General features: G+C 67.3%; 38 protein-coding genes and 2 CRISPR repeat arrays. Of the genes, 24 read left to right on the plus strand and 14 right to left on the minus strand.

The window, feature by feature from the left end; genetic code table 11:
* From KGA66_RS12845 to KGA66_RS12865, 5 genes are all read right to left on the minus strand, one after another.
* Positions 1-989: putative type IV secretion/conjugal transfer ATPase (locus KGA66_RS12845; RefSeq protein WP_498066737.1), on the minus strand; the 989-nt coding region annotated here is incomplete at its 3' end.
* Between the two features lie 5 nt (positions 990-994).
* Entirely contained in the window at positions 995-2,524 is a 1,530-nt protein-coding gene (locus tag KGA66_RS12850) for an SCO6880 family protein (RefSeq protein ID WP_211468091.1), read from the minus strand.
* Between the two features lie 6 nt (positions 2,525-2,530).
* Positions 2,531-3,940, minus strand: coding sequence for a TrbL/VirB6 family protein (locus KGA66_RS12855; protein WP_211468093.1), 1,410 nt, complete (start codon positions 3,938-3,940; stop codon positions 2,531-2,533).
* On the minus strand, positions 3,937-4,656 hold the full coding sequence (locus tag KGA66_RS12860) for a DUF8175 domain-containg protein (RefSeq protein WP_211468094.1): 720 nt from the start codon (positions 4,654-4,656) through the stop codon (positions 3,937-3,939). Before KGA66_RS12860 ends, KGA66_RS12855 begins: the two co-directional genes overlap by 4 nt.
* Before the next feature lie 44 nt (positions 4,657-4,700).
* Positions 4,701-5,024, minus strand: a complete 324-nt coding sequence (locus tag KGA66_RS12865; RefSeq protein WP_211468096.1) for a hypothetical protein — start codon at positions 5,022-5,024, stop codon at positions 4,701-4,703.
* A 228-nt stretch (positions 5,025-5,252) separates the two neighbouring features.
* Between KGA66_RS12865 and KGA66_RS12870 the strand changes: the two genes are divergently transcribed.
* The 12 genes from KGA66_RS12870 (at position 5,253) to cas2e (ending at position 21,453) form a co-directional block, all read left to right on the plus strand.
* Positions 5,253-5,771, plus strand: a complete 519-nt coding sequence (locus KGA66_RS12870) for an XRE family transcriptional regulator (protein WP_211468098.1) — start codon at positions 5,253-5,255, stop codon at positions 5,769-5,771.
* Positions 5,772-5,832: 61 nt separating this feature from the next.
* Positions 5,833-6,357 carry a hypothetical protein gene (locus tag KGA66_RS12875; protein ID WP_211468100.1) on the plus strand — a complete coding sequence of 175 codons (525 nt, stop codon included), beginning with the start codon at positions 5,833-5,835 and terminating at the stop codon, positions 6,355-6,357.
* On the plus strand, positions 6,354-7,601 hold the full coding sequence (locus KGA66_RS12880) for an MAB_1171c family putative transporter (RefSeq protein ID WP_211468102.1): 1,248 nt from the start codon (positions 6,354-6,356) through the stop codon (positions 7,599-7,601). Before KGA66_RS12875 ends, KGA66_RS12880 begins: the two co-directional genes overlap by 4 nt.
* Entirely contained in the window at positions 7,598-8,827 is a 1,230-nt protein-coding gene (locus tag KGA66_RS12885) for a cytochrome P450 family protein (protein WP_211468104.1), read from the plus strand. The genes KGA66_RS12880 and KGA66_RS12885 overlap by 4 nt, the downstream gene beginning before the upstream one ends.
* 13 nt (positions 8,828-8,840) lie before the next feature.
* A complete protein-coding gene (locus tag KGA66_RS31580; protein WP_211468107.1) occupies positions 8,841-9,836 on the plus strand; it encodes a C40 family peptidase in 996 nt (331 codons plus the stop codon).
* A gap of 306 nt (positions 9,837-10,142) precedes the next feature.
* Positions 10,143-12,001: a CRISPR direct-repeat array (repeat unit 29 nt; unit sequence CCGTTCTCCGCGCAGGCGGAGGTGATCCG).
* A gap of 269 nt (positions 12,002-12,270) precedes the next feature.
* A complete protein-coding gene (locus tag KGA66_RS12895) occupies positions 12,271-15,195 on the plus strand; it encodes a CRISPR-associated endonuclease Cas3'' (protein ID WP_211468109.1) in 2,925 nt (974 codons plus the stop codon).
* A gap of 45 nt (positions 15,196-15,240) precedes the next feature.
* Complete coding sequence (gene casA, locus KGA66_RS12900) at positions 15,241-17,391, plus strand: type I-E CRISPR-associated protein Cse1/CasA (protein ID WP_211468110.1); 2,151 nt, start codon at positions 15,241-15,243, stop codon at positions 17,389-17,391.
* 46 nt (positions 17,392-17,437) lie between these two features.
* Entirely contained in the window at positions 17,438-18,622 is a 1,185-nt protein-coding gene (gene cas7e, locus KGA66_RS12905; protein WP_211468112.1) for a type I-E CRISPR-associated protein Cas7/Cse4/CasC, read from the plus strand.
* Positions 18,619-19,485: a type I-E CRISPR-associated protein Cas5/CasD gene (gene cas5e / locus KGA66_RS12910; RefSeq protein ID WP_211468114.1), complete on the plus strand. Its 867-nt coding sequence runs from the start codon at positions 18,619-18,621 to the stop codon at positions 19,483-19,485. Before cas7e ends, cas5e begins: the two co-directional genes overlap by 4 nt.
* Entirely contained in the window at positions 19,482-20,135 is a 654-nt protein-coding gene (gene cas6e, locus KGA66_RS12915) for a type I-E CRISPR-associated protein Cas6/Cse3/CasE (protein WP_211468116.1), read from the plus strand. The genes cas5e and cas6e overlap by 4 nt, the downstream gene beginning before the upstream one ends.
* Entirely contained in the window at positions 20,132-21,148 is a 1,017-nt protein-coding gene (gene cas1e / locus KGA66_RS12920; RefSeq protein WP_211468118.1) for a type I-E CRISPR-associated endonuclease Cas1e, read from the plus strand. The genes cas6e and cas1e overlap by 4 nt, the downstream gene beginning before the upstream one ends.
* Positions 21,136-21,453 (plus strand): type I-E CRISPR-associated endoribonuclease Cas2e, encoded by a 318-nt coding sequence (gene cas2e / locus KGA66_RS12925; RefSeq protein ID WP_211468120.1) that lies wholly within the window; start codon positions 21,136-21,138, stop codon positions 21,451-21,453. The genes cas1e and cas2e overlap by 13 nt, the downstream gene beginning before the upstream one ends.
* Positions 21,454-21,471: 18 nt before the next feature.
* A CRISPR array of direct repeats spans positions 21,472-23,697; the repeat unit is 29 nt; unit sequence CCGTTCTCCGCGCAGGCGGAGGTGATCCG.
* 481 nt (positions 23,698-24,178) lie between these two features.
* On the opposite strand, the gene KGA66_RS12930 is transcribed toward cas2e, so the two are convergent.
* Genes KGA66_RS12930 through KGA66_RS12945 form a run of 4 tightly spaced genes read right to left on the minus strand, consistent with a single transcriptional unit; the run spans position 24,179 to position 27,238 of the window.
* Positions 24,179-24,634 carry an NUDIX domain-containing protein gene (locus tag KGA66_RS12930; protein ID WP_211468122.1) on the minus strand — a complete coding sequence of 152 codons (456 nt, stop codon included), beginning with the start codon at positions 24,632-24,634 and terminating at the stop codon, positions 24,179-24,181.
* Positions 24,635-24,640: 6 nt separating this feature from the next.
* The gene (locus KGA66_RS12935; RefSeq protein ID WP_211468124.1) at positions 24,641-25,462 is read right to left on the minus strand and encodes a protein phosphatase 2C domain-containing protein; all 822 of its coding nucleotides are present in this window, start codon (positions 25,460-25,462) and stop codon (positions 24,641-24,643) included.
* Between the two features lie 7 nt (positions 25,463-25,469).
* Positions 25,470-26,489, minus strand: a complete 1,020-nt coding sequence (locus KGA66_RS12940) for a hypothetical protein (RefSeq protein WP_211468126.1) — start codon at positions 26,487-26,489, stop codon at positions 25,470-25,472.
* Entirely contained in the window at positions 26,486-27,238 is a 753-nt protein-coding gene (locus KGA66_RS12945; protein ID WP_211468128.1) for a TauD/TfdA family dioxygenase, read from the minus strand. Before KGA66_RS12945 ends, KGA66_RS12940 begins: the two co-directional genes overlap by 4 nt.
* 307 nt (positions 27,239-27,545) lie before the next feature.
* Here KGA66_RS12945 and KGA66_RS12950 point away from each other — a divergent pair, with 307 nt between their 5' ends.
* The 11 genes from KGA66_RS12950 to KGA66_RS13000 all read left to right on the plus strand — a co-directional run bounded on the left by KGA66_RS12950 (position 27,546) and on the right by KGA66_RS13000 (position 40,799).
* On the plus strand, positions 27,546-27,935 hold the full coding sequence (locus KGA66_RS12950) for a hypothetical protein (protein WP_211468130.1): 390 nt from the start codon (positions 27,546-27,548) through the stop codon (positions 27,933-27,935).
* A 243-nt stretch (positions 27,936-28,178) separates the two neighbouring features.
* Complete coding sequence (locus tag KGA66_RS12955; protein ID WP_211468132.1) at positions 28,179-28,865, plus strand: hypothetical protein; 687 nt, start codon at positions 28,179-28,181, stop codon at positions 28,863-28,865.
* Complete coding sequence (locus tag KGA66_RS12960) at positions 28,855-29,541, plus strand: restriction endonuclease subunit S (protein WP_211468134.1); 687 nt, start codon at positions 28,855-28,857, stop codon at positions 29,539-29,541. The genes KGA66_RS12955 and KGA66_RS12960 overlap by 11 nt, the downstream gene beginning before the upstream one ends.
* A 62-nt stretch (positions 29,542-29,603) precedes the next feature.
* Complete coding sequence (locus KGA66_RS12965; protein WP_211468136.1) at positions 29,604-32,087, plus strand: type I restriction-modification system subunit M; 2,484 nt, start codon at positions 29,604-29,606, stop codon at positions 32,085-32,087.
* Positions 32,080-33,216 carry a restriction endonuclease subunit S gene (locus KGA66_RS12970; protein ID WP_211468138.1) on the plus strand — a complete coding sequence of 379 codons (1,137 nt, stop codon included), beginning with the start codon at positions 32,080-32,082 and terminating at the stop codon, positions 33,214-33,216. The genes KGA66_RS12965 and KGA66_RS12970 overlap by 8 nt, the downstream gene beginning before the upstream one ends.
* A gap of 12 nt (positions 33,217-33,228) precedes the next feature.
* Positions 33,229-36,582, plus strand: coding sequence for a type I restriction endonuclease subunit R (locus tag KGA66_RS12975; RefSeq protein ID WP_211468140.1), 3,354 nt, complete (start codon positions 33,229-33,231; stop codon positions 36,580-36,582).
* Positions 36,560-37,276, plus strand: a complete 717-nt coding sequence (locus KGA66_RS12980) for a M48 family metallopeptidase (RefSeq protein ID WP_211468142.1) — start codon at positions 36,560-36,562, stop codon at positions 37,274-37,276. Before KGA66_RS12975 ends, KGA66_RS12980 begins: the two co-directional genes overlap by 23 nt.
* A 109-nt stretch (positions 37,277-37,385) precedes the next feature.
* Positions 37,386-38,333 carry an ABC-three component system protein gene (locus KGA66_RS12985; RefSeq protein ID WP_211468144.1) on the plus strand — a complete coding sequence of 316 codons (948 nt, stop codon included), beginning with the start codon at positions 37,386-37,388 and terminating at the stop codon, positions 38,331-38,333.
* Positions 38,333-38,620 carry an ABC-three component system middle component 6 gene (locus tag KGA66_RS12990; protein WP_211468146.1) on the plus strand — a complete coding sequence of 96 codons (288 nt, stop codon included), beginning with the start codon at positions 38,333-38,335 and terminating at the stop codon, positions 38,618-38,620. The genes KGA66_RS12985 and KGA66_RS12990 overlap by 1 nt, the downstream gene beginning before the upstream one ends.
* On the plus strand, positions 38,598-40,328 hold the full coding sequence (locus KGA66_RS12995) for an ABC-three component system protein (RefSeq protein WP_211468148.1): 1,731 nt from the start codon (positions 38,598-38,600) through the stop codon (positions 40,326-40,328). The genes KGA66_RS12990 and KGA66_RS12995 overlap by 23 nt, the downstream gene beginning before the upstream one ends.
* Before the next feature lie 219 nt (positions 40,329-40,547).
* Entirely contained in the window at positions 40,548-40,799 is a 252-nt protein-coding gene (locus tag KGA66_RS13000) for a hypothetical protein (RefSeq protein ID WP_211468150.1), read from the plus strand.
* Here the strand turns inward: KGA66_RS13000 and KGA66_RS13005 are convergent.
* From KGA66_RS13005 to KGA66_RS13015, 3 genes are all read right to left on the minus strand, one after another.
* Entirely contained in the window at positions 40,791-43,958 is a 3,168-nt protein-coding gene (locus KGA66_RS13005) for a WD40 repeat domain-containing protein (protein WP_211468151.1), read from the minus strand. The genes KGA66_RS13000 and KGA66_RS13005 overlap by 9 nt on opposite strands.
* Before the next feature lie 170 nt (positions 43,959-44,128).
* Positions 44,129-44,665 carry a hypothetical protein gene (locus tag KGA66_RS13010; RefSeq protein WP_211468153.1) on the minus strand — a complete coding sequence of 179 codons (537 nt, stop codon included), beginning with the start codon at positions 44,663-44,665 and terminating at the stop codon, positions 44,129-44,131.
* 160 nt (positions 44,666-44,825) lie between these two features.
* Positions 44,826-45,164 carry a hypothetical protein gene (locus tag KGA66_RS13015; RefSeq protein ID WP_211468155.1) on the minus strand — a complete coding sequence of 113 codons (339 nt, stop codon included), beginning with the start codon at positions 45,162-45,164 and terminating at the stop codon, positions 44,826-44,828.
* 206 nt (positions 45,165-45,370) lie between these two features.
* Between KGA66_RS13015 and KGA66_RS13020 the strand changes: the two genes are divergently transcribed.
* A complete protein-coding gene (locus KGA66_RS13020; protein WP_211468171.1) occupies positions 45,371-45,796 on the plus strand; it encodes a hypothetical protein in 426 nt (141 codons plus the stop codon).
* Between the two features lie 90 nt (positions 45,797-45,886).
* On the opposite strand, the gene KGA66_RS13025 is transcribed toward KGA66_RS13020, so the two are convergent.
* Together KGA66_RS13025 and KGA66_RS13030 are read right to left on the minus strand one after the other, a co-directional pair.
* On the minus strand, positions 45,887-47,113 hold the full coding sequence (locus KGA66_RS13025) for an ISAs1 family transposase (RefSeq protein ID WP_211468173.1): 1,227 nt from the start codon (positions 47,111-47,113) through the stop codon (positions 45,887-45,889).
* A 438-nt stretch (positions 47,114-47,551) separates the two neighbouring features.
* A partial coding sequence (locus tag KGA66_RS13030) for a LamG-like jellyroll fold domain-containing protein (protein ID WP_312886892.1) occupies positions 47,552-50,601 on the minus strand: 3,050 nt, incomplete at its 5' end.

Here is a 50,601-nt window from a genome sequence, read left to right on the forward strand (position 1 = left end):
GTCTGGATGGGGGCGGTGAAGTCCGGGGCGATGGTGGTGGGGCCGTCGAACAGTCCGGAGAGCGAGCCGTGCACCATGGCGCGCAGTGCGTCGGCGACGGGGCGCACCATGTCGCGAAGCTCCTCGACATCGCCGCCGCGCACCCGCAGTTCCCGGGCCATCTCCCTGGTGGGGTCCCGCAGCACGGCCCAGACCTGCGGCAGTGTCGGTTCCGCGAGCGCGCTTGCGCCGTCGGCCTGTCCGGTGGTCTCGTGGATGGCGAGGGAGATCGCCGCCTCTTCGGTGGGGGTGAGGGGGCGGGCGAGTTTGGTGGACAGCAGGGCGCCGAGCAGGGTCAGGCGCCGCCGGTGGATCTCGGCGAGGCGTTCGTCCAGTGCGGCCGGATCACGAGGCAGGTCCTCGCCCAGCGGGCCTGCGTCCAGGGGGTTGAGGCGTGCGGGTAGGCCGGGTCCGAGTTCGACGGGCTGCACTCCGAGGGCGTGCGCGAGTTCCCGGTATTCGTTCTTCAGATCGCCCAGTACCAGGGTTTTGACACCGAAGGACATCAGGCGTAGGGCCAGGGCTTTGATGTGTGCTGATTTGCCGGTGCCGGGGATGCCGGTGATCAGCAGGTTGGGGTTCGTGATCAGGCCGTGGTGCAGCCAGGCGATCGGGTGGCATGTGAACGCCGTGCCGGTGAGCAGGTTGGTGCCGATGTACGGGCCGGCGGGCGGGAGCGGGCGGGCGTAGAGGAACGGGTAGAGCCCGGCGAGTTGGGCGGTGGCGGCGCGGTAGACCCGAGGCTGCGGGGCGAGCGCGGCGCGTCCGGTGTATGGCCTGTTGAGCCCGCGGCGCGGCACTTCTGTTCCGTGGCGTCCAGTGTTCTTGGTCGGCGTGTCCGCGGTCGTGTGCTGGAGTGGCGCCGGGGGGCGCAGTTCGCCGAGGGTGAGGGTTGGCTGGCGGTTAGCTGTGGCCGTGTTCCGATGGCGGGCCGGCAGGTGGATGCTCATTGTGGTCACCACCTTTTGGCCGGCAGGCCGAGGCCGACCGGCAGGGTCATGGCGAAGCCGGTGTCCTGGGCGCCGTACATGCGGCGTAGTTCGATGCCGATCAGGGCGGCGCCGGCTTCGGCTTGCGCGCATGCTTCCGGTAGTTGGTCGGGTTCGTCGGCGGTGACGGTAAGGTAGCCGGTGAACCGGGCGAGCCCGGAGCCGTGGGCGTGTTCGGCGTCCTGCGCGGCGGCTCGTTCCAGTGCGACCTGTTCGGATGCTGATACGGCTTGGCCGGTGCGGGCGCGCAGCCGGATGCCGACTTCGCGTTTGGTGCGCTCGACCATCACGGCCTTCTGGGCGGCACGTGGGCCCAGCGGCTCGATGATGAACGAGAACGAGCGGCGGTGGGTGGCGTCTGCCAGCAGGGCGGCCAGCGCGGTGGCGTAGACGGGGGAGAGCGGCCAGGCGTGGATCGCGTAGGTCACGGACAACGCGCCGTCGTGCCGGTAGCTGGTCCATGAGGTGTGGGCGGCGGCTGGTCCGGCCAGCGCGGGATCGAGGCCCGCGGGTACCGCGGGCTGCTCGCCGCGGTCCAGTTGAGTGGCTGCCTGGGCTCTGCGCTGGTCGAGCATGGGGGTGGCGTGCGGGTCGAAGCCGGTGCGGATCACTTCCGCCAGTTCTGGCACGTCCAGCCATCGGGTGACGGTGATCCCTGCGCCGGCCAGCAGCGGGCGCAGGGCCCTGATCTGCTGCTCCAGCACCCGGCACGCACTGGTATCGCCGCTGCCTGCGGCGCGGATGGCGGCGGGCGTACGGCGGGCGTCGAGGGTGATGGTCAGCCAGGTCTCGCGGCGGCAGGTGGCCGGGGCCGCGGTGGCGAGCATGGTTTCGTTGGCCAGGATGGAGGCGAGCGGCGCGGCGGGGTCGAGGTGCTCGGTGTGCCAGATGCGCAGCGCCGCGGCACTGTCCGGGACGGTGCGTGCGACGACCTGCAGGCGTGCGACCGGCTGGTCCTCGGTGCACAGGGAGGCGAGCACCTGTCCCCACGCGGCCACCGTCGCCTCGGCGCGGTCCGGGTCGAGCAGTCCCAGGCCGGTCGAGTCGACGGCGGCGACGGCCGTGAACGTGCGGGCGTGGGGGTGGTGGATGACGGCGATCTCGCCGCCGGGTGCGTCGGTGGCGGTGAAGATGTGCAGCGGGGCGAGTACGCCGGGCAGGTCAGGGCGCGGTGGTGCGGTGCCGCGGCCGGGGGTGAATGCGCCGGCGAGGAAAGTCGTCTTCTTACTCAGCTTGAGCAGGGTGTGGGAGGTCACGGTGATCGTCCATTCGTCGAGGGTGCGCCCGGCCACGCGCAGGAACGCGAAGGCGGTCAGCAGGGCGGCGAGCGGCCACGTCAGGGCCACTCCGGTCAGGTGGTGGGCGGCGATCGGTTGGAGGGCGAGGAACACGGCGGCGCCGAGCAGGGCGGCGCGGCGTCCTGACAGGCCGAGCAGGAAGTGCACCTTCTCGTGTTGCCAACCGCAGTAGGTGCGCGCGGGGACGGGAGCGGGCATGGCGGGTCACGGCCTTCCGTGCGTTGACGTGCTGTCAGTCGGGTTGTTGGGCGCTGGGGAGGCGGGACTCGTGGGCGGCCGTGCCGGTGACGTTCGGGGCAGGCGGATCGGGCCGTACGTGGGGTAGCCGCCGGGGTAGGCGGTGGGGTTCGCGCCCTCCAATCCGGCGTGTCCGGCTTGCTGCTCCATCCGGGATGCGACCGCGTTGACGGTCTTGTGCAGCGCCTGGAGTGTTGCCGCGGCGATCGCCGCGGAGCCGGGAGTCGCGTTCGCTGCTGCCGCGGTTGCGCCAGAGCCGCCCGCGCCCGTAGCCGCTGCGCCGGTGGTGCCGCCCGCACTGGCACCCATCGCCCCGCGAGCGGCGTTCGCGGCCATCGCTTGTCGTTCGGAGAAGTGGCCGAACGCGGCCGGGTCGATGCCCGGTCCGCCGCTCGCGCTGCGGTTGGCTACCGCCCCGACCAGCGCCCCGGCGCCCATGGCGCCGCCGATCGCGGTGGTGGTGAAGGTGAAGAACCGTGCGATCGCGGGCCAGGCGAACACGGCCATGAACAGCACGGCCATCCCGGAGATCAGGCCGGTGATGCCGGTGGCGCTGCCGGTCATGTCGAACCCGATCACGAAGACCAGGGCGATGACGGGTTTGAGGATCGCCAGTTGCACCCCTGCTTTGACCAGCTTGCGCCACCAATCCTGCGTGCCGGCGCCGATCTGCCCGGCGGCCGCGATCGGTGCGGTGGCCACCACCACGCAGAACACGGCGTTGCGCAGCACCAGTTCGAACCAGAGCACGAGCACGGCGAGGATGCCGATCAGGCCGAACAGGAGAAGCAGGACCGAGGGGATCGTGACTCCGGTGCCGGAGCTGAGCGCCAGCAGCGCGGTCAGGCGGGTGGAGAACCGGTCCATGCTGGTGCCGTCGGCCGTGACGATCCACGCGGCGAGCTGGTCGCTGGCTTTGAGCAGCTGCTCGGCGACGGCGAGGGTGAGCAGCGAGGCGAGCGCGGCCTTGGCGAGCCCGGTGAGCGCTTGGGCGAGGGGGGCGCCGGAGCGGGCCCAGAGCACCGCCCCGGCCTGGGTCACCAGCAGGAACAGTGCGACGATCATCCCGAGGGTCAGGGTGATGGCGTACACGCCGCGGATCGAGCCGAGATCCGGGTCGGGCATCGAGGCGAACACACCGCCGAACCACTGGAGCACCTGGGTGAAGGCGTCGGCGAAGGAGTGGCAGATCGAGTCCCATGCCGAGGAGGCCATGTCCCCGATCGCGCCGTTGACGGCGGAACCGGCCGCCGAGGTGATCGTGTCCACGGCCTTACCCGGCAGACCGGCCACGTCCGCGAAGCACTGCCCGATGTTTCCCTTCAAGCAGCCGCCGCCCGAGCCGGTCAGCGCGAAGCTGGCGGCTACGGCGATCACGATGCACCGCCGACGGTCGCGATCAGAGCCTTCCAGCCTCGACCGGCGGCCTCCTGGGTGTCCGGCGTGGCGGCCAGGACCGAGAAGTCCTGGCCGGTGCCTCCGATATCGGCCAGGCGCCAGTCGCCGCCGGTCCAGTGCATCCTTACCGGGAAGACTCCGGTGGTCTGCGCGATGCCCCCGCGGGTGTTGATGAACGTGCTGGAGGTCAGCAACAGCACCATGACGCTGTCAGCAGTGGCGTCGCGCAGCTGGTACATCTGCGGCGTGGTCTGAAACGAGGTCGGGGGCGGCAATGGTCCGCTGGCGGGCAGTTGCAGGTCCCTCCGCAGTTTGACGGTGCTCTCGGCGAGGCTCGCCGGGAGCGACGCGTCGTCCGGGTCTCCGGCCACGCGCATCAGCGAGGCGGCGTAATCCGGGTCGAGCGTGGAGGCGACCGCTCCGAGGTACTGCGCGGCGGCGCTGATCGCGCCGATGGTGGTGTGCGGGTAGCCGGTTTCGATCCCGTCGGCCATGTGCGCGCCGTGGACCAGCGTCACGGCACCGGACGGCAGGGGCAGCGGCGTCGTGGTGGGGTGCTGCGACGGGGCCGCCTTCGCGCTGTGCTGCGGGTGGTGCGACATCAGCAGCGGGACAGCGACGAGCGTTGCCGCCATCAGCGCGCCGACGGCGATCAACACCCGTCGTACGCGGTGAGTGTCGATAAGATCACGCATGGTTACTCCAGATGCTCGGGCAGGTGCCCAGGATTCGAACGGGCTCAGCCCAGGCCGTAGGAGGAGGTGATCAGCGTGCCGGCCACCGCGATGACGACGGCGCCGATCACCGAGCAGATCAGGGTGACCTTGCCGCGCTCGGCCATCTCGGCGCGGCGCGAGGTGTTACCCAGCGCGATCATGCCGCCGGCCGTCACGGCCGCCCCGGCGCAGCAGATCAGCGCGCCCCACTTGATCCAGGACAGCAGCGTGACCAGCGCGCCGGAGCCGTCGGGCGCGGCGGGCGCCGGGTCGGGGATCAACCCGCTTGCGGTCATAACCAGCTGATGGACGGCCTGGTGGATGCCGATCGCGTTCATGTCGCTCACCTGACTTTCGTCTCGTGCGGGGAACAGCACGCCGGTCTCTAGCTGTCGCGTTCTCGCTCGCTAGTGAGCCGAGCCTGCTGTTCATATATGCAAACTACCTGAAGTCACTTTATGATTACTTTCGGCACGCATGTCAACTCTCGTGAGCGAGGTAGACTCGAATGGCGATGGAGCGTTCACTAAGGCCCGCGCAGTGCGAGCGGGAGGCCAGACCGAAAGAGGCGAACGATGAGCGAGCGGACCGCGGAACGAGGCAAGGCGACGGCGCGGCAGCCGGCATCCACGACACAGACGCCCGTCGCCGCGCAGGCGAGCGCGGAACCCGGGGTGATCGCCACCCGCTTGCAGTACCTGTTCGAGCACAAGCGCAAGCCGAATGGAAAGCGCTACTCCTATCGGGAAGTGCTGACTGCGATCGAGAAGCAGGGCGGCCCGACGCTGTCGATCGGGTACCTCTCCCAGCTGTCCACCGGGGCACGTACGAACCCGATGATGGACGCTTTGCAGGCGCTCGCCCGGTTCTTCGAGGTGCCGCTGTCGTACTTCGACGCGCACGAGAACACCGCCGAGACCAACGAGAAGCTCAAGCTCGTCGCGGCGCTGCAGCACGCGGGCGTACAAGAAGTGGCGATGCGCACAGTCGGCCTGCCACCCGAGAGCATCGATCTGGTGCTGAGCATGATCGACCGGGTGCGTCAGGTCGAGGGACTGCCTCCGGCGGAGAATATGTCCGGCGCGGACGAGTAAGGAGCCTTAGCCTCGAGTCCCCGCGCTCGATCAGGCTACAGATTCGAGCCGGAGAGCTGCGGTGAACGGCGACCGGTCGCGCCGCGAGTGCGAGGCACTGGTCGCAGGACTCGATCTGCCCGAGCCGTTCGACCTGGCTGAACTGTGCCGGAGGCTGGGCGAGCAGCGCGGCCGTTCGATCGTCTTGATGTCGCATGACATGGTGATCGGCGGACTGTGCGGAACCTGGATGGGGACCGCGACGGCCGACTACGTGTTCTACGAGCAGGACACCTCCAGGCTGCACCAACAGCACATCGTGTGCCACGAGATCGGTCACATCCTGCGCCGCCACGAGCCCGGCAAGGTGCTTAGCTCCGATCTCGCGCGCCTGATCGCGCCCACCGTCGAGCGCAGCGACGTGCGCCGCGTGCTGGGCCGCGACTGCTACGACGATCACGAGGAGTTCGAGGCCGAATTCATCGCCACCTTGATCCTGCGGCGCGTAGGACGTCTGCCGCTGCGCGAGTCACCCACCGCGACTGACCCGGCGGCGAGCGACGTGATCGCCCGGATCTCGCAGTCCCTGTCGCGGGGGCAGCGATGAACTCGACTCTCTACCCGCTGTGTGCGCTGTTCGCGTGGATCGTCGCCCTGCGTGATGTCAGGCGGCTGCCTGCACTGCTCAAGCCGCCGTCCCGGCTGGCGACCTGGGCGATGTACGTGTTCTTCGCCCTGATCTTCACCACCGGTTGGTCGGCGGTGTGGGACCGCATCGACCGGTGGACCGGCCTGGCGGAAGCCAACACGCTGATCACGATGTGCTGGGTGGTGTGCTACAGCGCCAGCGCGCTGGCGCTGCTGCAACTGTGGACCTATCAGCCGCATGAGGCAGGCCGCCGCGTCCGGTTCACAGTCGTGTCCGGGGTGCTCGTGTTGGCCGCCATGGTCACCCTGTTTCTGCGCAGCGACACCGTGCACCAGCATCAGCAGTCGTTCACCGACTGGTACGGCGGATCAGCCGAGTACACCGCGTACCTGCTGCTGTATCTGGCGGCGTTCACCATCGTCGAACTCGAAGTCATCCGCCTGTGCCGCCGCTACGCGCGTGTGACCAGCCGCAGCTGGCTGCGCACAGGTCTGATCACCGCCGGCTTCGGCGCGGCGATCGGCCTGCTGTACTCGTTCACCCGGCTGGCCGACCTTGCTGCCGCGCGCCTCGGCGCAGACCTCTCCCAGTGGGAGAACGTGGCCGAGGTCGGCGCCGGCCTCGGCGCACTACTGGTCATGGTCGGATTGACACTGCACTCCTGGGGACCGCGAATCTCCGCCGCCGCGCTACATGTAAAGCGTCTGCGGGCCTATGCCGCACTCGCGCCGCTGTGGTCCGCGCTGAACGTCCGCGATCCGAGCATCGTGCTGGAGCCGGGCCGGCGGGAGGGCGGCGATCGGCCGGCCAGCCGATGGCGTGCGGCCGTACGGGTACTGACAGACCCCGACTATCACGTCACGCGCCGCGTCGTGGAGATCCGCGACGGACTGCTCGCGCTGCGCCCGTATCTCGACCACTCGGTCACCGAACGCGCACGCACTCACTTCGAGCAGCGCGGGCTGCACGGTGACGCACTCGACGCCGCCGTCACGGCAGCGCAGATCCACACCCTGCTTGACGCCAGCCCCGCCACAGCGCGCCGAACCGCCGCATCAACTCCGGCGCCGGGCAACACACCGGCGGATATCGACGCGGAACTGGCATGGCTGGTGAAACTCGCCCACGCGTACGCCGAGCCCCCGGCCGACCTGTCCGAGACCGGCCGCACCGATCCGCTACCAACCGGAGGCGCCACATGAACACGCCGCTGCCATCTCCCGAGCCGATTCCGATGGTTCCCCACCTGGCCGGCTGCCCCTACGCGGCCTACGCGACGCTGCGCGAGGACGGAGGGGTGCACCGGGCGGTCAAACCCAGCGGGGGAGAGGTCTGGGTGATCAGCCGCTACGACGACGTCAGGGCCCTGCTGTCCGACCCGCGCATGTCCATCGAGGCACGCCACTCCCGCCACGGCTACCAGGGCTTCGGCCTTCCCCCGGCACTCGACGCGCATCTGATGAACGTCGACGACACCGCGCATGCGCGCCTGCGCCGCCTGGTGTCCGGCGCGTTCACCTCCCGCCGCATCCACGCCGAACAGGACCACATCCAGGCGATCACGGACGCGCTGCTCGACGAGCTGTCGACGCAGGACACTGCCGACCTGGTCACGCAGTACGCCGCACCGATCCCGATCGCAGTGATCTGCCACCTACTCGGCATCCCCGAGAACGACGGCGCCGCCTTCCAGACCTACACCCGCTCGCTGATGAACCCGAACGACCCGCTCCGCCCGCCCACCCGTGACCTGGTACGCGCCATGCACGCCTGCCTGCTGGACCTGATCGCGCGCAAACGCGCAGACCCGGCAGACGACCTGCTCACCGCCATGATCCAGGCCCGCGACGGCGAGGACCGGCTCAGCGAGAACGAGCTGATCTCACTGGTGTTCCTGATCCTTTGGGCCGGCTTCGAGACCACCGTCCACCTGATCGCCAACGGTCTCGCCGCGCTACTGGCGGAACCGCAACTCGCCGACCTCGTGCGCGCCGAACCCGATCCTCACACCCCGCCCATGGCCGCGCTCGTCGAGGAACTGCTGCGCCGTGACGGCCCCATGCTCACCGCTATCCGACGCTTCCCCCTGCAGGACCTGAAGATCGGCGAAAGGGTGGTGCCTGCCGGAGACGCCGTTCTATTCGCTCTCGCCTCCGCTAACCACGACACCGAATACACGCCCCGGCCCGAACGCATCGATCTGGACCGGCAGAACACCGGCCACCTCGGCTTCGGTCACGGACCGCACTACTGCCTCGGTGCGCCGCTCGCCCGCATGGAGACCCGCATCGCCCTGTGGACCGCTATCCACAGGCTGCCCGGCCTTGCGCTCGCAGTCCCCGCGGATCAGCTGCCGTGGAAGATCGACCACCGCCAGCACGCCCTGGCCGCGCTGCCCGTCTCCTTCACCCCGCAGCCCCACGGATGACAAGGAGTAAGCCGTGTCCGCGAAGACCACCCTCGTTGCCGCGATATCCGCACCCCTGCTCGTCGTCGCGGCGCTCGCCACCCTCGCCGCAGCCATCGCAGCCCCCGACGACAGCGCATCCGCCTGCGCGCTCGGCGGCGGCGGCGCACCGCAGCACTTCGCGGACCTGAGCACCGCTCAACTCGCCAACGCCCGCATCATTGCGCAGGTCGGCGTGAACATGGGCGTGCCGCCGCCCGGCGAGGCCGTCGCGCTGGCCACCGCACTCCAGGAATCCGGCCTGCAGAACCTGACCTACGGGGACCGCGACAGCCTCGGTCTCTTCCAGCAGCGCCCCTCCCAAGGCTGGGGCACTCCCGCGCAGATCCTCGACCCCGTACACGCGTCCCGGCAGTTCTACGTCCACTTACTTCAGGTGCCCGGCTGGCGCTCGATGCCGACCGCGCAGGCGGCCCAGGCCGTGCAACGCAGCGGCGCCCCGGACGCATACGCCAAATGGGACGCCGAGGCCCAGGCGCTCGCCGCCGCGCTCGCCGGCAACCTCGTGTGCAGTGCGGGCGACTCCGGTGACAACACCAAAGCCGAGGCCGCTGCCCTCGACGCGGCGCATTACCGCATCCCGCCCGGCACCCCGGCGCCCATCGCCGCGGTCATCACGTTCGCGCTCGCGCAACTCGGCAAGCCGTACGCCTACGGTGCGACCGGCCCGAATGCCTACGACTGCTCCGGCCTGATGGTGGCGTCGTACGCCCGCATCGGCGTGCACCTGCCGCGCGCCACCTACCAGCAGGTCAACGCAGGCATCCCTGTGTACAGCGTCGCACAGCTAAAGCCCGGCGACCTGCTGTTCATCCCCGGCTCCGACGGAACACCACAGGCGCCCGGACACGTCGGCATGTACCTCGGCGGCGGCACCCTGATCCAGGCGCCCCAATCCGGTCAGACCGTCCAGCTCAGCCCCCTGCGTCAGTGGGCGGACTCGCTCGCCGCGATTCGCCGCATCAGCTGAGTAGCCGAGAGCTCCTCTGAATACGTCCTGACGCCGCGCCGCCATCCCGCACTTGCGGCGCACCGCTACCGCGTGATGAGAGCAGTCACCGAAGAGCCCACCACAGAGATGAGATCCGCTTGTGGCGCTCGGCCGTTGGGCACTCTCAGGAAGCCGTAGTTAGACACGGTATGTACGAGCAGGCTTCGTGTCGGGTCGACCGCCACCGTGATGTGCACCTCGACTAAACTCGCTCCCATGCGGGCGCCGAGTACCGAGGTACATCACGAATCTGCAACGGCCTGAGAAGAGCGCAGGTCGCGAAGCCCGTTCTCCGCGCAGGCGGAGGTGATCCGATCGCGAACCCGGTCTACCGGCAACTGCCGCTCCGTTCTCCGCGCAGGCGGAGGTGATCCGGGCACCGCGCGCAAGCTGTGGCGCCGCACCAACCGTTCTCCGCGCAGGCGGAGGTGATCCGTCGGCCAGCGCGAGATACCGTGCCGTATTACACCGTTCTCCGCGCAGGCGGAGGTGATCCGGCGTATTGGAGCGGGTCCGGGACGACTTGGCTCCGTTCTCCGCGCAGGCGGAGGTGATCCGCCCGACCACACCAGTGCCGCGGCGAGCGCGGTCCGTTCTCCGCGCAGGCGGAGGTGATCCGGGGATCGCGGCGTTCGTTCAGCTCACGATCAACCGTTCTCCGCGCAGGCGGAGGTGATCCGCCATGGCCGCGTTCGTCGAGGCGCGCCTCGACCCGTTCTCCGCGCAGGCGGAGGTGATCCGACCTCGACGCGATCCTCGACGGCGGACTGCGCCCGTTCTCCGCGCAGGCGGAGGTGATCCGACCTCGCCGACCCGCAGTCGCACCGCGCGGGCCCGTTCTCCGCGCAGGCGGAGGTGATCCGTCGCCAGCGGCAGCGCGAGATCCGGCGCCCACCCGTTCTCCGCGCAGGCGGAGGTGATCCGGCGTTTAGGCGCTGGGTGACGCATGAGGTGCTCCGTTCTCCGCGCAGGCGGAGGTGATCCGGACGTGTGGGTCGAGATCGGCCACCCCGTCTACCGTTCTCCGCGCAGGCGGAGGTGATCCGCGGTAGGTGTGCCGGCCCGGGACCTGCGCGACCCGTTCTCCGCGCAGGCGGAGGTGATCCGTGGAGGTGAACGCCTCAATGATGCAGACCCCTCCGTTCTCCGCGCAGGCGGAGGTGATCCGTACTTCCACGGTTCAGTACCGTCCCCCAGGAGCCGTTCTCCGCGCAGGCGGAGGTGATCCGTTGCCAAGCGTCGCACAGCCGCTAAGCGCGTGCCGTTCTCCGCGCAGGCGGAGGTGATCCGGCGGGAGTTCCGGGCCGGTCTCTTCGGGGGCCCCGTTCTCCGCGCAGGCGGAGGTGATCCGCTCTTCGATGGCGATCTGCCCGTCAGCGCGCTCCGTTCTCCGCGCAGGCGGAGGTGATCCGACGACCGGCAAGCCGAAGGTCGCGGCGCAGGGCCGTTCTCCGCGCAGGCGGAGGTGATCCGTCCGCCATCGCGCGGCGGACCGCGAGAAGTTCCCGTTCTCCGCGCAGGCGGAGGTGATCCGGAGCGCTGCGACACCCTGGTACGCCAAGCCCACCGTTCTCCGCGCAGGCGGAGGTGATCCGCCGGTGGCGTTGCCTGGTCGGTGCTCGGCACTCCGTTCTCCGCGCAGGCGGAGGTGATCCGTATCGGGGTGTCGGTGGGATGAGTTTCCTGGTCCGTTCTCCGCGCAGGCGGAGGTGATCCGTTTTGACCAGCGAGTGGAACACGGACAGGTCCCCGTTCTCCGCGCAGGCGGAGGTGATCCGGTTGGTCCACGCACCCACATGCGGCCTGCGCACCGTTCTCCGCGCAGGCGGAGGTGATCCGGATGCAAAAGCCGCGCGTGCGCAGCGTGAAGCCCGTTCTCCGCGCAGGCGGAGGTGATCCGGTTGATCTATGGCCAAGGTGACCGTGTCCGACCCGTTCTCCGCGCAGGCGGAGGTGATCCGGACCGTCAGCTGCGCCAGGGCGTGCTCGCCCACCGTTCTCCGCGCAGGCGGAGGTGATCCCACGGCATGTTCAGCGAGAAAGCGACCGCGTTGCCGTTCTCCGCGCAGGCGGAGGTGATCCGCAGGCGTAGCGGCTGATTGCGTCAAACACCGCCCGTTCTCCGCGCAGGCGGAGGTGACCCGGAGTGGGCAATCTGCGCGGGCCCGGCAGCACCGATCGCGAGACGTGAACCACATACAGATGTCTTGTGACGATCGGCTGAGGAGTCGTAATTTCCGTTAATTCGCCACGGGCATCGTGAGGGCAGGCTACGCTGGGTCGCTCTATCAGGTGCCGTCGGTTATGACAGGGCATTTATTACTGGCATGATGATTGAGAGGCGAAAGGAGATTTGGTGGGCGGCGCTCGAGCAGTGGAATCTGCGGACGATGAGGCCGGGAGTCGGGGCGACTTGGAAGTCGACGTTCGACTGTGGGGTAAGAGTGCTGATCAGGGATTGGCGCGGCCGTATCCGCTGATCTGTCATCTGCTCGATACCGCGGCGGTGGCGGGTGCCCTGCTCGATCTTACCGTCGGGCCTGAGCGCACGGCGCAGATGGCACGGACCGCGGGACTCGCCGGTGGTGACTTCAGGGCCCTGGTGATGTATTGGTCCGGGCTGCACGATCTGGGGAAGGTGAGTCCGTCATTCCAGGGGAAGGTTCCGGAGTTATACGCGCCGATCCGCAATGATCCGCGGTACGTTTCCGCGCCCGCTGTCGAGGCCGAGTTCCGGTTCCATCACGGCGAGGCATCTCAACGGATCTTGGCGCATTTGTTCGCCGAGGACGGCTATGCCGTGCCGGGCGTCTACAGCGGGTTGTATGCGGATTCGATGGTTCCGGCGTGCGCTGCGCATCAGGTGGCGCAGATGCTCGGCGGCCATCATGGCAGGTTCCATCGCGCCCTGACAGTGCGGGACATCGAGCAGCCCTGGAGCCGTGAGCGCTTGGCGGTGCTCGGTTCAGGTGAGTGGACACGCCAGGCGCGTGCCCACGCGCAAGCGCTGCGCGCGTTGATCGGTCCGGCTGCGGGTATCGTTCCGGCCGGCCGCATTCCGGGCCAGCTGCTCGCGGTGTTGACCGGTCTGGTGGTCACCGCCGACTGGCTGGCAAGTCAGGAATCTTATATTTCGGCGGAGGGCAGGCTGCCGGAGTCTGACTGGTCGGGGCAGCCGGAGGAACTGTCGACGCACTGGCGTGCCGCAGTCAGGGACGCGATCGGCGTAGTGCGGGCGGCCGGGCTTGGACGGGCGTCATTCATGCCGGTTCCGGCGGGCGTCGAAGGGTTTCGTCGAAGGTTTCCGCGCATCGTCAACCCGAATCCGTTGCAGGCATCGCTCGCTGAGAAGCTGGCGGAGGTGGCGCGCGGTGTCGGGCTGTTGCTGATCACGGCTCCGCCTGGTGACGGCAAGACCGAGGCGGCCGAGTTCGCCGCCGCGCACCTGGCGGCGGTCAGCGGTGCGGGAGGGCTGGCGTTCGCGTTGCCGACGATGGCGACGACGGACGCGATGTTTCGGCGCGTGCGCTCATTCGCGGCGGACAACGTCGTACAGGGGTCGTCGTTGGCTCTCGTGCATGGCATGGCGTGGCTCAACACCGATTTCGAGCAACTGTCTCGTGACGCGGCCGGCGGATCCGCGGTGCTGGTCGGCAATGAGGCGGGCGGGTTCGAACCGTTCGCGACGGACTGGTTGCGGGGTCGGCGCCGGGGGTTGCACGCCAGTCTGGGCGCAATGACGATCGATCAGCAGCTGGCTGGTGTGCTGCCGCTAAAACACAACATGCTGCGATTGTTCGGACTGAGCGGCAAAGTGGTCGTGATCGACGAGGCGCACAGCTACGGGCCATACATGCATCAGCTACTTGTCCGGCTTTTGGAGTGGCTGGGTGCGATGCGCGTTCCCGTCGTGGTCATGTCGGCGACGCTGGCTGGTTCGACCGCCCGCTCAGTTCTGGAGGCATATCGGCGGGGCTGCGGCCATGGCGCGCTCGGGGCGGAGGGCGACTCGGTTCCGTATCCGGGATGGGTGTTTCTCGACGCGGACAGCGGGCGACTCGCGGACGCAGTAGGTGTCGGAACGGACCGGGCGCGGGCTCTAGACATCGTGACGAAGCAGGTGACCAGGCCGGACGAGCGTGACAACACCGTGGCGCCGCAGCGGGCGCCGGGTGATCGGCTCGAGGTGCTGGGCGCGTTGCTTGATCCGATCCGTGTGGACGGCGGATGCGTTCTGGTGTGCTGCAACACTGTCGCGGAGGCTCAGGAGACGTACGAGTTTCTGCGGGCTCGGTTCCCGGACGAGGTGACTGTCGAGCTGTTGCATGCGCGTTTTCGGAGCAGGGATCGGGCGCGTATCACAGGGTGGTGCGAGCGTGCCTTCGGCAAGCCGGAGGCGGACGGCGGGGCCGCCGCTCGGCCGCGCAGGGCGATTCTGGTCGCGACGCAGATCGTGGAACAGTCGATCGACTTGGATTTCGACCTGGTGGTGAGCGATCTGGCGCCGTTGGCGTTGCTCTTCCAGCGTGCAGGGCGCTGTCGCCGGCACGAACGCGGTGCGCGTGCGGCGTGGACGGCAGGCTCTGCTGACGCGGCGAAGCTGATCGTGTTGGACCCCGTTAGTGCTGACGGCGGCTACGAACAGCCAAAGCAGTGGGGAGCGGTGTACTTCGAGGCATTGTTGCGCAAAACCAGCAATCTGCTGCGGGAGTTGGCGGAGCAGCCTGTCGCCATTCCCGGCGATGTGCAGCGGCTCATCGACGAGGTATACGCCGAGATCTTCACGGTCAAGCTGCGCGGTGCGTCGACGGCGGAAGCCAAGGCGTTCGCCGAGGCGCAGACGAAGCAGTTGGCCGTGCAGATCGCCGAGGCCCAGGCCGCGAAGTTCGTCGAGATTCCACCGCCGGCGAAGGTCAGGGACCTTTCCGTGCTCAGCGGCGCCGATTCCGCTGGGCTGCTTTCCGACGCACATGAGGCGACTGCGACAACGCGGTTGGGTGCCGACAGCGCTCGCATAGTCCTGGCGTACGTGCACGCGGACGGATCTCGCAGCCTGGATGGCGCGGGGCTGCTGTCGCTTCCCGAGACGACGAATTCTCGCAAAACCCTGCCGATCGAGCAGATCCGGAGAATCATGCAGTATGTCGTTCCCGCACCGGGATATTGGCTGCGTCCGGGAGAACGGTACGGCGTCGCGCCGATGGGGTGGTCGGATCAGTCGCTGCTACGCGATCTCGTCGTCGTGGACGGCATGGCAACTGACGGAGAGGGATGGCGGTCCATTTCGACGAGTCCGGCGCTGGAATACAACGACGACATGGGCCTGCTGCGGCGGTGACCGCTGCCTGTGCCATATCAACGCCGATACTGCGAGGGGGAGGTTGTGGACGCTGACGCTGGGGCCTCGGTGTTGACCGGCGACTGGGTGCCCGTCACCCTGCTCGACAGCGCGCCGGAGGCGATATCGGGCCGCTCTGCATTCGGGCTGCGTGAACTGCTGGAGTACGGGCCCTACATCGCTTCGCTCGCCGTCACGTCGCCCCCGGCGCTCTCAGCGCTTTACCGGGTCCTGTATGCGTTGGCGGCGCGCGTCACCCGGCTGGATCGGGAGCCTGAGGACGGCGAGGACTGGGAGCAAGCTCGCCTGGACATCCTGGTCGCAGGGCACTTCGACCCTTCAGCGCTGGATGAGTACTTCAATCGATACGCGGCGCGGTTTGGTTTGTTTGACCCGGCCCGGCCGTTCCTACAGGACCCGCGGCTGGCGGAGCAGTGCCAGAAGCGGGCTGGAGTGAACAAGCTCGCGGTGGGGCGCCCGGCGGGGAACAATCACAGCTGGTTCGGGCATCATCGCGACGAAGCCGCGTTGCCGGTGCCGAGGCGGCAGGCACTGCTGGATCTCCTGGTGTGGTTGTACTACGGGGCGTCGGGCAAGTGCTCGGCGCGTACCGTGCAGGGCCGGGCGGATTCGAACACGAAGGCCGGGCCGCTGCGCTCGGCCCTCTCGTACCATCCGGTCGGTGAGTCGCTGTTCGAGACGTTGATCGCCGGGATACCGAACCCTGACGTTCGATATGAGGATCCGGATGACCCGTGCCCTTGGGAGCGCGAGGATCTGCCCGATCCACGGGGTCTGACGCAAGTGCGCGGGGTGTGTTCGTCGTTGACCGGTCGTGCTCAGCATGCCGTGCTGCTGGTGCCCGACGCGTCCGGGCACGACGTGGCCGATGCATACATCACCTGGGCGTACCGTGACGACGTCGCGGGCGACGTTCATGATCCGTACTTGATCTGGCAGCTGAGCAAGGCCGGAAACCTCTACGCGCGGCGTGCCGACGCGGGGCGGGCGCTGTGGCGCGATCTTGACGCGCTGGCGTTTCAGGAGACGGCGGATTCGAGTCAGATCCGCCAGCCCCCGGTGTTCGCGCATCTGCCGCGGTCCGGGTTCCGGGTGCAGGCGCTCGGATTCGATCAGGACGGCCAGGCAAAGGACACACAGTTCGTCGCGGGGCTCACTCCGCCGCAGTTCGACGCGGCGCGGCTGCGCGAGCAGGGGCAGAACCGGTTGCGGATCGCGTCGCTGCGCGAGGCCGGCGAGACGATGGGGTTTCGTTTGGAGCGATCGGCGAAGAAGGCGTGGGCCGAGTACGCGGGGGAGAAGATCGCCGACTGCGCCTGGTCACAGCAGGCCGCGGCGCGCTACTGGCCGGCCGCGGAGGAACTGTTCTGGCGGCGCATGGCCGCAGGAGCGTTCGACGGCGCGCGCCAGGCCTTCCGGTTGATCGCGGAGCCGATCTACGACGAGGTCACCCGCGCCGCCGCGGCTTCGCTGCGCGGTGCCAGAGCCGTGGAGATGGCCAGGTTCGAGCTCTACGGCGGCCTGCCGAAACAGTCCGCGCCGCCGAGACGAAGGGAGCCAACGGTGACACGGCCTGCAGTACCGGTGAGTGCGTCGCAACAACGGCGCCGCGATTTCATCGAGACAGTGATCAGGCGCTGCACTGATCCCCGCCATCCTGAAGCCCGCGCCGCACTGCGTGGCGCGTTGGGTAAGCGGTGGGATGCGATTCCTCACGGTGCGTATAAGTTCCTTGAGGACGCCGGGCTGCCTGAGTTCGGTAACGTGTGCGAACTGCACGCCCATTACGCCGTCGCTGCGATGATCGCCGCTGTGCCGCGAAAGGTGGACCTGCGCTCCGCGCCGGACGCGTCATGGCGCTACGGCAGCGACATGGGCGTCTGTCTCGCCTCGGCCGTTGCAAGACAGGATCTGACCCTTGAGGCGGCTGAGGGCAAGCTGGATCTCCTGGTCAAGCAGAGCACTGCGGGCCTGCATCGCCATCTGCCCCCGGTCGCATTGCGCCTGGCCGCCCGTCCTGGAGCGGTCGACTGGGCCGCACTGCTGGCCGACCTCGCCGCGTGGGAGCGGGAGAGGAACACGATCTCCCGCCGCTGGCTGCGCAGCTTCTACCGCACCCGGCTCTACGCGCAGCGCGAGGCGGCGCGAGCTGCCGACGGCGACCCGGCAGCGTGAGACATCCCGCGCACACTGCATTCCCCGATAAGTATTTGGAGCCGCAATGACCCGGTCGACAGCAGGCCGTTTCATCGACCTGCACGTGGTGCAGGCTGTCCCGTTCGCCAATCTCAACCGTGACGACACCAACTCCGTCAAGACCGTGCAGTTCGGCGCAGTCAATCGGACGCGGGTGAGCAGCCAGTGCTGGAAGCGAGCGATCCGCCTGGAGATCCAGCGCACCCTGGGTGAGAGAGCGTTGCGTACGCGTCGGGTTGCGGAACGGCTCGCCGAGCACTTGCGCGAGCAGCGTGGCTGGCCGGAGAAGCTTGCGTGGCGTGCGGGGGTGTACACGGTCGTGGCCAGCAGTATCGGGGCTGAGCCGCCGAAGAAGCCCGAGGACGCAGACCGCGATGACGTGCCCTGGGGCACCAAGGCGATGGTGTACATTCCGGACAGTGCGATCGCGAGCCTCGGCGAGATCGCCGAGCGGCACCGCGCGGCGCTGGAGGCAGCCGCGGATAAGCCCGACCCGAAAGCCAAGCAACCCCTGTTGCCGACCGACGAGATCGACGAAATCCTTCGCTCGACCAACGGAATCATCAACCTGCTCGGACGGATGCTCGCGGAACTCGACCGCGCGAAGGTTGATGGTGCGGTCCAGGTGGCACACGTGATGACCACACACGAGACCGACGGGGAGATCGACTACTTCTCAGCGGTCGACGACGTGACCGCCGAGTGGCGCGACTCCTCCGGCAGCGCCCACATGGGTCATGCCGAATACAGCGCCGGGACCTTCTACCGGTACGCGACCCTCGACCTGGCCGATCTGCTGCGCAATCTGAAAGACGATCAGGATGCGGCCCGTAAGCTGGCCGATGCGTTCCTGACCGCGGCGATCCTCTCGCTGCCGCAGGCGAAGAAGAACTCCACCGCTCCGCACACCTTCCCGGACCTGATCGCCGTGAGTGTGCGCTCTGATCGGCCGTACTCCTACGCCGCCGCGTTCGAGCAGCCGGTCGCCGCCGGGCCGGACGGCGGGTTCACCGGGCCGTCCATCGACGCACTCGACGAGTACGCCGGGGCGCTGGCCGCGCTGCTTGGCCGGCGCACTGCCGTCTACAACGGCCACGCCGGGATCGGCGCCAAAGACCTCGAACATCTCGGTGAGCGCGCCGAATCGATCGACGAGCTGATCGCGGCGGCGCTGGACGCCGCGCTCGCCCCCGTACCGGAGACGGCGTGAACCCGGAGGACCGGTACCCCGGCCTGCTGCTGCACTTGTCAGGGCCCTTGCAGTCTTATGGTGAGCGCTCCCGGTTCACCGAACGCGACACCGCTCGCTTCCCCACCCGGTCCGCTGTGATCGGTTTGATCGCGGCTGCGCTGGGCCGGGAACGCACCGAGCCGCTTGACGATCTGCGCCCGCTGAGGATCGCCGTGCGCGTCGACCGGCCAGGTACGCTGCTGCGCGACTTCCACACCGTCGGCGGTGGCCAGACGAACAAGTTGACCGTCGTGACGGCAGAGGGCAAGCGGCGCCCCGGAGACACCGGCACGCTCGTCTCGCACCGCTACTACGTGCAGGACGCGGCTTTTACCGTGGCCGTCACCTGCGAGGCAGCGGAGATAGATACGGACACCGACGTCCAGCGTTTACTCGACCGATGCCATCGGGCACTGCTGGAGCCGCGCTGGCCGCCCTACCTCGGCCGTCGCTCGTGCCCGCCCGCCGGACCAACGTTGCTCGCCGCCAGTCCGAACGCTTGGCACGACCTGGTCGAACTGCCCGTACATGACGACGCCGCCCGACTCAAGCGCGACCGCGACCAGGCCGGAGACCGGATCAGGGTCGTCTTCTATGCCGACCAGACGCTTGACGCGCTGCCCGTCCCGGCGGACTGCGCGATCGACGGACTCGAGTCCACCAGTACGGTCAACGACGAACCGGTCTCCTTCGCAACGCTCGACCGACGCTACCTGGGACGAGCCCTGCACTCCCGGGCGATCTCGATGCCCGTCAGCAGGCTCGGCGGCCTGGGTACCCGATATGTCAACACAATTAGAAATTACTGTGCCGTCCTCGCCGGCGAGGAGAACCGTCGATGACCACCTGGCTGTCCGTGCTCACTCCCGACCGGCGGCGACCGCAGGCCGCAGCGGACCTCGCGGAGGCGGACCGGCTGCACCGCCGGATCATGCAACTGTTCCCCGCCGGCCTGGGCGAGCGGCCGCGCCATGGAAGTGGCGTGCTCTTCCGGGTCGACGAGGAGCCATCCAATGTCAATGTGCTGTTGCAGAGCGGCATCGAGCCCGAGCCGGGCCGCCTGCCGGACGGGTACGCGCATGTCAGGGTTCGCACGCTTGACCCGCTGCTTGACGCGCTGCGGCCTGGTTTGCCTGTGCGCTACCGGCTGGTCGCCAACGCGACCCGCAAGCTGGGCCGCAACACCAAGCAGGGCGAGCCGCTGACCGTCGTGCCGCTGCACGGAGCGGACGCCGAGGCGTGGTGGGCGCGTAAGGCGCAGGAGGCCGGCCTGGAAGTTCGGACGCTGAGCATGACCCCACTCGCGCCGGCGCTCGGCAAGAGAGCCCCGGGACGGGCCGGCGGTCAGGGTCCGGTACCCCACGCGCGCACGTGCTTCGATGGCACGGCGCAGATCCTCGACGCGGACCGGCTGCGTGCCGCGCTGCTCGGCGGTATCGGCCGCGCCAAGTCGTACGGCTGCGGCCTGTTGACCATCGCACCGGGCCGATGAGCGAGCAGCCCAAGGCGCTCAGCCAGCAAGATGCGCGCCGCCGCATCGCGGTGCCGACCGCCGCGATGCTCCCGCGCATCGGAGAGAGCCTTTCCTTCCTCTTCCTGGACATGATGCGGATCATCCAGGACGACACGGGTCTGATCGCGTTCCCTGCGCAGCCCGCGCCCAACCGGCGACTACGCATACCCACCGCTGCGCTCAGCTGCCTGTTGCTCGGCCCGGGAACCTCGATCACCGCCCCGGCGCTGTCCACGCTGGCCCGCAACGGCACCACCGTGGTGTGCACCGGCGCGGGCACAGTGCGCTGTTACGCGGGCATCACCGCCCCCGGCCAGAGCAGCAAATGGCTCGAGGCGCAGGCCGGCGCGTGGGCCGATCCGGAGCGGCGGCTGGCCGTGGCCACCCGCATGTACGAACAGCGCTTCGGTCAGGGAGTGCCGTCTGGCACCAGCATCGCGCAACTGCGCGGACTGGAGGGCCAGCGGATGAAGGCGCACTACCGCCTGCTGGCCCAACGCCACCGTGTGCAACCGTTCAAGCGCTCCTACGACCCGGAGGACTGGGACGGCCAGGACCCGGTCAACCTCGCGCTGTCTGCGGCGAACACCTGTCTGTACGGCATCACCCATGCCGCGATCATCGTGCTGGGCTGCTCACCCGGCCTCGGCTTCGTACACACCGGCACCACGCACTCGTTCGTGTACGACGTCGCGGACCTGTACAAGGCGGAGTTGACCCTGCCGCTCGCTTTCGCCCTGCACGCCAGCGAACAGCCGGAAGCCGAGGCCCGCCGTGCCTTTCGCCACCGGCTCAAGTTGTTTCGACTCATGCCCCGTATCGTGCGCGACATCCAAACACTCCTCGACCCGACCCAGGCCGATCCGCAACAGGCGGAAGATGGGCCGGAACTCGACGATGTGCAAGTTGTACACCTGTGGGACCCCGCCGCGGGAACCGTGCCGGGTGGCGTCAACTACGCCGCGGGTGAGGACACGCCGTGGCTAGCCTGACCGTGATCAGCACCACGGCGGTCCCTCCGCACGTACGCGGAGCGTTGAGCAGATGGATGATCGAACCGACTCCGGGCCTTTATGTCGGAACTCTGTCGAAGAAGGTCCGCGACGAACTGTGGGCAGTTGTGGCGGCCTCCGTGCAGGACGGGGCAGCCGTGCTGATTCAGCCGGCCGACAACGAACAGCGTTTCGCCATCGCCACTGCCGGAGAACGCCGCCGAACCCCGATCGATCTCGACGGCCTGACGCTGATCGCGCTCAACCCCGCCGAACCGGATAACGAATCGGCAACGTCCGTATAATCGCGCTGGTCAGCAAGACCGTTCTCCGCGCAGGCGGAGGTGATCCGCCCAACACCCCGGTCGTGTTCACCAACCCCGCCCGTTCTCCGCGCAGGCGGAGGTGATCCGTACGGCACCGCGTCCCGGGCCATGGCCGTCGTCCGTTCTCCGCGCAGGCGGAGGTGATCCGCTTTACGGCCCGGACGTCTACTAGACGCTGAGCCGTTCTCCGCGCAGGCGGAGGTGATCCGCTGGCCTTCTCGACCAGCTTCTTGGCCTGAGACCGTTCTCCGCGCAGGCGGAGGTGATCCGACCGCGTACGAGGTCGCGTCCGACCTCGCGCACCGTTCTCCGCGCAGGCGGAGGTGATCCGTGCTGCCACCAGCTCGCCGGGGCCTCGAACCGCCGTTCTCCGCGCAGGCGGAGGTGATCCGCGCTACGACTCGCCCACGCGGCCGGGGACCGGCCGTTCTCCGCGCAGGCGGAGGTGATCCGGTGGAGCGCGCCAACCGCAACAGCGGCGGCCACCGTTCTCCGCGCAGGCGGAGGTGATCCGCCGACAACGGGCCGACATCCACACCCGTCGGCCCGTTCTCCGCGCAGGCGGAGGTGATCCGACCGCTGACATCCGATCGCACACCTTTCCGAACCGTTCTCCGCGCAGGCGGAGGTGATCCGGTCAGCGCGGTCATCTGCCCGCGGGATCAGGTCCGTTCTCCGCGCAGGCGGAGGTGATCCGCGGGCAGTGATGGGCACCCACTACCCGCCCGGCCGTTCTCCGCGCAGGCGGAGGTGATCCGGTTCCAACACCTTGAATTCCTGCTCTATCTCGCCGTTCTCCGCGCAGGCGGAGGTGATCCGCACGGTTCCGGCGCCGGAACCGACGGTTTCACCCGTTCTCCACGCAGGCGGAGGTGATCCGCTCTCCCAATCGTTTAAACGGCTTGTGAGCGCCCGTTCTCCGCGCAGGCGGAGGTGATCCGACAGATGGGTCCGCCGGTCCGGTTAAGGCAAACCGTTCTCCGCGCAGGCGGAGGTGATCCGACACGGTTTGAGGCTCTGATCTCCGCTATTCACCGTTCTCCGCGCAGGCGGAGGTGATCCGCGAGCGCCACGCTCGACAGCACCGGATCGGCCCCGTTCTCCGCGCAGGCGGAGGTGATCCGCCGAAGGTAGAGCGTACCGGCCGTGCGAATTGCCGTTCTCCGCGCAGGCGGAGGTGATCCGCGGCACGAACACGGACCCCACGGTCCTGTTCCCCGTTCTCCGCGCAGGCGGAGGTGATCCGTGGGCGGCCGACCCGCGCTGCCGGGTGAGTTACCGTTCTCCGCGCAGGCGGAGGTGATCCGGTCTGATCGTCGCGCCGGACGTAGGTCGCTGCCCGTTCTCCGCGCAGGCGGAGGTGATCCGTTGCGGGTCTCGCCGACCACCGTGAACCCGTTCCGTTCTCCGCGCAGGCGGAGGTGATCCGTACGAGATTCCGGCGGTGACCAGGGCGATTGCCCGTTCTCCGCGCAGGCGGAGGTGATCCGGGTGTCGGTGTTTTCTTCATCTCGCAGAGTGCCCGTTCTCCGCGCAGGCGGAGGTGATCCGGGCCGTGAAGAAACTCGACTGGTCGGCGGTGACCGTTCTCCGCGCAGGCGGAGGTGATCCGGCTCCGAGCGCTCCCCCGCCGGCCGCGCCTGCCCGTTCTCCGCGCAGGCGGAGGTGATCCGTGATGTTCGCGAGCCCGCCCGTGGTCGCCGGCCCGTTCTCCGCGCAGGCGGAGGTGATCCGGCCGGGTGCAAGCCCGGCGGCGTGGTCCTAGACCGTTCTCCGCGCAGGCGGAGGTGATCCGCGCGCAAGCTGATGCGGCTTGTCTATTCGATCCCGTTCTCCGCGCAGGCGGAGGTGATCCGTCGAGCGGCTCGCGCAACTCGCCGCAGGGGTGCCGTTCTCCGCGCAGGCGGAGGTGATCCGGAATCGATGGCGGCGCGCCACCGGACGTGGGGCCGTTCTCCGCGCAGGCGGAGGTGATCCGGCTTCGGCCGCGACGTACGCAACTGGATCGCCCCGTTCTCCGCGCAGGCGGAGGTGATCCGCCGTGCGCTACGAGATCGGCGCGTCCGGCCGCCCGTTCTCCGCGCAGGCGGAGGTGATCCGACGGCGCTCGGGCAGGTCAGGGACGCGGGTATCCGTTCTCCGCGCAGGCGGAGGTGATCCGACGGCGCTCGGGCAGGTCAGGGACGCGGGTATCCGTTCTCCGCGCAGGCGGAGGTGATCCGGGTCTGACGTTCTCGCCGCCCGCCAACCAGGACCGTTCTCCGCAGGCGGAGGTGATCCGCTGCGGTTGTGGTCCGCCCTCGGTACGACCCTCCGTTCTCCGCGCAGGCGGAGGTGATCCGCCGCGCAGCTCGAGCCGCGCCAGGATGTCGGCCCGTTCTCCGCACAGGCGGAGGTGATCCGACCGAAGAGCACCCCTCACCGGGGCAGGCCACCCGTTCTCCGCGCAGGCGGAGGTGAGCCGGGCGCCGCGGCCACCGTCACCGGCAGCGACGGCCGTTCTCCGCGCAGGCGGAGGTGATCCGCTGCGCTCCTATCTCTGTCGACGACTAGTGAAAACTGACCCCCAGGCAAACCCAGGCGCCCGGCCACTTCGGCCTGTACCTCGGCAACGGCACCCTGATCCACGCATCCCAAACCGGCCGGGCCGTCCGCCTCAGCCCCCTGAGCCGTTGGGTGGGTTCGCTCGCCGCCATCCGCCGGATCATCTGAGAAGCCTGAGCGCTTTGGTGATCGCTGTCTTGTACGGCGCGGGCATCGTCAACCCGGAGACCTCCTGTGGGGCAAACAGACCCAGCTCCTTGTGTTCTCGGGAGTAGCGTGGCTTCTCGTCGCCGGTGTACCGGGTGGCGTAGGCGACCACGAAGACGTGCCGGTCGGGCGTGATCTCGTAGACCCAAGCATGTGCGATGTGCAGATCCTGTAGGCCGAGTCCGAGTTCTTCGCGGGCCTCGCGCCGGGCGGTGTCTTCCGGGCTTTCGCCGAGGTCGAGTTTGCCGCCGGGCAGTTCCCATTCGTCGCGTTCGTTGCGTAGCAGGGGGATGCGACCGTGGTAGTCGATCACTGTCTTCGCGGAGATCGGCAGCACATATTCCAGGTGTCCGTGCACGGGGTGCGGCACAAGGAAGGGCGGCAGCGGGTCGGGCAGCGTCGTGGTCACGTTGGTTCAGCTCCGGGCGCACAGCACGGCGGCCAGGTCGTCGCTGCGTTTGAAGTGCGCTGCGGCGTGTTGGGCGTCGGGGCGGTGTTCTGCGTCGCGGATCGCTTTGGCGATAGCGGCGAGCGATTCGCTCAACGCTTCGTTGATCAGCGTCGGCCAGTCGGGGAAGAGCCCGTGGTCGGTGATGGCGCGGGCGAATCCATCGGTGCACAGCAGCACGTGGTTCGCGTCGCGCCAGGGCAGAAACGCGGTGTGAGTGCGCAGGCGCGCGTCCGGGTGTCCGGAGAACACCCCTTCCGGGTGGACGCCGGTGATGTATTCGTGGCGGCGGCGCAGCAACGCGGCGCGCGCCTCGGGTGCGGACAGGCCGCTCGGCCCGGCGGCGGCGACAGCGGCCGCTTCCCGCTGGTTGTAGAACGTGGTGGACAGTTCGGTCGTGTCGGCGCCGACTGCGATCAGGGTGGTGTCGCCGATCCGTGCCAGCTCCACGGTGTCGCCGCGGTCGAGCAGCAGGCCCAGTGAGCAGGTCGGGTGGGTGCGCTCGGCCGGGAAGCCGTGCCCGGCGAGGTCGTCTCCGATCTCGGCAGCGAGCCGATTGAGCAGCGCGTCGGCCGGGGTATCCGCGCCCTGTCGTGTGCGGTCAAACAGCAGTTCGCCGAGGTGGTCGACGAGGTAATGCACGTCGTTGTGGGCGGGCAGGAACGGTTCGGTGTAGACGTCGGTCGCCCCGTCGAGGACCCAGGCCGCGTGTGGGCTTGAACCGGTCCGGTCTTCGTTGGCTCTGGTGCCGCCGGGTTCGCTGATGCTGTCCAGGACGCTGAAGGGCATGGGGCCATCATCTCCCGAGCAGGGTCGCGATAAGCAGTAGTGCCGCGCCGAGCAGCGCAGGGGGCGCCAGCCGGGTCCAGGGGGCGCGGGTGTTGGTGTAGGCGAAGGAGGTGAACACCAGGATGACCGCGCCGGCCATCGCGGTCATCAGTCGCGCGCCGTCGGCGGCCTTGGCGGATTGGGCGGCGATGGACGCGGCGGAGGCGACGAACGCTACGACGGCGGCCAGTAGGCCGAGCAGTTCGAGTTGCTGGGTGCGGAAGCGGTCCAGTTCGCCGCGGAACTCCTCCTGGCGGGCGGCGAGCCGGTCGCGTTCTTCCAGCAGGTCGATGCGCACGCGGGTGGCCTGGTATCGGGCGATGCGCCGGGCCAGGTCGGGGGTGTCTGCGGGTTCGACTTCGATGGCGTCGGCGATCGCGGCGCGCGCCGCGCCGTAATTGCCGCGCAGCACGTACAGGCGCGCGCGGGTTTCCAGGTAGTGCGAGCGGTACCCGTCGGGCTGGGCGAGAACCGCGTCGATGGCGCGTTCCGCCTCATCCAACAGAACCGGGGACGAGTCCGTCCCGACCAGTTCCAGGTAGTCGGTCAGGAAGGTGGCGATCTGGTGCTGCACGCCGATGACGCCGGGCAGGTGCGCGGCGGCGCGGCGGGCGTAGTCCGCGGCTGCGCGCAGCGATTCGGGACGCAGCCCGCCGACGCCGCGGCCGCGCGCCACCAGGGCGCGGAAGGTGTTGAAGTACGGCTCGCCGCCGAACTCGGGCTCGTGGGCGCGCACCAGGTCCGCGTAGTCCCGAGACCGCTCTTCCCGGTTGAGACGCACCAGCAGGGTGTAGAGCGCGCCGAACCGCACCTCGCGGGGCTGGGAGACGTCGTCGAGTACGGCGCGCAGCACTTCCTCGGCGTCGAGCAGCGCGGCAAGGATTTGCCGTGCGCCCGTCGCGAAGCCGGGGTCGTGCTGTTCGGGCAGCCGGGCGAGCAGGCTTGCCGCCGTGGCGATCTGACTTGTGGTCGGCGCTGTGGTGTTCAACCGCGTCGGCCTTCGAGGACGAAGCCGTCATTGAGCCATGTGAACGGGTGCTCCGGCCGTACATCGGCGAGAAGGCGGACCACTCGGCGGTATCCCGGGAACGCGGATCGGCCGTGCAACACCCGATGGTTGTGCACCATGTACCCTTCTCCCTCGCCGAGCCGCAGCACCAGGGGCTTGGCCGACAGCGTCCGAAGGCGGGCGAGAAGGACACGGCCGGGCACGCCTGTGTGCCGCGGCCGCGCCAGGTCGTCATCGCGAAAACGCGCCCGCATCAGGCCGCCAGTCGCCTCGATGACCGGCCATCGGCTGCCGTCCGCCGCATGCAGCCACAGGGAGCGCTGCGTCGGGCGATGGCGCGCGAGCAGGCGGAACCAGCGGTCCGCCTTCAGATCGACCAGTAGGCTCAGCCCGCCTGACGTTGCGGGCCTCTCAACGAGCACCGCGGCCAGCGCAGGAGGCTGCCGAATGAGCGCGCGATCGGTGTGCGGAGCGACCGCTCCACGTGAGAAGCCGTTGCTCCCCGGCTCCGATGCCGACGGGTGCGGCTCTATCACCGTGACCGCGCCGCCGTCGGCGTGCGGATGCGTTCGCGCTACGGTCCACGGTTCAAGAAGATCGGCAAGCCGCGTTCGGTGAGCGCGAGTGAACACGACGATCCCGTCAGCAGACAGACACGCCGCCACCTCATCGAGGCCGACTGCGGTCCCCCCGATGCTCCGGAACGCAATGCCCTCGGCCCGTGCCACAGGAGAATTCTCCCACTGTCAGGGCTCTGGTTTCCAGCCCGTTTCAGCTTGCTCGCCGCCTGGATGGCGCGTTCGTGTGGGCCGCTGTCTCCCGCTGCTCGCGGATCCCTCGTCGTGCATACACCCGCCCTGCGCGGCCTTGGCGGTTGCCAGTGGCGAGTGGCAGCGGATTGATTGCCTTGCGGGCGACCCGAGCGCGAAGCGCGCTTTGAAGGAAGCCGACGGATTGTGCTTAGATTTGCTGGAAAATGCTCACGGAAGTGTTATAATCTACTGTAGACGCTATCCGCTTCGAATGGAGCATGCAGTGAAGATGTCTGTCGATGTCGCCGATGACGTGTACAGCAAGGTAAGACTGCTGGGGCAGGCATGGGGGGTAGACGACAACGAGGTGATCAGGCGGCTTCTAGAAAGCTTCCAGAAGCCGGCGACCGTTGAAGGATCGACGGATCGGCCTGAGACGGAGGTGCCCGTGCACGTCATCTTCGAGAAGGTTCGCACCGAGGCGGTCTACGACCAGGTGGCCAGGTCGATCACCATCTCGAGTGGACCGCTGGCAGGGCAGGCGTTCTCTACGCCGAGCGGTGCTGCTGCCGCCGTGATCAAGCAGTATCGACCTGACGTCAGCCCCAGCCGGAACGGCTGGTCGTTCTGGACGATCACGGCCGACGGCAACCTTCTACAGAGCATCCGTTGAGATTTCGCGGAACCCCCTATGACGTTAGTACGTGGTACTGTACAGTTGAACTCGACGGGAGTACCGTTCCACTCGAACGGGTGAAGTGACGACGATCAAGCCAGCTGTGCTCCACGGCACATGGCTGGGCCCCGGGGCGCATGCATGCAGAGGCTCACCCGGGGCTCTTGTCTTTTACACTACCTGCCCGCGCACAACCTGTCTAAAGCTTGGGGGAAAGACGTGGCTTGCGCGGACGAGGAGATGATCGCGCTCATCGAAGCGATGGGTGCTCGGCGGTACGCACCGCTGGGCCAATTATGTTCCGGAAGCTGTCAACGGGCGATGGTCTGGTACGCGTGGGACGCCGCGGTGGCGGCGGGGTTCTTCGAGTTGCTGAGGCACTTCGAGAACGCGCTCGGCCGTGCCATGTCGGCTCGGCTCGCGGCAGGGTTCGCTCGGGCGGACTGGTGGAACGCACAGACTCTCGACCTGACATATACCGGGAACGCGATGATCGAGAAGGCTGCCGAACGTATCGGGCGCACGCGCGGCACAGCGCCGGTGGGCAGCTTTGCGAATGAGTTGATGCTGGGGTTCTGGGTTTCCCTGCTCAGTCGCGGATCGGACTACGACAACCGGCTGTGGCGTCCTATGTTGCGGCATGCGTTCCCCGAATATCGCGGGAGCCGGGCCGCGCTGCACCAGGATCTCGCGTACCTCGTGACGCTCCGAAACAAGATCGCGCATCACGCGCCGATCGGCTCCCGGCATCTGCCTGCAGACCACGAATCCATTCACCGGATCGTCGGGTACTTGGGCCAGTTGCAGGTCAAGTGGCTGGAGCGGCACGACAGAGTTCCCGCGCTGCTGGCGCTTAGACCGGGGCGATGCCCGAACGGCCACCTCTGCGTCGCGGATGTTGAGGGCAGGCTGCACTATGACGTCTGATACGTGGACATGGATCCGGCTGGACGACCTGTGTGAGATCGCGCCCGGCCCATCCGGAACGGTTCAGGGCGAACTTTCCGAAGGCGTCGACGGCGTACCGGTCCTGACGCCGCCTGAAATCACCGCGGACCACACGATCGACGCCAGGGCTATCCGAATGATCCCTCAGCGCAGAGCTGTGGACCTCGCGAAGTTCCGTCTGCTGCCCGGCGATCTGGTATGCGTTCGGCAGGGTTCGCTGGGCCGCACGGTGCTCATCGGGGCGGAGCAAGAAAGCTGGCTGTACGGCTCGGCGTGCATGCGGCTGAGGGTTCGGCCGGAGGCCGGCGTGCTCTCGGCGTATCTACACCGCTATATGGCGCATCCTCCTGTCCGTGATGCTTTGATAGCGCGGGCCAACCCGGGGACGGTGCCGACGCTCAACAAGGCGACGTTCGCGGAGCTGCTGATTGCGCTGCCCGGCCTTGCTGAGCAGCGGGCTGTCGCGGGCGCGCTGGACGCGATCGATACGCAAGCAGAGTCATATCGACAGATGGCGCGCAGGTATGAGGCGATGCGTCCGGCCTTGTTGAGCGAGTTCCTGGGCGACCGACTGCCGGAGGTAACCGCGAGCGGTCCGATGGTGCGGGGGCCTCGCCGCAACTCGCCTTCACGCAGAGGCAACCGGCTGTCGTAGCCGGTGTCTAGGCTTGGCGCAAGTCGGGCAACCGACTCGGATGATAGAGAAGAGGTTCTTTCGTGGCACGGCTGACCCTGCCTCAGTTGGAGCGGCACCTTTTCGCTGCGGCGGACATCCTGCGCGGCAAGATGGACGCGGCGCAGTACCAGGAGTACATCTTCGGGTTGCTGTTCCTCAAGCGCGCGTCCGACCAGTTCGACGTGCTGCGGGCTCAGGCCGTCGCGAAGCTCAAGGCCTCCGGTAAGACCGAGGCACAGGCAGAGGAGATCGCTAACGACTCAAGCTATTACGAGAGCGACCAGTTCTTCGTACCGCCGCGTGCCCGCTGGGAGTACATCGCGGCCAATTCGCGTGCTACGGGGGACGACGAGGACGGCCAGAAGCGCACGCCCGGTAATTTGCTCAACAAGGCGCTCGCGGCGTTGGAGGAGGCGAACTCTCCCGCGCTTACCGGTGTGCTGGAGTACATCGACTTCAGCCGGAAGGTCGGCAACTCGCCGCTGAGCCCGCTCACCATTCAGACTCTGATCGACCACTTCGGCCGCTATCGGCTGAGCAATGACGACTTCGAGTTCCCTGATCTGCTTGGTCACGCTTACGAGTACCTGATCGGCGAGTTCGCCGACGAGGGCGGTAAGAAGGGCGGCCAGTTCTACACCCCGCGCTCTGTGATCAGGATGATGGTGCGCCTGGTCAAGCCGCAGGAGGGCCAGTCGGTCTATGACCCCTGCTCGGGTTCGGGCGGCATGCTGATTTTGGCGAAGGAATACGTGGAGGAGCACGGCCAGTCGGCGAAGGACCTGACCGCGTACGGGCAGGAGGACAACGGCAGCGCCTGGGCGATGGCCCGGATGAACATGCTGTTGCACGGGATCGCCGACGGTGAGTTGGTGCATGGCGACACGCTGGCCGCGCCTGGGCACGAGACTGACGATGGTCATCTGCTGCGCTTCGACCGGATCCTGACCAATCCGCCCTTCGCGCAGAACTACACGCGCAAGGGGATGCCGCATCAGGAGCGGATGGAGTACGGCTGGTGCCCGGAGTCGGGCAAGAAGGCCGATCTGATGTTCGTCCAGCACGTGCTCGCCGTCTTGGAGCACGACGGTATCGCCGCCTCGGTCATGCCACACGGAGTGCTCTTCCGCGGTGGCGAGGAGAAGAAGATCCGTGAGGCGATCATCAGGGATCACCGGCTCGAAGCGGTCATCGGTGTAGGGCCGAATGTCTTTTACGGCACGGGCATCCCGGCATGCATCCTGGTCCTGCGTGGCTCGGACGGCGTGCCGGAAGCGCGGCGCGGCGGAGTGCTTTTCATCAACGCGGACCGCGAGGTGACGGCGGGACGGGCTCAGAACATCCTGGAAGCCCAGCACGCTGAGAAGATCGTGTCCGCATTTGAGGACTGGGAGGACATCCCCGGCTTCGCGCGGGTCGTGCCTGTCAAGGAACTGGCGGACAACGAGTTCAATCTCAATATCCGGCGATACGTGGACAACACGCCCCCGCCAGAGCCGCAGGACGTGCGCGCGCACTTGCACGGTGGCGTGCCGAAGAGCGAGGTCGCCGGGAGGGCGGCGCAGTTCGGCGCGTTCGGGATCGAGCCGGCGGAGCTGTTCCAGGAGCGCGACGCGGAGTATTTCGACTTCCTGGACGAGGGCTACGAGGCGACCGCCGCGCGGATTCCCCAGTTGGCAGCGGCGAAGGAACGCGAGCTAGCAGTGCAGTACGGCCGGTGGTGGGCGAAGCATGAGCAGCGTCTCGTCAAGCTGCCAAGCTCGAAGCAGTTGATGACGACGCGGGCCGAGTTGCTGGACTCCTTCGCTCAGGAGCTGGTGCCGGTCGGTGTGCTCGACAGGTTTCAGCTGGCCGGCTCGGTGGCCGCCTGGTGGTTCGACTCGCAGTACGACCTCAAGAGCCTTGCGCAGGTTGGCTTTCAGGGCGTCATCGAGCGCTGGGTCGCGAACATCGAGTCGGCATTCGATGATCCGCCGGAGGACGCTGACGCCAAGGCAATGGCGAGGATCCGGGCTGACCAACGCAAGGCCAGGGAGCACCGGTTGGTGCCAGCCCTCATCCCGAGCTACGTCGCAGAGCTGGACAAGGCCGAGGCGCTAGCGGCTGACTTGGACGCACAGGTGAAAGCCGCCACGGCGAAGAAGCCCGCTGGGGACGAGGACGCGGAGGACGAAGCCGACGAGCCCGAAGAGAAGCTGACTCCGACTCAGCTGAAGAAGCTCAAGGCGGAATTGGCCAAGGCCAAGGCCTCGGTCAAGGCGCTGAGGGCGGCCTTCATCATGGAGTTGAAGACCGCTGCCGCAGTGCTGACGGACGACGAGGCGCAAGCGCTGGTGCTGCGCTTCCTCAACGAGGACCTGAAGTCGAGGCTCGATAGGTTCGTCTCTGCGGATCGCAGGCTGTTAGTAGACGCGTATCGGCTGTGGGGCGAGAAATACGCTGTGACGCTCGCGGATCTGGAGGCGCAGCGCGACGCTGCTGCAAGTCGCCTGGGCTTCTACCTGAAGGAGCTGGGATATGCCTGAGGGCTGGGAAGTAGTCACACTGGCCGATGAGTTTGAGCTCGCAAGCGGAAAACCAGCTCGCGGAGATCGAGTCGGGTATATCCCTGTGTATGGCGGAAACGGTGTGAACGGGCGAACTTCAGAAGCCCTTACGCACTGCTCCACACTCGTAATCGGACGCGTCGGCGAATACTGTGGGTCAATTTACCTGACTGACGGCCCAGCGTGGATCACTGATAATGCACTCTGGGCCAGGCGCATAAGCGATGGCTGGGATCTGAGATTTGCCACTTCATATCTGAGGTGGAGAGGTTTCTCTCAAGTTAAGAGCCAGACGGGCCAACCGCTAGTTACACAAGGCCAAATTGGCAAGATGAGGATGCCTAAGCCGCCTCTGGGCGAGCAACGCCGGATCGCCGAGATTCTGGATGCCATCGACGAACAGATCGCTATTGTAGTGGAACTTCGGCGCAAAACTGAGGCTAAGGCCGACGGGGTATTCACAAGACTTTTCAGCACAGGCGGGGAATTTGATTCGGCCGTCGTGCCGCTAAGAGATGCCGCCAAGTGGCTCTCTGGAGGGACACCAAATACAGGTACGCCAGAGTTCTGGGATGGCGATATTCCATGGATCAGCGCAGCAAGCCTGAAGGACTTCTATATCTCCTCATCAAGCAGGAGTGTCACCGCTTTAGGGGTCTCGAGCGGAAGCCGGGTAGTTCCACCTGGCACAACGATCTGTATCGTACGTGGGATGAGTTTAAAGAATGAGTTCCGGGTCGGCGTCACGACTAAGCATGTAGCATTCGGTCAAGATTGTAAAGCGCTGATTCCCGTAGACGGGATCGACCCATGGTATCTCGGTTACTCGGTGCGTGCACTTGAACCTAAGGTTCTAACGCTGGTGGATGAGGCAGGTCATGGCACCGGACGTCTCGAAACACCGTTGTTGGAGAAGCTCGATATCCACGTGCCTGATATCACAGCGCAAGCGAGGAAAGTGCGAATTGCCCAGGCTGTGGAAAATGAAATCAACATTCATAAGGTTGAGCTCGCCAAACTAGCCAAACTCAAATCGGCGCTGATGGACGACTTGCTCACGGGGCGGGTCAGGGTGCCGGTCGAAACCAAGACACTCGCCGAGGTATAGGGGGTAGGCGCTATGGCCGAGTCAGGGCCGGAGTACATCTTCGTCGAGTCGCCGCTGATCGCGCAGTTGGAAGCGATGGGGTGGAAGCACGTGCGCGGCAGCGTCGGGAAAGAGCGGGAACCTGCCGCCCCCCGTCTGTCGCGCCGGGAGTCGTTCACCGACTCCATCCTCGAAACCACGCTGCGCCGGCAACTCCGCGCCCTGAATCTGGACTCTGACGGCCAAGAATGGCTAGACGAGCAGCGAATCAGCACCATGGCAGCTGAGCTGACCCGGCTCGGCGGCGCGGACTCGCTGCTCGAGGCGAACACCAAGGCCACCTCGCTCCTGTTGGCAGGCACAACCGTCCCCGGGCGCGCGGACTGGGACCAGGGCCGCCTGCAGCCCGTCCAGTACATCGACTGGTCGAACCCCGAGCGCAACGAGTTCCTCGCCGTCTCCCAGTTCCGGATGGACGAGCCCGGCACGCAGGGCGCGAAGTGCGTCGTGCCGGACCTAGTCCTCTTCGTCAACGGCATTCCGCTCGTCGTGATCGAGTGTAAGAAACCGACCTTCCAGCAGGGCGCGCTCAGCGACGCGATCACACAGCTGCGCCGCTACGCGAACCAGCGCGGAGCCAGCACCCCGGAAGGCAGCGAGCGGCTGTTCCGCACCGTCCAGCTCACCGTTGCCACGACCGGCGACACGGCGAAGCTCGGCACGTTCACGTCTCGGCCACAGGACTATGCGGTGTGGCGCGATCCGTATCCGCTGAGCAAGGACGAGGTCAGGCGACTCGTTGGCAGGGCACCGGACTCCGTCAGTGCGATCGAGGCGCAGGAGATCCTTGTCGCCGCAGTCCTCGACCCCGCCCGGCTTCTCGACCTGGTGAAGAACTTCGTGGTCTTCATGGAGGTCGAGGGAGGTAGCGGCAAGAAGCGCGTCAAAATCGCGCCGCGTTATCAGCAGTACCGTGCGGTCAGCAAGACGGTGGAGCGGCTGCGAACCGGTAAGACCAAGGCAGAGGACGGCGACACCGACAAGCGCGGCGGCATCATCTGGCATACGCAGGGCTCCGGCAAGTCGCTCACCATGGTCTTCCTGGTGCGCAAACTGCGCTCCACCCCGGATCTGGCCCAATTCAAGGTCGTCCTGGTGACCGACCGCAAGCAGTTGCAGAAGCAGCTTGCTGAAACGGCCGTGATCACCGGGGAGAAATCCGACGTTGCGAACCGCGCCCGCCAGGTGCCGCAACTGCTTGGGCGCCCCGGCGCCGGCCTCGTCTTCGTCATGATCCAGAAGCAGATCGACACAGAGAAACAGAAGCAGGAGCGCGAAGCCAGCGAGCTCTCGCTGAAGTCCGCACCCGGCTGGGGCCTGATCAACGCGGATGAGTCGGTGCTGATCCTGGTGGACGAGGCGCACCGTTCGCACGGCTCGGCGCTGCACCAGAACCTGATGGAATCGCTGCCCAACGCAGCCCGGATCGGCTTCACCGGAACGCCGATCATCATGAACGCCAAGAAGGCCACCACCCGGACCTTCGGCGAGTTCATCGACAAGTACCGGCTCGCGGAAGCCGAGGCGGACGAGGCCATCGTCCCGATCATCTACGAGGGCCGCATCACCAAGGCCGTCGTGAAGGACGGCGACACACTCGACGACGCCCTCGCGGAGTACTTCCCCGAACTGACCGACGAGGAGTACGACCAGCTCCAGGAGCGCTACGCGCGGGCCGTAGACGTCCTCAACGCCGACGACATGCTGCGCAAGAAGGCGCGCGACATGCTCAACCACTACGTCGTCAACGCCCTGTCCGACGGATTCAAGGCGCAGGTGGTCGCGCACTCGCGAGGCGTCGCCGTGGCATACCGGCAGGCATTCCTCGACGCTCGGCGCGATCTGGTCGCCGAAGCCGAAAGGGCCCTGGACGCGCTGCTGGACAAGCCCGCCGAGGAACTCACCGGACGCCAGGCCATCCAGGCCGCGGCGAAGCGGAACCTGGCGCTGCTCAAGGCGATGGACTTCGTCCCGGTCATCTCGGCGAGTAACAACGAGGAAGCCGCCTGGGACAAGTGGACCGCGGACAAGGCCCAAGAGCGCGCGGTCTCGGATTTCCTGAAGCCCTTCCCGGATCCCGAGAGCCTGCCCGAGCCGTCGGACGACGACGGTACGAGACCCGTCGCCGTCCTCATCGTGCGCACCATGCTGCTCACCGGCTTCGACGCGCCCATCGAACAGGTAATGTACTTGGACCGCCGGATGAAAGAGGCTGAGCTGCTCCAGGCCATCGCCCGCGTCAACCGGACCGCCCAAGGCAAGACCGCCGGTTACGTAGTCGACTACGCGGGAATCTCGAAGCCCCTTCAAGAAGCTCTGGCCGCGTACGCCGCCGAGGATGTCGAAGTCCCTGTCGTCGACATCGACATGGAGATCAAGAAGCTCAAGCCGTGCCGCGACCGGCTGCGCCTGCTGTTCGCCGATCATCCGGACCCGGCCAAGCGGGTCACTCCCGCGGACGACGCGGAGACCGTGGAGCGCTGTGTCGACGCCCTCGAAGACGCTGAACTGCGGGCCGATTTCACCAAGAAGCTGCGAGAGTTCCTTAACGTCGTAAAGCTCGTGATGCCCCGACAGGAAGCCGGCGAGTACATGGCCGATGCGCGCCTCTACGCCTACATCGGCAAATGGGCGCGCACTCGCTACCAGGATTCGAGTGACTTCGACCCCACGGCGTACAGCGACAAGATGAAGGAGCTGATCGACGATCACGTCATGGCTGTCTCCGTGCGCCAGGCCATACCGCCGAGCCAGCTGACTGCCGCGGACTTCACCGCGAAAGTGGAGGCGCTGCCCGGCGCGAAGGCTCAGGCCTCGACGATGGCGCACGCCATCCGTCACCACATCGACCTCTACTACGCTGAGGACCCGGCCGCCTACCAGAGCCTCCTCGATCGCTTGAACAAGATTCTGCAGGACCACCTCAAGACCTGGGAGGAGCAGGTCGAGCTCTTCTCCCAACTGGTCGAAGAGGCCCAGTCCATCAAGGTCGGCGGCGGCGTCGGCGTGGACGAGTGGCTGGTCCGGTTGAGTCCGTTGGAGCGGGCCGCGTACGGGCTGCTGACCCAGCCGCTCACCGACGGCGTGATCTCCCCCGATGATCGCGACCATATGGTCAGCGTTTCGGCGGAAGTCCACCAAACCGCGCTGAAGCACGCGGCCAAGAAGAACTTCTGGTCCAACGCCACCGCGAAGCGCGACCTGCGCACGGCCTTCTTCCGGCTGCTCCTCGACCGCGGCTACGAACGAGCCGACGCGAACGCGCTCGCCGACGGTCTCTTCGACATGGTGGGGCACCACAAACATGAACTCGCCCGAAGCCGCTGACTCGCTGCGGATCGGCGACCTCGAGATCGAGGTCGCCGTCTCGACGCGCCGCCGCACCGTCCGGCTCACGGTCGAACGCGACGCGCGGATCGTGGCGGCGGTGCCACCCGGACTGTCCCGAGAAAAGCTTGAAGCGCTGCTCAAGGCGCGTACCGGCTGGATCTACAGCAAACTCGGGGAGCGCGAAGCGGCCGTGGCCGTACGGCCGGTCAAGGAGTTCGTCAGCGGAGAGGGCTTCCACTACCTCGGCCGCAGCTACCGGCTCAAGGTGGTGGACACGGCGCCGGCGCCGGTCGGCCTGGTCCAGGGCCGGCTGTTGCTGCGGCGCGACCGGATCGACGTTGCCGAGGATGACCTGATCGCCTGGTACCGGGCACGTGGGCAGGAATGGCTCCCGCAGCGCGTTATGCCTTGGGCCGAACGTATGCGGGCGCCTCTGAGCGAGATCACCGTCCGACGCCTCGGCTATCGATGGGGGTCCTGCTCGTCGACTGGCGGGGTGAACATTCATTGGGCAACGATGCAGCTGCCCGTGGCGCTCGTCGACTACGTGCTGGTCCACGAGCTCGCTCACCTGCACCAAAGCGGCCATCCACCCGCGTTCTGGCGGATCGTGGGTCGCGCGATGCCTGACTTCGGCACCCGGCGGGCGGCGTTGGACGGCTTCGGGGCGCAACTATGGCTCCCCGAGTGACACTCTCTGTGATTTCTTCTCAACCGTCAGCCAACTGACTATCATTCAGGTATCCACCTGACGGCAAGTCAGGTGCGACGGCGGGACTAAGTGCAACGGGGAGGGCGGCGTGCTTCCGCACCAACGGCAGTGGGCCCGAATCGAGTTTCGCGAACTCTTTGCGGGCAATCACGGCTGTGCGTTCGAGGACCTCTTCGACCGGCTGATGGAACTGTGCCATCCCGGCTATGTCGCCGTGCGCACTCACGGCAACATCGGCGACTTGGGTTGCGATGGACTTGGCCTGCACGACCGTACCCTTTACGCGTGCTACGCCCCCGAAACGGTCGACGTGCGAGAGATTCGGCGCAAGTTCCGCAGCGACCTGCTCAGCGCGGTCACTCAGCGTCCTGAGCACTTCGAGAACTTCACGTTCGTGCACAACGATCCTCGCGGAGGCGTGCATCCGGTTGTCTCCGGTCTGCTCGTCGAGGCTCAGAGGGACTATCCGAACCTTAAGTTCCACGAACTGAACCCGCGAAAGCTCTGGAACAGGGCAGTGCGCCTGGACGAGGTCGGCATGGCGCTCCTGCTCGGTGTCCCCGAGATCCCGGTTCAGGAGGTGGTCTACGGCGTCGGGCTGCGAGAGATCCAGCCACTGCTCGATCATCTGCGGGAGGAACGCAAGCGGTTGTCCGGGGCCCTGTCGGTCGCGCCGCCGCCGGCCACCAAACTCGCCTACAACGCGCTCAACGACGACTATGTGGACGCGATCACGGCAGGGCTCAAACTCAGCCACGTGATTGACGACTACTATGCCAGGGTGGCCGACCTGACCGAGCACGATGAGGTCGCGGCCGGGTTCAACGCCCACTACCAGCAGGTGCGCGCCGAACATCCCGGTGACCCGGACGCCGTGATGTGGGAGATGGAGGTCTACGTGCTCGGCAACCGCCGCCCTTTGCGAGAACTGCAGGTGGCTGCCGACGCCGTGCTGGCGCACTTTTTCGAGCGTTGCGACATCTTCGACCGGCCACCTGCCGAATGGCAGCCTGGTCAACCACACGGGTGGGTCTGATGCTCACGCCGACCAAAGGCATTGCCCCCGATCGTGCGCTGCTCGCCGTGGGTGCTCAGATCGCTCTTCAACTCGACCAGCCGCTCACGGTCAGCCAAGCCTGGGAACGGGTGCGCGCGTGGCGCAAAGAGAACGGGCATCCCGCGCCGATCTCCTTCGGCTGGTTCGTGCTCGCCCTCGACACGCTCTTCGCGCTGGAGAGAGTGCAGCTGCGCGACGACCTGCTCACACTGACACGACCAGATCGAGTGGACCGGAGGAAGGATGCTGCACCGCCTCGCCGCTGACGATCCCCGGTTCCGTACGGTCGAATTCCAGCCCGGTCTCAACATCCTTGTCGCGCAGAGTACCGAGCACTCGGCTGTCACCGACAGCCGCAACGGTCTCGGCAAGTCCTCAGTGATCGAACTGCTGCATTTTCTGCTGGGCGGCCAGCCGAAGACCTCCGATCTCGTGCGCTGCGACGCGCTGCGGAACTGGACCTTCTCGCTGAGGTTGAATGGGCGCCCCGGCACCGGTGAACAGCTCTCGGTGCAGCGGACCGGGGCGGATCCGTCGACTGTCCGCCTACAGGCGATTCCTTCCGTAGTGAACGGACACCGGCTCCGGCTGGCAGACTGGCAGCGCCGGATCGAGGCGGATCTGTTCGGGCTGGTCGAACCGCGCCCCGGCCTCTCTGGTCGTATGTTGCTCTCCTTCCTGATCCGCAGGGCTTCGGGTGGCTTCAACAGCCCCGTCCAATCGTTCCCGAAGCAGCGGGATGTGGACGCGACGCCCAACCTCGCCTATCTCCTCGGACTCGACGTCGGGCTGGCGGAGAAGTACAAGCGGCTGGCGGACAGGCGGGTGGCCCGCCAGGATCTCAAGAAGGCAAGTTCCGACCCGGACCTTCTGGGCATGGTCGTCGGAACGACCGGAGATCTCAAAGGTGAGATCGGTGTGCTCAAGAACGACATCGAGCAGTACCGGGAGCAGGCCGAGGCGTTTCAGGTCGTTCCGCAGTATGAGGATCTGCAGGATCGAGCTGACGATATCAACCAAACCATTCGTGGTCTGCTCGATCAGGACTTCGCGGATCGTAGGAACTTGGAAGTGTTGGAGCAGGCTATCGCCGACTCCGTCGACCCTGAGGTGAAGTACCTGGAGCAGGTGTACGAGGATCTGGGCATCGCCCTCCCCGACGAGGTGAGCAGGCGCTTCGACGAAGTACGCGAGTTCCACGCCGCCGTGGTGCGAAATCGGCGGGCCTACCTCCAGCAGGACCTGCTTGACACGCGAGCGCGCCTCACTGATCGTTCCGCGCAACGTGAGCGGCTCGGCCAAGAACTGGCCGAGGTCATGAAGCAGCTTCAAAATGGCGGTGCTCTCGAAGGCCTGCAGGTCCTGCAAACCGAACTGGCCAAACGCCAGGCGGAACTGGCCCAGCTGGAGAAACGGCTGGCGGTGGCGGAGTCGTTGCAGGCCAGTACCGCCGAGATCAAGGCTGCGGAGGCTGAGCTGCGACGTCAGGCCGTTGCCGATTTGGCGGAGCGAAGCCAGCAGATCGACGAGGCGAACAAGCTCTTCCTCGAACTGGCCAGGCGCATGTACGGCAATGCGCACAAGGGGTACCTCTCGATTGAGCCGACCGCCACGAGCTTGAAGATCACGCCCAAGATCGACGCTGATGACAGCACGGGGATCAACCATGTATCCATCTTCTGCTTCGATATGACGCTCGCCATCCTGGCTAAGCGCGGCCGGCGTGGCCCGGACTTCCTCGTCCACGACAGCCACCTGTTCGACGGAGTGGACGAACGCCAGCTCAAGCATGCGCTTGAAGCTGCGGCCGAACTGACCGAGCGCGAGAATTTTCAATACGTTCTGACGATCAACGAAGACGATCTGGACAAGGCTGTAGCGCTGGGATTCGACGCGGAGCCCTACATCATCGAACCGCGGTTGACCGACGCCGACCCTCGTGGGGGATTGTTTGGATTCCGGTTCGACAGATAGTGGCAGAGTGTCGACGGCCGCGTAATTCCTCACCCTGCGTTCGTCCTCCCCGCTGAGAGCAAGACGGTGGCCGTCGGCGATTCCCGGCCTCGGCATGACGGACGGCAACTGAAAGGCAGCAGCAAGGAGGCGAAATGTGGCCCACCAAGCCCGTTGCCGACTCACGGGTGTTTGATTCCTCGCGCCGCGAGCTCCTGCTGTCACGTGGCTGGCTGGGGTTTGAAGACGACCTCTAACAAGGTCCGCGACGCCTCTGTCGCCGACCCCAAGGCGCAGGCGCTGCGCGAGGTCCACCGCGAGATCGACCACGCGGTCGTCGCCGCCTACGGCTGGTCGGACGTCGATCCGCGGGTTGGTTTCCACGACTCGAAGATCGGTGTGCGCTGGACGGTCTCGAAGGTGGCTCGCTTCGAGATTCTCGACCGGCTGCGCACCCTCAAACAGCAGCGCTATGACGCCCGGTCAAAGTAAGCCTGCGCACACCGGGTGGTAGGTGGGGTTCGGACCGACGAACGTCGCCCACTCGCGGGCGGTCAGGTCGCGCCCCACTGCCTGGCACACGCGTCTGCGCAGGTCCGGCTTGGTGAGTGACCAGATATCGAGCTCCGCGCCGAAGAAGTTGTACGTGGCGAGAAGCCGGCCGTCGCCTGATGCATCGGCGGAGATGAAGGGCCCTCCGATCGTCCAGACACCGGCTTGCGGAAGGCGGGTGACACGGTCCAACACGATGGACTTCGCCCTGCCGGAGACGATGACCTGGTTGAAGCCGGGCACCTCCGCGATGCCGAGGACGTAGGCCAACGTGCTGTCGGCGTACGTGCCGCGGACGAACAACTGCGGGTCGAGGAAGATCACCTGTCCGTCGCCATAGCCGATGACGACCTGACCGTCCTGGAGGACGACGAGCCGAGCGAGTCCGGTGGCGCCGGTGAGGCGAGTCGTGGCCACCACGGCGAGATCGGACCTGCGGACCTTGACCGCGGTCGGTGGCGAGTCGGAGTTGTCGGCCACCACGGCGTACAGACTGTCGGCGCCGTCACGGCAGCCGATCGCCTGGGCGTGACCGGACAGGCGCAGCGAACCCGCCTGGGCCCAGTGACCATCGCGCAGCCCGTATCTGCGCAGGTCACCGTCGCGGTAGGAGACGAAAAGCTCCGCGTCGCAGAAGGCGACGTGCATGGGCACGTCGTTCGCTCCGGTGGCCGTCGGGAGCTGCCGGCCGCTGGGCACGTCCCACACGAGGACGGACTTCCTGGTTCCCGTCTTGTCGCTCAGGATGGCGCCGGCCCACGGACCGCCCGGGCTTGTGGCGAGTTCGAGGACGGACTCACCGGGCGGCGAGGCGAGCATCCGGGCACTCGCCGAGTTCAACCCGGAGGCGCCGCCGGGAGCGACGTACACATTGCTGAAACGGCGGATCACCAGATCAGGGCCCGCCCACGCCACCGACTGGCCGCCGATGAACCGAACCGCCTTGACCGTCGCCGGGGTGTGGCCGCGATCCAGTATCTCGGCTATCCCGTCATGGACCCAGACGGTGTCCCCTTCGGATGCGGCGGCGACACCGGGCGCCCTGAGGCCGAACTCCTGGGCGTGCCTGGTCACCTGCCAGCCAACGGTCACCGCGGAAGTGCTCGCGCTGACGTGGACGTCGTCGCTGGAGAGCGTGGCATGGACCTGAGAGTAGGGGCCGCGGTCACCGAGCACCACTTCGGCCTCGCCGGGTTGGAGCGCGAGCAGTTGCGAGCCGCGGGTGGCGAATCCGACCGGCACGCCGTTCGCCTGGATCACAGCGCACTGCCATGTCGCCTCAGCGGGGGCCGTCATGACCGTGGACATCGAACAGTCGCCCGGATTCACCTTCGTAATCTCGTGGGGCCGCACGAGTAGGGCGCCGTCGCCGGCGACGGCAAGACCGACGACGTCGCTGGGTTCAGTGCAGTGCACGGGGGGCGCCGCCGGATGGCCGAGGTCGAAACGGAACAGCCCGGACCGGTCGCCGTAGGCGACGATCGACGTTCCGTCCGGGGAGAATCCGAGCAGCTTCGCGGCGTTGAGCTCGAAATTCAGTGGCCCGCGTTTGCTCGGGACGGGCAGAGTCAGCGTGGTTCCCGGCGTCCACGCCGCGCCTGCGGGTGCAAGCACCGTGATCTTCAAGTCCGATGAAGCGAATGCGGCCGCCTGGCCCTTCGGCGAGAAAGCCAGCCCGTCGACATAGACCTGCCGTGCGGACAGTTCCAGCCCGGGCGGGTAGTCGTGCTGCCAGAGTACCCGCCCGGCCTTCGTCGACACGAGCTGCACCGACCCTGCGGTCGTATCGAGCAGCGCCAAGGTCCCGTCACCGGAAACCGCGGGCTCCTCATACCGGCCGTGCTGTGGACGCAGGATGTGCACGAGCGTGGAGTAGTTGCGCGCCAAAGAGTCGAACGTGTCAGTGCTCTGTCCTGTGCTCGCCGCGATGTCGTCACTGGCCATCGCCAGTAGCAGCGACAGGCCGCCGCTGTCGCCGACGGACAACTGGTCGGCCGTGGCCGCGACTCTCGCCGCGGTGTCCCGGGTCGCCTGGACCCTGTCGCGTGCCTGAGTACTCAGATGCTGGCTGTACAGCAGGGAACCGCCCACAGCCGCGGTCACCGCCACGGTCGTGACGGCGGCCCAGAACCCCTTGGTGAACCGTTTGCGGGTAAGCTGGACGGCTTGACGCACATCGGCGGCATAACCGACCGTAACGTGCAGCCGCTTCGCCGCCGGGGCAGCGTCCGGACTGCAGACTTCGGGGAACACGACGCGAAGCTCAGCTTGACGTGCCGCCTCCAGCTTTCGGTCGCAGCCGGTCACCGTCCCCAAGTTCCCGTCCGCGCCGACCACGCCGCTGACCGCCCAACGGTGGTCCAGCTGCTTCAGCCGGACCACCGGGATCCGACCGAGCCAGCGGCGAAGACGCCGCGTCAACTCATCGAGCGCCACCGCGAACGCGGCGCCGAGTGACCCGTAGATGACATCGTTGCAGGGCACTTCGTGATCGACGATCGCCCACGTGACACACCATCCCTCAGGCCGCTGCGGAGCTGCAGACCACGCCCTGAGCAACGACTCACCGAACGCCGCGTCGCTGACCAGGAACGGCATCAGAACCGGATCAGGATAAAGCCCGGAAGGACCGACCGGCAGTGCCCTGAGCCGCAGCACCGCCGAGCCGCCCGACCCGCCCCGGTCGAAAAGCACCGGGAGCTCGACCTGGGCGGCCGGGCTCGGCAGGCCAGCCCGCAGCGCCAGAGCGACCAGCGCGACGTAGGCTGCAGCAGGGCCGTCTGCGGACTCTTCCACCTGATGCAGCACCGAACGCAACTGTCTGTCCGAGGTCGCGAAAAGCGCATCGGGAAAAGCGTGGGGCAATCCGCCCGGTACGACCTCGGCGCGCTGCCAGTGCGCAGACGACTGCCGAACCAGTTCCGCCGCGGAATCCGGGGCGGCGAGAGCGAGCGCCACCGACAGGACCGCGCGGGCAGCCGACAACGCGGGACGCTCGCGTGACTCAGCCGCCGGACCGTCCGCCTGACGCGGCCACGGCTTCGACCTCTCCAGCAGTGCCTTGACGTTCTCGCCCTGCGCGTCCAGCAAGGCCGACAAGCCGGCAGGGTCCGTGCGCAACGTATCCGAGCACAGTTGAAACCAGCGGCCCGCGCGATCCTGCGTCAACTCCCGGAACCGCAGTCTCGACGCACCCAGACTGAGGGGCATGCTGCGGTCCGGCGCACTCGGCGCCGAATTCTCCCTGACCGTTTGCTCGCCCCCGCCCGTCATAGTTCCGCGGAGATCCCTTCTCGCACTGGGTCGCCCTCGGGAAGCCTTCCGCGGATCGCGTCCCACGCAGCGTGACCGGCCCCGCCCGTACTCCGTACCGAACGGCCGATGACCGGCAGGTCCCCGGCCCCCAGCGACGTCGCAGGGCGAAGACGCAGAACCGCCACCTCCACCGAACTGCCGGCATCAGGGATCGACAACGCCGCGGCGGACCAGCCAGCGTCGCCGGTCGTCGCTGGCACCAGGAAATCGAGATTGCCCCGCACCGTGGCCACCCGGACCTCAAAAAGCTGCTGCCCGGGCGGGAGCTGGTACGCCTCGATGATCAGCTCCACCTCGTCCGGGCCGGCCTCACGCAACACGCACCGCATGTCCCGTTCGTCGCTGGACCACTCGGTCTCCAGCGGCGCGGCCTCCTCCTGGGTGTTCGCTGCCCTCGCGCGGACCCGGTCCAACCGGGGCAGCACACCGATGAAGTCGCCCAACCCGGGTAGCACCAGCGACGGCTCGGCACGACGGCCGCGAACCGCCACGGACCCTGCCAGCCGCGGCAGCGGAGAGAAGGCCGGAGTGGTTCGAGCAAGACCCGCACGCAAACGCGCGAACACTCCGCGCTCCGGAGCGGCGGACGGCACCGGTGCGAAAGCCGGGGTGACCTTGCCTAGTCCAAGGAGGAAACGGTGCACCGGCGAATCAGTTCGCATCGTCGCCCCCGCTTAAGGGGGCGACGGCCTGTGCCGCCGGCAACGGCACCGACCGTTGAAGAGCCCTCTCCAACGTCGCCACGGCGCCGACCCCGGCGAGGAGGGCGCCCCAGCCGTTCCCGACAGACCCCTGGGAACCCAGCCCAGCCGCTACCCCGGCCCCGATGCCCAGCCTCAGGCCCGTGTACATTGCGAACGACAGGAATGAGAACTCTCCCGGCTGATTCCACGGGAACCCGTTGACCCGTTTCATCGCCTTGGTCAGATCCAAGGCTTCCACGAGGAGCGCGCCGCCCAGACCCCAGATGCTCGCATCGAGTACAAGCACGGGGCCACTCCTCGCTCAACGGACGAACAGCTGTCATGCCGATCCGGAGTCGGAGACCGGGCAACCACACGGCAGGGTGCTGGCTCAGTTTAGCGCCCGGCGGTTCGGCGGGAGCTGCAATCCCCGAAGAGACGACGACACCGCCGACGGCGGATTCGGTCCGGATCGACCGGTGACTGTCCGGGCCGTCCCGTAATCCCGGCAGGGTGAGCACATCAGCCAGTGCGCAGATTTCTGGGGACACCGCGGGGCAGGCGACATCGTATGAGGTCCGGGCCGAACTGGAGCGGTTCCTCGAGCGGGATCTGCTCGGCCCGTGGGACGGCCCGGGTGGGGAGCTGCCGGCGGGGATCACCACGTCGGACCGGTACCCGCCCGGCCGGCTCGTGCCGCGGGTCGCACCGCTCGAGGTGCTGCCGCGTCCGGGCCTGCCGACAACTGAACAGCTCCGGCCTGATCCGATGCCGGAGCAGTTCACTGTGCCGTTGGCGAACCCACTCGACGCATCGCCGAATCTGCGGCGCCTGAGGCGGATCCGATCAGCTGCCTACGGTTGCACTTTGCAGCACGACCTGCAGCACTGGGGCCGCAAGTCAGATTATCGTCGTCGTAGCAGTAATTCGGTGGTGTGATGCAACGGCCGCGACAACCTGGTGGCGGTCCGGCCGTCTCCGGCCAGGGCCAATGTCAAAGTAGGCTTTCGTCCGTTTTATGAGTGATCGTCAGATCAGGTGGAGTAGTTCTGTCAGGAGTTCGGGCCTGCGCGCGTGTTTGCGCAGGGCTTTGGCGATGTTGGTTTCGCCGGCCAGGCGCAGCATGCTGATGACGAGGTTGCGCAGGGTCGCCATGATCCGTGGCAGTGTTCCGGTGCTGATCGCGGACTTGTCCTCACCGAAGGCGACGTCGCGCACGTAGTGGCATTGATTCTCGATCCGCCAGTGTCCGCGCACGAGGGCCGCCAGTTCGCCCGGCCCGGCCAGTTCGGGCGGCAGGCTGGTGATCACGTAGACGACCTCCTTGGTCAGCCGGCCCGTGGTGCCCGCCCGCCGGGTGTAGCGGATGATCCTGGCGATCTGTTTCGCGCCGGGGAAGTCGATCCCCGCGGCGTCCGCGGTGGTCAGGTGGCGTTCGCGGATCATCCCGCGGGTGCGTTCGCTCTCGTGGTGCTCCCCGTTCGTGCGTCCTTGTACGGTGATGCGCCGGTGGCAGGCTTCGAGCAGTGCGGGCTGGTTCGCCTTGACCGTGAAAACGTAGTGCGCGTCGTGTTCATGCAGGTGGCGTGCGGTTTCCCGCTGGGTGTGCAGGGCGTCCATCGTGATGACGGACCCTGCGATGTCCATGCCGCCGAGCAGGATGCGCGCCTCGGGGATCTCGTTGGTCTTGGAGTCGATCTGCCGCTGGGCCAGGATCGTGCCGGCGACGTGGTCGAGCGCAGCGAGCAGGGTGACCGCCGCGAACCCCGTGGCGCCCGAGCCGCGCAGCACCTTGCCGTCCACCGCGATCGCCCGCAGCGCCGGGCGCGATGCCACGGGTCTCCCGGCGTCGGGGTCCGGGGTGTGCGCTGCGGTGAACCCGCAGGCCACGGCATCGAGCACACCGGCGTCCACGCGTTGCAGGACCCGGCGCACCGTACGGCCCTCCGGGCCGACATACCTGCCACGCAGCGCCTCCCACCGCGCCCCGACCTGCGCGAGCAGTTCCTGCGGGGCGTCGGCGCACCACTCGGCCATCGCGTCCTGGCTGCCGTGTCCGGCCGCCATCGCGCACACGGCCAGGGCGAGGATCACCGGCAGCGCGTGACGCCGCCCGCGCGGGTCACGCGGATCCGGGACCTGCGCGAAGAACGCCGGCAGGCAAGCCGGGCTCAAACCGCGCTGGCCAGAGGCGCAGGGGATGGGGCAGGATTCAACGGCGGGCACGACGGCTCCCGGATCAGACAGCGTAGACACCTGAATGCTCCTCAGACGTCGTGCCCGCTTGCAAGCCGGCCCCCGGCAGCCCCGCACAGACCACGGGTAAAACCCCGCAAACCCACCCACAAGATCACTTTGTCATTGGCCCTGCGTCTCCGGCGAGGCGCGGCTGTCGACGGGTGTTCTTGCCGAATGTGTGCCCAAGTTCCGCGGTCTGGAGGCGAAGGAGCTGGTCAGAGGCTTGTGTGAGCAGGTCTCAAAAACGTCGCGAAAGCTACCCAGGTTCGAATCCTGGACCTGCCACGCGGTGGGTGCGGGTACGGGTGTTTCACCGCTGGTGCGGTCAGCCGTCGCGGTCGGCAAGTGGTGACGGTTCGGTATGCGCTGTCAAAACTGCTTGTATGCCGGTCGTGACTGCGCGGCCGCGCCGATGGTTGCTGTCGGCGCGGCCGCGCAGTCACGCACTTGTGGTGCCTACCGGATCTGGTGGTAGAGGGCGGTGATCTGGGGTGCGCTCAGCGCATAGTCCCAGTCTTGTGCGTTGCTGATTTCTCCGGGGAAGTAGTCGGCGGGGTTGCCGTTGTAGAGGTCTCTGCCGAGGGTGAAGGCGCCGGCGGCGTTCCAGGTGGTGATTCCGGTTGCCGTGGCGGCGAGGGCGCCGTTGACGTAGAGTTGGGCGGTTTTGGTGGCGGCGTTGTAGACGCCGACCAGGTGGGTCCAGTTGGTGGTGGCGCCGGTGGCGGCTGCTTGCGGCTGCCAGGCGGGGTTGGTGGTGTCGGAGGCCATGAAGTACAGGTTCCACTCGCCGCCGCTAGCAGTGCCGTACCCGAGGTAGAAGCCGCTTTCGGTGGTGCCGTCCTGTGCGGCGACCACGGCGTTGTGGGTGGTGGAGGAGAGTTTGACCCAGGCGGAGACGCCGAAGCTCTGCGAGGTGTTGAGCACCGGTCCGCTGCTGGCTCCGTAGCCGGCGGTGCCGTCGAGGCTCAGGACGGTGCCGTCGGGGTCGAGGGTGTTGGCGCGGGTGGTGTCGGTGGTCCAGGTGTAGTTGGTTGCGTTGGTGCCGTTGAGGTTGATCGGGTTCTGGCCGGGGTTGTTCATGGTGCCCAGGTACGGGTCGTGTGCGGCCGCGTTCTGGGCGGCGGTGTCCACGGCGGTGGACAGGAAGGTGGCGCCGTCGGCGCCGTCTGCGAGGGGCCAGGTGTCCTGGGGGATGAGGTAGGCGTTGGCGAGGGCGGCGTAGCCGGGTATGGAGAGGTTGACGTGGTCGGCGGTTTGGGCGTTGGGGTCGAGTTGGGTTTCGCCGTTGCTGGTGTCGGTGATGCCGAGGTTGCCGGGGGCGTCGATGTAGTAGGCGTAGTTGGTCAGGTCCTTGTTGACGTCTTGGCGGGTCTGATCGACGGTGGTGGTGCACGGGTCGTTGCCGTATGTGCCTGGTGACGCGGCGGCGCCGTCGCCGGCGTAGCCGTCGCAGGGGGTGAGTAGGACGTATACGGGTGTGATGTTGAATGCGGCCAGTTCGTTGTTCAGGGCTTTGTAGCCATCATTGATCAGGGTGTTGCTGTCGGCGCCGTTGAGGACGTCGTCGAGTCCTTCGTAGACCAGGACGGTGGTGATCTCGGGGTGGTCGAGGATGTCGCGGTCGATGCGGGAGAGCGCCGAGGGGCCGCCGACCGCGCCGCCGGAGTAGGTCTCGGGGTTGTCGGTCATGATCTGGTTGGATTCGATGCCTTCGGCGATGGTGCCGTAGGGAACTGGGGTGCTGGGTTCGGCGGCGGCCAGGTCGTCGGATAGGCGGATGCTGGTGGAGCCGATCGGGCTGGTGTTGGGCTGCCAGGCGTCGATCAGGCCGTCGCCCAGGACCGCCTGGGTGGCGTCGCCGGTGGTGGCGACGTCCAGGTCGGTTAGGACGTCGGTGAACCAGCCCTGATACGTGCCTGTGCCGGTGAAGGGTGTGCCGCTGGTGTCGGTGGTCTTGTCGCCGGTGCCGGTGGCGGAGAGGTATTCGTAGGCTGTGTTGGCCCAGGAGTGCTGGACGAGGTAGGGCACGGTGTTGGTGAGGCTGAAGGAGACCAGGAGCCACTGGTTGGCGGTCACCGGGAAGGAGGCGGGCGGGTCGGCGTAGGCCATGGCGCCGGCGGGGATGCTGGTGCCGGGCTGGCTGCCGAAGGTGAGTGGAGTGAAGGATCCCGAGGGTAGTGCGGTGGGCAGTCCGCCGCTGGTGGCGTCCAGGGCGATGGTGGCTTTGCCGATCGAGAGGGGGTTGGCGCCCAGGGCGTTGTCGAGTTTGATGCGCACGGCGCTGCCGGAGATCGAGGGTTTCAGGGCGATGCGGAAGGTCTGGTTGTTGAAGTTGGAGCCCTGGAAGTTGTACTGGCCTTCGGAGGGGTTGGCCCAGGCGCCGGTCCAGTTGGTGCCGGTCGGCAGGGTGGATGCGGTGATCGTGTTGGGGGTGACGGTCGTGTTGACTTGGGTGGTGGAGGTGTTGATGTTGCGCAGCGCGATGCCGAAGACGTGCAGCGCGGGGCCGCCGGCGACAAGCTGACCGGTCAGGTCGGGCAGGGTGATCGACGTGATGGTCTCGTTCGCGTTGAGCGGGACGGTGAACATGTAGATCTTCGCGGGGGTGGTTTGCTGCCCGCCGGGGGAGTTGCGGTGCGGCAGTGTGACGGCCGCGATCGATGCGGGTCCGGTGACCCAGTCCGGGACGGTCAGGTCGTAGGTGGAGCTGTCGCTGGTGTAGTTGATGGTGCCGAAGGTGGCCGGGCAGGGGGCCTGGGTGTTGGTGCCGAGATCGCACCAGTTGTCGGCGATGGCGGTGCCGGGTGGAGCGTAGGGTGCGGCGTTGTAGTTGGGGTCGGTGGCGGTGATGGCCGCGTTGGCGCTGGTGGCGGTGACCAGCAGGCTTAGGGCGTTGCCGGTTCCGGTGACCGGGATCGTTTGGTTGGCGGCCAGGATGTTGTCGTGCGCGCCGGTGCCGAAGGCTGGGAGGGTGAAGGTGGCGCCGTCGATGGTGACGCTTTGCTGGGCTTTCCAGCCGGCGTTGGTCAGGTCGGTGGCTGAGAAGCTGAAGTAACCGTCGGCGGCGCCCTCTGAAGGGTTGTTGTCGGGGCTGACGGCGGTGTTGTTCAGGCATGCGATGAAGCTCGCGCAGACGGTGTTGGCATGGCCTGCAGCGAGGAAGGGATAGGACGTCCAGCCGATGTTGCTGTCGCCGGCGGCGTCGCGGGCGTAGACCCACAGCGTGTGGGGACCGTTGGACTGGGGAGCGATGATGACGTTGGCGGCGGAGTACATGGCGTTGACTTCGGTGGCTGTCAGGGCGCGCGTATAGGTTTGCACGTCGCTGACTTCGCCGGGGACCTGGTTGGACAGGGTGCCGCCGGTGGTTTTCACGGCATTGATGACCAGGGGGCCGGGGGCGTTGAAGGTGGCGGCGACGGCGGTGGTGCCGATCAGGGCGCCGTTGACGTAGAAGGCTGCGGTCTTGGCGGTGGCGTCGTAGACGCCGACCAGGTGGGTCCAGG

It is taken from the genome of Actinocrinis puniceicyclus (assembly GCF_018283645.1).
In the GTDB taxonomy this organism is placed as follows: Bacteria; Actinomycetota; Actinomycetes; order Streptomycetales; family Catenulisporaceae; genus Actinocrinis; species Actinocrinis puniceicyclus.

Coding starts and splice junctions, on each gene's coding strand:
- KGA66_RS12995 (WP_211468148.1), top strand. CDS start 38,598: ATGCTGCACCGCCTCGCCGCTGACGATCCCCGGTTCCGTACGGTCGAA.
- KGA66_RS12975 (WP_211468140.1), top strand. CDS start 33,229: ATGGCCGAGTCAGGGCCGGAGTACATCTTCGTCGAGTCGCCGCTGATC.
- KGA66_RS12885 (WP_211468104.1), top strand. CDS start 7,598: ATGAACACGCCGCTGCCATCTCCCGAGCCGATTCCGATGGTTCCCCAC.
- KGA66_RS12970 (WP_211468138.1), top strand. CDS start 32,080: ATGCCTGAGGGCTGGGAAGTAGTCACACTGGCCGATGAGTTTGAGCTC.
- KGA66_RS12935 (WP_211468124.1), bottom strand. CDS start 25,462: ATGCCCTTCAGCGTCCTGGACAGCATCAGCGAACCCGGCGGCACCAGA.
- KGA66_RS12870 (WP_211468098.1), top strand. CDS start 5,253: ATGAGCGAGCGGACCGCGGAACGAGGCAAGGCGACGGCGCGGCAGCCG.
- KGA66_RS12860 (WP_211468094.1), bottom strand. CDS start 4,656: ATGCGTGATCTTATCGACACTCACCGCGTACGACGGGTGTTGATCGCC.
- KGA66_RS12980 (WP_211468142.1), top strand. CDS start 36,560: ATGAACTCGCCCGAAGCCGCTGACTCGCTGCGGATCGGCGACCTCGAG.
- cas1e (WP_211468118.1), top strand. CDS start 20,132: ATGAGCGAGCAGCCCAAGGCGCTCAGCCAGCAAGATGCGCGCCGCCGC.
- KGA66_RS12960 (WP_211468134.1), top strand. CDS start 28,855: ATGACGTCTGATACGTGGACATGGATCCGGCTGGACGACCTGTGTGAG.
- KGA66_RS12880 (WP_211468102.1), top strand. CDS start 6,354: ATGAACTCGACTCTCTACCCGCTGTGTGCGCTGTTCGCGTGGATCGTC.
- KGA66_RS12990 (WP_211468146.1), top strand. CDS start 38,333: ATGCTCACGCCGACCAAAGGCATTGCCCCCGATCGTGCGCTGCTCGCC.
- cas7e (WP_211468112.1), top strand. CDS start 17,438: ATGACCCGGTCGACAGCAGGCCGTTTCATCGACCTGCACGTGGTGCAG.
- KGA66_RS12850 (WP_211468091.1), bottom strand. CDS start 2,524: ATGCCCGCTCCCGTCCCCGCGCGCACCTACTGCGGTTGGCAACACGAG.
- cas6e (WP_211468116.1), top strand. CDS start 19,482: ATGACCACCTGGCTGTCCGTGCTCACTCCCGACCGGCGGCGACCGCAG.
- KGA66_RS12955 (WP_211468132.1), top strand. CDS start 28,179: ATGATCGCGCTCATCGAAGCGATGGGTGCTCGGCGGTACGCACCGCTG.